The sequence below is a fragment of the Corynebacterium sp. KPL2850 genome, assembly GCF_040225855.1.
Classification (GTDB): domain Bacteria; phylum Actinomycetota; class Actinomycetes; order Mycobacteriales; family Mycobacteriaceae; genus Corynebacterium.
This window is the reverse complement of the sequence record NZ_JBEHFV010000016.1, coordinates 1-55708: the sequence shown is the minus strand read 5'-3', so window position 1 is coordinate 55708 and position 55708 is coordinate 1. Positions and strand designations below refer to the sequence as shown.

Below are 55708 nucleotides of genomic sequence, written 5' to 3'. Positions count from 1 at the left end.
AGAATGATGTCACGGGGAAATGACGACCGGAGAAGATACTCATGGCTGTGATTATTTCACGTCGCTCTTCTTACTGCCCCAACTTTGCAACAGCACCCAGCAACCTAAAGTCAACACACCCCCAACAAACCCACCCACGAAGTTGACAACCTATATAGGAACATCCTCTCGCTCTAGCCGTTTTCGAGCAGCCCAAGGAGCCGTTCGCGCAGCTCATTTTTCCGCTCCACCACCGCGGAATCTTCGCTGCCGCTGCGCGGGCGGGGCAAGCCCACTTCAATGTCCTCGATGATGGTGGCCTCTGGACCCGGTGACATCACCAAAATGTGGTCCGAGAGCAATACCGCCTCATCCACGTCGTGGGTGACCATGACCACCGTGCGGCGGTTTTCTTCCCACACGTTGAGCAGCAGCGACTGCAGCTGGCGGCGGGTAAGCGCATCCAGTGCGCCGAACGGCTCATCGAGCAATAAGATATCCGAGCCAATGGCAAAGGCGCGCGCCAAACCGACGCGCTGCTGCATGCCTCCGGATAACCGCGACGGGCGCCGGTCGGCCGCATGGCCCAGGCTGACCTCGTCGAGGAAGTCCTGCGCAATCTGGGTGCGCTCAGCCTTGGATAGCTCCGGGCGGGCCGAGCGCAGCCCGAACTCGATATTCCCGCGCGCCGTCATCCACGGCAGGAGCGCGTGGTTCTGAAATACCACGCCGCGGTCTGGGCCTGGGCCGGTCACGGCCTCGCCTCGCGCGCGCACCTCGCCGGTAGAGGGAAATGCCAGGCCCGCGATCATATTCAGCATGGTGGACTTGCCGGAGCCCGATGGCCCCAGCAGGGACACGAACTCGCCCTCCCCAATAGATACTGAGGTATCCCCAATGATCTTGGTTGGGCCGTAGCTTTTGGTAATACCAGCAAATTCGATATGGGCATTAGTCATAGCGCACCACTTTCTGCAGGGAAGCAACGAGGTAATCCAGGGCCAATCCGATGACACCAATAAGCACGATGACCACGACGATGGCGTCAATATCGAGGCGGTTCCACATATTCCAGACAAAGAAACCGACGCCTTGGCCGCCGACGAGCATTTCCGCGGCCACGATGACCAACCAGGCGGTCGATAGCGATTGCCGCATGCCGGTGATAATCCCCGGCAGCGCAGCCGGCCCGACGATGTAGAGGAGCTGTTGCATCCGGTTTGTGCCGAGCGTGGCCGCCAGGTTCTTATACGTGGGGTGAATCCCGCGGACCGCCTCGATGGTATTGAGCAGCGTCGGCCACAAGGCAGAGAGGATAATGACGAAGACGGCGGTATTTTCGGCATCGCGAAGCAGCGCCAGGCCTAGTGGCAGCCATGCCAGCGGGGACACGGGGCGCAGGATTTGGACAAAGGGATCCGTCGCGCGGCGGAAGGTGGCAGAAGAACCCAACCAAAAGCCCAGCGGAATAGCAATCGCCATGGCGATGACAAAGCCAATGAGCACGCGGCGCAGGGAGGCCACCATGTGCCAAAAGATGCCCACCGAGGCCGGCCCATCCCGGTAGGAGGGATCAGAAAGGATCTCTACGGCCCTATCCCAGGTACGCGCGGGAGTGGGGGCGATATCGGAAAGCCAGCCCGCAGCCGCGACCGCCTGCCAGATGGCGATGAAGGCAATGAAAAGCGCAATACCCAGGCCTATTGCCTTCCACGGGCTCTCCCGCCGCTTCTTCCGGCTGGCGGTGCGGCCCGAATGGAGCGCTGCGGTGTGAGTGCCAGTGGAGTGCGCTGTGCTGGTGCTAGTGCTGTGATTTTTCAGTGTGGTCATAAGCGTGGGGGTCCTTAACGCTGGTATCCGGCGGTGGGGTGCAGGGGATCGAAGGTATGGCCGTTGATTTCCACTGGGTCCGTAGTGAGATCGGCCTCGCGCGGCAAGACGGATTTTGTGACGTCTATGAGCGCTTGATCATCCATCGGCATTGCCGTTCCGCCCAGATCCCAGCGGGCCATTTGGGCGGCCATCCACGTAATTGCGGTGGCAGAGGTGCTGCCGCCGAACTTAATCATCTGTGGATCCACCATGTCCTTGCCGTCCCAGGTGGTGTAGTTTCCGGCCAGCGCCCGCGAGATCAGCTCTTCCTTCTGATTCAGGTACTTCTCCTTGGCCAGCATGGAGGCCGATTCGTGGACGTGGTGCGGGCTATCGACGTACTGCGCGCCTTCGTGCAGCGCCGCGACTACGCGGTCGCGCACGTCCCGGTCCACTTCCTTTGCCACGGCCACCGAGCAGCACGGGTGGTTATCCCACATCTGGCGGGTGGGAACAAAGGCGCGGCCTGAGCCGGTAGTTAGGGCGCGCTGGTTGAAGGGCTCTGGGCCAATGAAGCCGTCGATAGTACCTACCGAAAGTTGCGCCACCATATCGGCCGGGCGCAACAGGCGCAGCTCCACATCAGAGACCGGATCCACCCCGCCGGCCACGAGGTAATCGCGCAGCAAGAGGGCATGCACGGAGTATTCAAAAGGAATGCCTAGCACCATGCCCTCGAGGTCCGCGGGCCGCGACACGGTATCCAGGTGGGAGGTGGACAAGGTCAGTGCCTGCCCGTTGGTGTTTTGCGTAAAGGCCAATTCGGTGGGCCGGGAGGCATTGGTAGCCCCGGCATCGATGGCCAGCGGCATGGGCGAGAGCATGTGCGCCACGTCTAAGGCGCCGGTGGCATAGGCGGTCCAGAGATCCGCCCACCCCGCGAATTTGCGCAGCTCAACGTTGAGGCCCTGCTTTGCGAAGGCACCCAAGCCATCGGCTGCAACCAACGGTGACGCGCACGCGATGGGCACGAATCCGATGGTGAGGGTTTCCCCGCCCTGCCCAGATTTTCCGGACTGGGCGTTGCTTTCCTGCCGCGGCGAGGAGCATGCAGATAGCATCTGCGAGCCTACTGCTACCCCACCCATTGCCACTGCACTGCGCAGTATCTGCCGTCGCGACAGCTTCCGATTGTGAACCATGCGTTCTTTCTTAACTAGACCAAGTGGTTTATTCAGAATGAACCTAGGCTAGGTACACTATGGTGTCAATTTCTAAATTCACAGGTCAGCAAATGCGGTGCACACATTTATATTCACTCTAGACCTGGCATTCTCTACAAAATAGACCCCTCGTTCTAGATTTATATTCGCCTTCGCGTTACCATGGCGCCATCAGTTAATAAACATCTGATACAAGGAGCAATTTAATGTCTGATCTCACCCCGAACCACAAAGAAGGCGACGCTCTCGAGCCCATCGACGGCGAGAAGCTCAACGACCTAGCACAGAAGAACATCGACAACCCGGAGGGTGCCAAGAAGCACGTCCGCACCCACACCGAGGCTGACGGTTTCTTCCGCAATAACACCACCGTGCGCGACCACACCATCAAGGTGGGCGAGCCTTTGCCACTGCTTGGCGATGACTCCGCACCCAACCCCACCGAGGTCGCCCAGGCCGGTCTTGGCGCCTGCATCAACGTTGGCATCCAGGCCATCGCTCAGCACCGCGGCGTTACCCTGACCAAGCTGGAGCTCGACATCGTTGGCGACATCGACCTCTCCCCAACCTGGGGCGTTGGTGACTTGGGCGAGGACAAGCGCCCGGGCGTTTCCGACGTCAACGTTAAGGTCGACATCGACGGCGACGCCGACCAGGAGACCCTGCAGAAGATCGTGGACGACGCCATCAAGTGGTCCCCGGTTGTTAATACCTACACCCGCCCGGCCAACCTCACCCACGAGTTGGTCTAAGGTTTAGATAGACAAAAGCGCCTGGCAAGTGCCAGGCGCTTTTCATATGCTTTAGGAGCAACTACAGGTGCTTCCACGATTCCCGCAGGCGCTCGAACCACCATTCGCGGCGGTCGGCCGGCGCGGCTAGGTCAGATAGGCGGTCCGGTTCTGGGGCGAGGATCTCGGCGCGCAGGTGGCCGTCGCGTATCCGGCGCGGCGCGGTGACATCTTCTTCGAAAAGGCTGCCCGTGGCCAGGCCTGCTGCGGCCGGAGTGACGTCGATGTCCTCGTCGTCATAGATTTGCGGCAACGCCGCCACTGCCGCCAAGCCCATATTGATGCCAATAGAAGTATCCAGCGCCGAGGCCACCGTAATATCCATGTGCCGCTCGCGCAGGTGCTGTGCCACCTCGAGGACGCGGCGCACCCCGCCCAGCGGCGCGGGTTTCACCACCGCTACATCTGCCGCCTGCAGATCCGCCACGCGGTACGGATCCTCCACCTTGCGAATGGATTCATCCGCGGCCACGCGCACAAAAAGCCCGTTGCGCATGAGCTGCCTGCGCACCTCCACCAGTTCTTCCGCGCTCGCGCAGGGTTGTTCCATATAATCCAGCGGCATGAGCGCCTGGGCTGCCTCTACCGCCTCGGCTACGCTCCAGCCGCCATTGGCATCCACGCGCAGCACCGGGATAACGCCCCGGGCACTCACGTGTTCGCGGACGGCGTGGACGCGCGCGATGTCATCGGCAAGCGTCTGGCCCTTCTCCGCCACCTTGATCTTGAACGTCCGGCAGCCGGGATAGCGATCCACAATCGCCGGGACCTCGCTGGCGGGAACGGCGGGAATGGTGGCATTGACCTCTACCCACTCGCGAACGGGCTTAGGAAAGCCCTCGTAAGCGGCCTCCAGCCCGGCGTGCAGCCACGCGGCCGATTCCGCGGGCCCGTATTCCAGGAACGGCGCAAATTCACCCCAACCGGCAGGCCCATCAATGAGCAGCGCCTCCCGCGTGGTGATGCCGCGAAACTTCACGGCCAGCGGGAGGGAGACTACGTGGGCGCGGTCGAGAACGTCATCTATGTTCATAGGTTCATAGTACTTATCTTATTTATGAGTGCTACATTAAATACGTAAGTGGTTATAACCGGAATGAAGGTTCTGCGATGCTGTACCTCTTGATAGCCCTGGCAGCGCTTGCGGCCGTGGTCTACCTTATCTACAAAAAGTCCACGCTGCGGCGGCAATTTTCTCAGTAGGTGTCGTCCTACTCATGCTCGCCGCGCTTACCGGCCGCGCCGAGTTTAGAACCGTCGATATCGACGCTACCGGCAATTCCTTCTATGACCAGCTCTTGGTAGTAGACGCCCTTTTCAAAGAGCGCTTTTCCGGCATCGGCATGGCCATCATGGTGCTATTTGGTTTCGTGTCATATATGCACCACATCGGCGCCGATGCCAAGGCGGTGGTGATTCTCTCCTCCCCTCTCAAGCGCTTTGAAGGTTCCTATTGGTTGGTCCCAGTCGGCTTCCTCATCGGTAGCCTCCTATCGCTGGTGGTTCCCTCCGCCTCTGCACTCTCATTGCTGTTGGTCGCAACGCTGCTTCCAGCGCTTATCGCCGCGGGGCTTACTCCCCTGACCGTTGCCGCAATCGTCGTCACATCGTCTACGATCATGCCAACTCCCCTAGAAGCGGGACTTATTCAAGGTGCTGCGCTTACAGATATGCCGGTGACGGAATTCGTCTTCGGCTCAGTAGCGTATGCGGCCATACCAACCTTGGTGATAACCGCCTTTGTACACATGTGGTGGCAACGCCGCTGCGATAAAAAAGAAGCAGATACCGCAGGGTTTGCAGATGGTGAGAATGCGTCCTTGGCAGATACCGAAGAATCCATTGCGCGTGCTTCTTCCCTCCCCGGCTATTACGCAGTTCTGCCATTACTGCCGCTCTTGCTCATCGTGATATCAGCCATCCTGAACCAGCTTGGCGTTCTTTCCTTCGAGGCGGGAATCCTGCCAGTTACCGTGACGTCACTATTTATTGCGATGCTCATCGAATCCATCCGCAAGCGCACGGTTACCGGCGCCATCGATTCCACCGCTACCTTCTTCAAAGGAATGGGTGAGGGCGCGGCTGGCGTCGTCGCTCTTCTGGTGGCCGCTGCTGTATTGGTAGAAGGCATCACGCAGATGGGCGTCATTGACATGCTTATCAACGTGGCGCAGGATTCTTCGGGTGCCGCAATCACGCTCGTGCTGATCTTCGTCGCCGCCACGGCTGCCATGGCCGCGCTCACCGGTTCCGGCACCGCACCCTACTTTGCCTTCGCGGAGGCGGTGCCCGATTTGGCTGCGCAGACCTCGATCCACGCACCGCAGATGCTCACTGCCATCTGGGGAACCTCAAACCTCATGCGCCAGGTTTCGCCGGTCAACGCTGCGGTACTCATCGTGTCCGGGGCCATTAACGTCAATCCCATCCGGCTGGTCAAGCGCACTGCCGTGCCGATGATCGTTGCGACCGTGCTCAACACGCTCTTTGCCTTCATGTTTATCGGGTAACTCAAGAAAACCATTGACCCCAGCCCCCACCCCGGCTAGGTTGGTTCCTACCTACCCTGAAGGAGGAACCATGTTACTGGCAGAGGCATTAGCAGAGCGTGCGCAGGCACAGGAACGGCTCAATGAGCTGCGCGAGCGCCTGCTCTCCGTCGTGCGCGTGCAGGAGGGCGATACCCCGGATGAGGATCCGGCCGAGCTTTTGCGCGAGTTGGAGGGCATTACCGGGCGCATCGATAAGCTCGTGCAGGCCATCAATGCCACGAACGTGGCCACCGATTTTGACGGCGAGAAGAACCTGATGCAGGCACTTGCGCTTCGCGATGGCCTCGTGCGCACCCGCCGCATCTACCACGACCTCGCCCAGGCCGCGGGCGCGCGCCAGGACCGCTACTCCCGCGCGGAGATTAAGTTCGTGGCCACGCTTCCGGTAGCAGAGCTGCGCAAACGGGTCGATGACCTGTCCAAGCAGTACCGGGAGCTTGATACCCGGATCCAGCAGTTGAACTGGAATACGGAACTGATAACTCCATAGCGAAGCTTTAGTCATGCCACGCCGCGCGCGTGGCGGTAGCCTTTACGCACATGCAGCGAGTATGCCCCGCCTTCGAGGGGAAATTCGAGGACATCTAGGCACCCTTTGGCGTTAAAGGGTTGAGGAAGTTCGAGTCTTCCCACCGTATAGATGACCGCGCCAGCATAGGGCACACGGGTACATTGCGGGATAACCCCTCGCAGTTATTGAGTATCGATTATTACCAGCATGCTGGGCAGTGCGTAGAGGTGAGGGTTGGGAATGGGGACTAAACTTTTTCGCGCCCACTATGCTGGGCGCTATGAGCGAGCAGAAGAAATACAGCACCGAAAATCCGTTCCGCGAGGAATTGTGGCGCCCGGTTGAGGGCTTTGGGGATCTCACGGACGTCACCTATCACCGGCTGGCGGCGGATGGTCGGAAGAATGGCATCGTGCGCATCGCCATCGACAGGCCGGAGGTGCGCAATGCCTTCCGGCCGCACACCGTGGATGAGCTGTATCGCACCTTGGATCACGCCCGCCGCACCCCGGACGTGGGCACGATCTTGCTCACCGGCAATGGGCCCTCGCAAAAGGATGGCGGCTGGGCGTTTTGTTCCGGCGGCGACCAGCGCATTCGCGGCCGTTCCGGATACCGTTACGCCACCGAGCACGCCCACGATGATGCGACGGCGGATGAATCCAGCGTCGATGAGGCCCGCGCCAAGGTCGAAGGCGGCCGCCTGCACATCCTGGAGGTCCAGCGGCTTATCCGCACCATGCCCAAGGTGGTTATCGCCGTGGTCAATGGGTGGGCCGCCGGCGGCGGGCACTCGCTGCACGTGGTCTGCGATATGACCGTGGCCTCCCGCCAGGAGGCGCGCTTTAAGCAGACGGATGCGGACGTCGGATCCTTCGATGCAGGCTATGGCTCGGCCTATCTGGCCAAGATGGTGGGCCAGAAATTCGCCCGCGAGATCTTCTTTTTGGGCCGCACCTACGATGCCCAGCGCATGTATGAGATGGGCGCGGTCAATGAGGTCGCAGACCACGGCGAACTGGAGGACGCCGCCATCCGCATGGGCCAGGAAATCAACATGAAATCCCCCACCGCCCAGCGCATGCTGAAATTCGCGTTCAACCTTACCGATGATGGCCTGATGGGCCAGCAGGTCTTCGCCGGCGAGGCCACCCGCCTGGCCTATATGACCGACGAGGCCGTTGAGGGAAAGCAATCCTTCCTGGACAAGCGCGAGCCCAACTGGGACGAGTTCCCGTACTACTACTAAGGAGTGCCCCGCACCGTGCTCATCGCATTTTGTATCCTGCTCGCGGTCCTCGCCGTCGCGGGCGTACTCGGCTCGCGCGTGTGGATGCTGCGCCGCATTAAAGAGGCCGAGGCCAATAACGAGCGGCCCTTTGATCAGGAGGACAGGTACCGCTGATTCCCGCATCGACTCACCCCGGCCGCAACCCGGGTTTGTCCTGCCGTGGCCTTAAGATCTAATGCCGTGACTATCCTCGCCCCCTTGCCCGTCGATCCACACGATCCCGCGGCCATCCTGCCGGACCTCGAATCCGCCATTGCCGGTAGGTCCTGCTTTTTGCCGCTGCCGCTTGCCGATGCCACCCGCGCCACCCTCCTGTGCAATTCCCAACGCGCCGGTGAGCCCATCGCCGAGGACATCGCACTCGTGGTTTCCACTTCAGGGTCCACCGGCACCCCAAAGGGCGCGCAATTAACGCCGGCCAACCTGGTGGCCAGCGCCGATGCCACCCACCAGGTCCTCGGCGGCCCTGGGCAATGGCTCTTGGCGATGCCCGCCCACCACATCGCCGGCATCCAGGTCCTCATCCGTTCCCTGGTGGCCGGGGTGAATCCGCTCTGCCTCGATCTCAGCGCGGGCTTTGATATCTCAGCCTTCGCCCGCGCCGCCGCGGAGCTCTCCCGCACCGGTGATCGCACCTACACCGCGCTCACCCCGCTGCAGCTGGCCAAAGCCATGGATGTGCCGGAGGGCATCGATGCGCTCCAAAGTTTCGATGCCATCTTGGTGGGCGGTGCCGCCATCCACCCGCGCCTGCACGCCGCGGCCACGGAGCGCGGCATTCACATCACCACCACCTACGGTTCCTCCGAGACCGCCGGCGGCTGCGTCTACGATGGCCGCCCCCTGCCCGGTACGACGGCCCGCGTCCAGGACGGCCGCATTTTACTGGGCGGGCCCACCATCGCGCGGGGCTACCGCAATGCCCCGAGCCACGAGGCATTTCCCGGAAACGGGTGGTTCGCCACTTCCGATGCCGGCGTCATCGAAAATGGCATCCTCACCGTCACCGGCCGTCTCGATAATGTCATCGACTCCGGCGGGCTGAAGCTGCACCCAGAAGTCTTGGAACGCGAGATCCTCCGCGTGCCGGGCGTTGCCGAGGCGTGCGTCGTTGGCATCCCGCACCCGCGGCTGGGCCAGGCCATCGTGGCCGCCTATACCGGTAAGGCCGAGCTTGGCGATATCTTCGAAGCCTTCGAAGACGCCGACCTCCCCCGCTGGCAGCTGCCTAAGGACTTAAAGCGCCTCGCGGACTTTCCCACCACCGGCCCCGGCAAGATCGATCGCCAGGCCGTTGCCGCCCTCTTTAGCGCCTAACCTCCACCGCGGGCCCCGGCCTCGACTCCGGCCCCGGCTTCCTGATTGCTAAACGCTGCCAGCCCAGTGGCACAATGGTGGCTATGACTTCATCAGCCGGTAATTATTCCGCTACCGCACAGGATTGGATCAATGGCGCCCGCCCGCATACGTGGGCTAATGCCTTCGCACCCGTAATCGCCGGTACGGGCGCGGCCTTCGGCATTAATAGCGGGCATATCGGCCGCGCGGTGCTCGCGCTCATCGTGGCGTGGGCGCTTATCATCGGCGTGAACTATGCCAACGACTATTCCGATGGTATCCGCGGTACCGATGATGACCGCACCGGCCCGCAGCGCCTGACCGGCAGCGGGCTTGCGCAGCCGCGCCACGTGAAATACGCCGCGTTTGGGTGCTTTGCCGTCGCCGGCCTGGCCGGAATCACCCTGTCGCTGGCTGCTGGTGCCTGGTGGCTCATCCTCATCGGTGCGCTGTGCATCGCCGGCGCGTGGTTTTATACCGGCGGCAAGAACCCCTACGGCTACCGCGGCCTGGGCGAGGTCGCCGTCTTTATATTCTTCGGACTCGTCGCCGTGCTGGGCACCGAATTTACCCAAGCCGGCCGCATTTCCTGGACGGGCCTGGCCCTGGCCATCGGCATCGGCGCCATGAGCTCCGGGGTAAACCTTGTCAATAATATCCGCGATATCCCCTCCGATACCGAGGCCGGCAAGATCACCCTAGCGGTGCGGCTAGGCAATAAGAACGCCCGCCTGCTCTTTACCGGCCTGCTACTCTTGCCCTTCGTGCTCACCATCGCGGTTGCCTTCGGCAGCTGGCTCGCGCTCGCTGGTCTGGTCTACTTCCCGTTTGCACTCCGCGCGGTGCGCACCGTCAATCGCGGCGCCACCGGAGCCGAGCTCATCCCCGTGCTGGGGCTGACCGGGCGCGCCATGCTCATCTGGGCAGTCATCGAGGCCATCGCCGTCGCCCTGGTCTAGGCCTCTAGGCTTGCGCGCCTAGGCCTCCGCGCGGCCTTCCAATTCGGCCTGTACCCAACGCTTGTGCGCCTTGCGTTGCGCGGAGTATTCCGCCAACGTCTGCGTGGCCTCGATGCGCCAATTTTTAAAAATCAGCATCGATAGCGGCAGGGCGACAAAGAGCGCTAGCAGCGCTGCCACGAGGACGGGGATGGGGAAACCAATCGCTACCGCCAGCAGCTCGATGACCGCGGTGAGCGCGATAAAAAGCACCACGCGCGCGAGCCCGTATTTCCATAGCGCCTTGCGGGAGCGACGGCGCAGTTCGGGGTCCGGTTTTGGTGGCTCAGGGTTGTGCGTCATGGGGGTCGATTGTACGCCGTACAGGTAGAATAATCTGCATGGGTCGACTAATCCTCCTACTGCTTTTGTCCTCGCCGCCTACCTGGTGTGGAAGGCCTTTGGGCCATCATCCTGGAAGTCCCGCCAGGTTGAAGAACAACCGCGTTCCATCAAGGGCCCCGATGATGACGAGGAATTCCTGTGGAACCTGGAAAAGGAGCGCTTCAAGCAGCGCCGCAAGCAGGAGGCCGAGGAAGAAAAACGCCGCCAGCGCCGCACTCGCGACGCCGACGGCAACAATGGTTCAAAGGGCCAAGACGACAACCAGGATTAATCCTTTGGCACGAACCGCATCTCCAAGCCCAGCGCTTCTGCCACGGCGGTAACCTTTTCCCACCGCACGCCTGCCCCACCGTGCTCGATGGTGTGGAGGGTGGAGCGGGAGATGTGGGCGGCATCGGCAAGCTGCTGCTGGACGATGCCCAACTCACGCCGCCGTTGCGCAATCTGCGCGCCCAAGCCCAAGATGAGCTCGTTATCGCCGGCGGGCTTTCCCTGCTTATTGCGCGGGCTATGGTTGGTGGCCATTTAGTTCAGCCCCGCATAGGAGTGCAGGCCGGAGACCACCATATTGATGAAGAAGAGGTTGAAGATCATCACGGCCGTAGCCAAGATATTGATCCACGGCGCGGCCTTGCGGAAGGCCGGGGTCGCACGCGCGTGCAGGTAGGCCGCATAGAGGATCCAAGTGGCAAAAGACACGGTTTCCTTCGGGTCCCAGCCCCAAGGCCGGCCCCACGCGGATTCTGCCCAAATGGCGCCCAAGATGATGCCTAGGCCCAAGGTGGGCAGGGTGATAACGCCCAAGCGATACGCCAGGCGGTCAATCTTCGCCGCGGACGGCAGCGGGTAAGCCAGCGCGCCAAAGAGGCCGCGCTCCGCGTTCTTTGGCTGCCACTGGCGCAACAGGCTCAAAAGCGAGGCGATGCCGGACACGATGCCGATGGACGCGCCCAAGGACACCACCGTGACGTGGATGGGCAGCCAGTGCGACTGCAGCGCCGGCACCACCGGTGCGGAATCCGCATAGAGCTTGGTGGAACCGTAAAACATCAGCGCTAGCACCGGGGTGAGGATCCACGGCCAGACCGTGCGCCATTCCTTGCGCTGCATGGCGATATTGCCCACTAGCAGCACGCCGAAGCACACCATCAACACGTATTCGTAGAGGTTGCCAAACGGGAAACGGCCCGTGGCCAGCCCGCGCAGCACGATGGCCGCGGCGTGCAAAGCAATGCCCACCCACATCAGCGAGGTGGTCATGCCGCCTAGCTTATCCAGCTTGCGTTCCTTTTCCGCGACTTTGTCTTCACTCGAGGTTGCGGCCGCAGAGGCGGCCTCAGCCTCGTAATCGGTGTTGGCGGCTGCTGCGCCCGTGCCAGTGGCGGCGTCAGAGCCGGTGGCAGCTCCGGTGGCGGTCCCGGCAGCGGCGCCGGCCTCAGCCCCTGCGCCGACCAATACCTTGGACGCCTCCGAGCGGCCCGCGCGCCGCGCCTCGATGAGGCTGCGAATGCGGCCGTAGTACAACAGCGACATAAATAGCGCGACGCAGTACACCACGAATGCGGTCTGCACCGCGAGATCCGAGAAGTTCGACAGATTCTGATCGATCTGCAAGGGAGTCCACCTAGCCTTCACACGTGCGGGATAATGCTGAATACCTTACTCATGCACACAGCGGGATCCAACTATAGTTGGATTAATCATCAGTATAGAGTTTGTCTTCTTCCACCTCATCTGGATCCGGAAGCTCCAAGAGCGCGCGGTGCAGCTCATGGAATTCCTCGGACCAGCCGGCGCGGTCGGTGCGGGCGAGACCACCCATCTCGATGGTAGTACCGCCGGCGGAATCCGGCCGCAGGCGAATATAGACGCGGCGGCGCTTAATCATCAACGAGGCCACCAGGGATACCAACATGATCAGCGCGGATGCCAGCACCCACTTCTGGAATGGGTCATAGGAGACCTGGTAATTGGCAAACTCGTTGGCGCCGTTGAAGGTGATCTTGGTGCCATCGTCAAGCGTGACGTCATCGCCTTGGCTCAGGTTCACGCGGTCGATCTTCTGCAGCTGCCCGGAGTGTACGAGGCTTGAATCCAGCGAAAAGAGGGACTGCGGGGTACCGGTATCGAGGCCAGCATCGCCGCGGTAAATATCGACCGCCAGCGCCGGATCATTCAGGCCCGGGTGAGAGGACTGCAAAAGCTTGCCGTTCTCACCGCTCCACTCGGCCGTCGGGGCGAAAAGGCCCTGGATGGCCAACTGGTTTTGGCGGCGCTCGAAAAGATCCGGGTACATGCCCGCCGGCGGGTCAAAGCGCAGCACGCCCGAAGACAGGAAGAAGGTCGTGTCAGTGGGCTGGAATTGAATGGTCTGCGTGCGCTTTTCACCATCCGGCCACTCCACGGTCACCGTCGGCGCATAGCCGTGGCCCTGCAGGTAGACGCGGTTTTGTGCCAGGCGCAGCGGATGGTTGACCTTGAGCTCGTAGTCCTTCCATTCGGAAGGATCCTTATAAATATCGTCGCCTTCCGCATAAGAGACATTGGAGGTAAACATCTCCGCCTGGCCATTGGGCAGGTACTTCGCGGTGAAGTCATGCGCGGTCATGCAGAAGGGGTGGAGCCCGGTGCCATCGAAAAGCGGCCCTGCCCGGAAGGAGTCAAAGTTCGAGGTGGAGGTATTACAGAACTCCGTGGACTGCTCCAGCGAGGTATTGCCGCCCTGCGAGCCGGATTCCGTAACCACGATGACCTGACCCTCGTAGTTGACCAGGCGGCCGGCGGCCACAGTGACCAGAATGGCCACCAACGCGACGTGGAAGATGAGGTTGGCCAGCTCGCGGCCGTAACCGCGCTCGGCGGAAAAGGCGTGCACCCCAGCGCGGTCCTTATCCGGGGTGTACTCGGCCACGCGCCACTTTTTCAGGCGCTTGTGGATCTCCGCGCTGAGTTCTTCCTCGCTCTTATCCGAATGCCCCTCGGCGCTCAGCGGCAGGCGGTGCAGGTACTTCGGCGCGCGCGTGGGCTGCGTGCGCCACGCCTTGTAGTGATCGATGGAGCGCGGGATGATGCAGCCGATGAGCGAGACCGCCAACAGCAGGAAGATGGCTTGGAACCAGATGGAGGAAAAGACATCAAAAAGCTGCAGCTTATCGTAGATTTCCGCTACGGTGCCATTGGATTCGATGAACTCCTGCACGTTCTGCTCGTTCAGATCGCGCTGCGGCAAGAGGGAGCCGGGGATGGCGGCGAGCGCCAGCAGGAATAGCAGGGCTAGCGCGGTGCGCATGCTGGTAAGCCAGCGCCAGGCTTTGCGGATATATTTCACGTTTCTCCTAAATGAGGGTTGCGCCGTAGTCCACGGTCCATTTCTGGATATAGGAAATAAACTCGCCCCACAGGCCGGTAATCAGGGCAAGGCCTACGAGGATCATCGCCACGCCGCCGATAATCTGAATGGTGCGCGAGTGCTTGCGGGCCCACGAGATGGTGCGCATCGCCCGCGCGGACCCCAGCGCCACCAGCAGAAACGGCAGGCCAAGGCCCAGACAATAACCCACGATGAGCAAGGCGCCGCGGGCTGCGGTCACGCCTTCGGTGCCGGCGGAAATGGACACAATCGCCGCCAGCGTGGGCCCCAGGCACGGCGTCCAGCCCAGCGCGAAAACGCCGCCCAAAAGCGGCGCGCCCAGCCACGTGGTCCAGCGCTTCGGCGCCAGGCGGGTGTCTTTCTGCAGCGCCGGAATCGCACCCAGGAAAACCACGCCCATCAAGATGGTGACGCCGCCGCCCACGCGCATCAGCGTATCGGCGTTGAGCGTGAGCGCAGAAATTGCGCCAAAGACCGAGACCGTCGCCAGCACAAAGACCACGGTAAAGCCCAAGATGAACAGCGCTGCCGCCAGCACGACGGCCCATTGCCTACGCTTGCCGACGCCCACCCCCAGCTTCTCGTCATAGCTCACCTCACCGCCAACCACGCTGGCGAGGTAGGAGATATAGCCGGGCACCAGCGGGATGACGCAGGGGCTGGCAAAGCTGACAAGACCCGCCAGAGCCGCGGCGAGGATGCCGAGGATCAACGGGCCGGAGGTGGCAGCCTCGGCAAACGAACCGCCGATATTTGCTGCGTAATCCATTTATTCCTTTTCTAACTTATCCACAACATCCATCACGTCATCGGTAGTGATGGACCGCAAGAAAACGGTAGCCGGACGGTGTTGCTTATCCAAGACGATCGTGGTCGGCACCACGGACGTAGGCACGCCGCCGAGCGCCGCGGCCGTCTTAAACGGCGGGTCATAGATGGAGGGGTACTCCAGGCCGTTATCGTCCAAGAAGTCATTGGATACCTGCGGGTTATAGTCGCGCACGTTGATGCCTAAGACCGTACCCAGGTCGCGTTTTTGCAGCTCTGCGTGCACCGCCTGCAGGTCATCGGCCTCAGCGCGGCACGGCGCGCACCACTGGCCCCAAGAATTCAAGACCACGACTTGGCCCTCGTAATCGTCCAAAGAAATGGTCTTATCCGTATCGCGGACATCGGCGCCGCTGAAGCTGCGCAGCGGTTTCCTATCGGCTTCCTCGTAGTGGATTTCCCGCTCCCCACCCGGGGAGATGAATTCAAACTCGCCGCCGGTAGCCACCGCGTTTTGTGCATTGTCGGCGTCCTGCGTACAGGCGGTCAAGGTCAGGGCGGTTATAGAAAGCGCGGCTGCCACAACGCGCGTTGCCGCACGGGTGCGTGTGCGTGCCATTAAATCTCCTGCGCCGGCGAGGAATAGAAGATATCGGTGACCTGGTTATCCTCAAAAAGCAGCGAGGTTACCGAGGCCAACGCGCACTCGCGGTTCCACGGCGCATGCGGCAGGCGCTGGCCCAGCACCGTGCGCTGCACCATCACGATGGGCAGCTGGTGGCTCACCAGCACGGCCTCGTGGCCTTCTGCCGCGGTATGCGCGCGGTCGACCGCACCGAGCATGCGCTCGGCGATGCCCTCATACGCCTCACCCCACGACGGCTCCAGCGGGTTAGTCAGCTTGGGCCAGTGCCGCGGGTTCCACAGCGCCGATCGCAGGCCCTTGGTGCGCAAGCCCTCGAATTGGTTGCCGGACTCAATGAGCGTCTTATCGACGTCCACATTTAACCCCGTCACCTGCGCAATCGGCCGCGCCGTTTCCTGCGCGCGCTGCAGCGGCGAGGCCGCCAAATAGGTCACATCATGATCGCGGAAGCTTTCCGCCGTCCGCGCGGCCATGGAATGCCCGCGCGAGGATAGGTGATAGCCCGGAATGCGCCCGTACAGAATCTTGCCCGGGTTGTGTACCTCGCCATGGCGCACGAGGTGAACGATGGTGCGTGTCATGTCTCTCCTTGTTGAGCAGGCCTAATTGTGCAGACCTAGTTGCGCAGACCTTGTTGCGCAGATCTTATTGTGCGGGACGCGCTGCGGCCGCGGCCTTCGCGGCGGGCTTGAGGGCGGCATCGATGCGCTCAAAGTCGGCATCGCCAAGTGCATCAGAGACGAACCAAGTCTCGAACGCGCTCGGTGCCACGTAGATGCCGTTTTCAAGCAACGCGTGGAAGAACGGGGCAAAGCGGAAGTTCTCCGCGGCCTGCATGTCCGCGAAGTTGCGGCCCTCGCCCTCTGCAAAGCGAATGGAGAACATGGATGCCGCGCGCTGAATGTGGTGCGCCACGCCCTCGGCCTCCAGCGCGGAAGAAATCATCGCGCCGAGCTGGTCGGCCTTTTCTTGCAGGCGGGGGTAGAGGGATTCATCGGCAAGCTGCAGCGACTTCAGGCCCGAGGCCATCGCCACCGGATTACCGGACAAGGTGCCCGCCTGGTAGACCGGACCATCCGGCGCCAGGTAGTCCATGACCTCGGCGCGACCGCCAAAGGCCGCAGCCGGCAAGCCACCGGAAACCACCTTGCCAAAGGTCACCAAGTCCGCCGCCACGCCATCGACGCCGTACCAGCCCTTATACGAGGTGCGGAAGCCGGTCATAACCTCGTCGAGGATGAGCAGGGCGCCATCGGCATGCGCAATTTCCTTCAGCGCCGCGTTGAAGCCCTCATTCGGGGCCACGGTGCCCATATTGCCGGCAGAGGCCTCCGCAATGATGCAGGCAATCTGGCCCTCGTTCTCTGCGAAGGCCTCGCGCACCGCATCCAGATCGTTATAAGGAACGACGATGGTGTCCTTCGCCGTCGCACCCGTAACGCCCGGCGAATCCGGCAGGCCGAACGTCGCCACGCCCGAGCCCGCCGATGCCAACAACGCATCCACGTGCCCGTGGTAGCAACCCTCAAACTTCAGCACCTTTGCGCGGCCGGTGTAACCTCGGGCCAAACGCACCGCCGACATGGTCGCCTCCGTACCGGAGTTAACCATGCGCACCTTATCAGCCGCGGTGCGCTTTACGATTTCCTCCGCCAGCAGCGCCTCACCCTCTGTCGGCGTGCCAAAACTCAGCCCGCCGGTGGCAGCCCGCTGCACGGCCTCGACGATTTCCGGGTGCGCGTTGCCGTGGATCATCGGGCCGTAGGAGCTTACGAGGTCGACGTACTCATTGCCGTCGACATCCCACAGGCGCGATCCCTCGCCCCGCTCAATCACGCGGGCCTGGCCGCCCACGGAGCCGAAAGCGCGCACCGGCGAGTTCACCCCACCCGGGATCACTTTGGAGGAACGCTCGAACCACTGTTGCGACTGGGAAGTATTAGGCATGTCTGTCATTCTAGCGACTCGCGCGCCATACAAAAGTTTGACTGTGCATGTCGGTGGAATTCACAGCAACCCACTAAGCTTTCCCGCGTTTCCGTGATACGTCATAGAAACGGCGTTCCCGCTGAGATGGCACACTGGGGAGGTATGAAGATCGCATTTTTAGGAACCGGACGCATGGGCACCGAGCTTGCCCGCCACCTACTATCTGAGCACGAGCTGACGGTGTGGAACCGCACCGCTGAGCGCGCACAACCGCTCGTGGATGAGGGCGCGGCGCGCGCCGATACCCCTGCCGCGGCCATCGAGGGCGCCGAGGTCATCATCACCTCCCTCTTCGGCCCCGATCAGATCCGCGAGGTGATCATCGAGCCACAGCTTATCCCCGAGGGCATTACCTGGATCGACACCACCACCGTCTCGCCTGACGATGCCCGCGAGTTCGCCGCCGCCGTCAACTCCTACGTCCACTCCCCCGTCGTGGGCTCGCTGGGGCCGGCACGCGAGGGCAACCTGGGCGTTTATGTCGGCACGCCCGACGATGACCGCCGCGAGGTCGCCCTCGGCCTTGCCGAGGCCTGGGCCGGCGAAGAGAAGCTGATTGGGGTGGAAACGGCGGCGACGGCGGCCATCGGCAAGCTGCTGGCCAACCTTGCCCTAGCCGTGACCGCCGAAGGCCTGCTCGAAGCCCTGCAACTCGGCGAATCCGAGGGGCTCGATTCCGAGGTCATCCTGCAGATGCTCGACATCACCGGCCTGTCGTTCATGTCGAATATGAAAGGCCCCTTCATCACCGGCGAACGCAATACCGACCCCGGCGATTTCACCGTCGACGCCCTGGCCAAGGACGCCAAGCTCATGGAGAAGACCTCCGATAAGCCCCTGCCCGCCGTATCCGCTGCCATCGAGCGCTTCGCCGAGATGCAGGACATGGGCCACGGGAACCAGGACTTCTCATCCATCTTCGTTTTCCGCAATAAGGGCTAGTTATTCACATGTCGCGTCAACGAACCGCGGCCTTTTAGCGCTTTTCGGGCGAGTTATCCACAGGCTGCGCTCGCGCGCCGCGCTTTAGTTGCGCTATCACCTTAAGCTGCGGGGCATGACAGCACTTCAGGCATACCTCGCGGCCCTGGCGCCCGGCATCGACATCGTCGCCGGGTGCACAGGCATGTCCGCCCGCGAGCTGCGCGCGGCCGGTGCGCCGAATCGTACGGCGCGCACGCTGCTCACGCTTGCCGATGCCTTCTTCTCCCCCACCTCCTTTTCCCGGCAACAACGCCGCGCCGTGGCCGCCGCTCGCGAACGCGCCCACGCGCTGCCAACGCTCGAGGTCATCGAGCGCTACGCCACTCGCGCCAAGACCAAGCGCCAGGCATGGCAGCTGCGGGTGGAGCTCTGCCGCACCGCCGCGGATACCGATGAGATGGAAAAGCTCGCGCGCAAGAAGCTGCGCGAGATTAATCCGCCCACCCCGCCGCGCCCCGGCGTGCGCATTCGCCGCCGCAAGGATGCGCCGTGGACGCTCGCGATTACCGGGCCCTCCGCCCTCATCGCTGACTTGGAGTCCAACTTGGACGAAAATGCACCCTTAGACTCCGTCGCGGGGCTTTTCTCCGGCTCCGCCGCCCCGCACCCCACGGTGACGACCAATGCGATCATCACGCTCGACGAGCTCGACCGCATCATCGATGGCGACGGCGAAGAAATCACCATCCAACTCACCAACGGCGCGCGGCTCACCGGCGCCGAATTGGTCGCGCGCACCCTTTCCGAGCGCGGCCTTATCACCCTCGTGCATCCCTTCGAGGGCGCGGTAAACCTCTACCGCACCGAGCGCATGGCCAACGAGAAACAGCGGCTCATGGCCGCCGCCGAAAATCCCGTCTGCCCGTGGCCGCGGTGCAACTATCCCGCGGATAAGTGCCAAATCCACCACCTGGAAGCCTGGCAGCACGGCGGGGATACCAATATGGCCAACCTTGCGGCCTGCTGCCCGTACCACAACGGCGTCAACGACGATGACCCGAATGCACCGCCACGCCGCGGTCGCCTCGCCCGCAGACGCGGGCGGGTGGTGTGGCAACCACCATGGGCCGACGCCGTGCCCGGCCCCGGCGCCGAACCCTAGCACTCGCACCCAGCCCCGGCCCCGGCCGCTATTCCCGGCCGAGGATTAAGCCTGCGCGCATCCCAGGTATCCGCGTGCGTGCTAGGTTTCCGCACGCGCGGAATCGCCCACACCGCGCTTATTCAGGCAGCAGTAATTCTGCTGCCTGTTTAGGCATGCCCAAATCCGCCTCGCTGCTTATTCGAATCGCGTCGCGGTTCAGCCGAGCCACCGCCGGTGATTCTTAACAACCGGCAGCGTTAACCGCGGCTGGCGGCAACTGCTGGCGGCACTAGCTGCGGCCGACGCTGGCTTCCGGTGGTGCTAGCCACAGGTGACGCTAGGTTCTAGGCCTAGCTGCGGGGCGCAGGTGTGTGACTTAGCTGCTAGCGATGCGGGCTGCGGCAGCGCGCGCATCCGCGATGACCGCAGGCACACCCACGCCGCCGGCCCAGGCGCCCGTGACGTCGACGCCGGGGGACTGGGTCAAGGAATCGCGCACGGCTACCACGGTGTCGAGGTGGGTGGCATCGAAGCGCGGCAGGCCGCCGAACCAACGCTGGGTGAAGATTTCGGCGACGCCAGCCGCGCGGCCATCGAAGCCGGTCAGGTGCTGCAGGTCATCGAGGGCGTAGTCCACGAGGTCATCTTCTTCGGCGCGGACGATGGCGTCGTCGCCGAACCGGCCGAACGAGGCACGCACCAGCGCCCCGCCGCGCTCTGCTAGGTGCGGCCACTTGCGCGATGACAACGTGAATGCCTTTGCGTGCACGTCATCCTGGTCGGTGGCGACGAGGATGCCGGAGTTCTGCGGCAGCGCGGTGCCGGAGGGATCGGTGTCGGAGTCAAATTTGAGGCCCACGACTGCCGATGCCGCCAGCTTCACCCCCTTCAACCGCGTCGCCGCGTCCGGAGCCACCTTGGGCAGCAGCCGCGCGGCAGTCGGTGCCGGGGTAGCTACCAGCACGCGGTCGAAAGGCGCAGTATCGCCCGGCGCGCCGGCCAGGCGGAACTTATCGCCCTCGCGCGTGATGCCAGAAATGAACGTGTCAACGAAAATCTTGGCGCGGGATTTTTCGGCCAGGGTCTCATAAAGTTCGGCGTAGCCGCCGCGGAAGGTCTGGAAAACGGGCCCGCCGGCGCTGGGGTTCTCTGCACGGGCTTCCTCGAGGGAGCGCACGGCCGCAGAGAGGGTGACGGGACCGGAGGCGGCAAGGGTATCGAGGGCATCGGCAAGCGTGGAGATGGTGGCGCGCAGGCCCAGGTCATCGGCGGTGCACGAGTACACCCCGCCCAGCAGCGCAGAAACCACGTGGTCCACCAGGTCCCCGCCGTATTGTTGACGCACCAACTCACCGACCGAGACGTCGCCGCCCACGGTCCACTCGAAGGGCTGCTCATTATCGATGCGCCGCGCCGTGTCCTCCGAAACCAGGTGCGCAACGGGCTCGGAACGCGACGGAATGCCCATCACGCCGCCCTGCGGCAGGGACTTCAGCTCCCCGCTGTAGACCAGCGAGCGCAAACCTGACGGGTCAACTAAACTGCCGGCGAGGCCGAGGGTGTGGAAGAAGTCCACGGCATCGCGCCGACGGGCGAGGAAGGCCTCGGCGCCCATGTCGGTGGGGCCGTCATTAAACGGCACGGAATACAGCTTGCCGCCAATGCGCCCGGCGGCCTCGAAAACCTCGACGTCGTGATCGCGCAGTTCGTAGGCGGCGGTAAGGCCGGCGAGGCCGGCACCGATGATGGCAATACGCATTTAGCCCTCCTCGTGAATGATGGATACGGCGCGGGTGATGGCCTCCGCGTCGGTGGTGGGCAGCACCCCGTGCCCAAGGTTCCAGATGTGGGTGTCGATATCGCCGCGCTGCTGGGCGCGCTCCACCTCGCCGCGGATGGTGCGCACGGCCTGGCGCACGGCATCGTCGCCGGCAAAAAGCAGCGCCGGGTCGAGGTTGCCCTGCAGCACGCGCGAGTTCACGCGCTGGGCGGCGGCGTCCATGGCCACGCGGTAGTCCACGCCCATGACCTCGGAGCCGGCTTCGGACATCGCCTGTAGCAGCTCGCCGGTGCCCACGCCGAAGTGGATGCGCGGAATATCGACGCTGGCCAGGATTTCCTGCGAATATGGCAGCACGAACTCGCGGTAGTCACGCTCGTTGAGGTAGCCGGCCCAGGAATCGAAAAGCTGCATGGCGTCGATGCCGGCATCGACCTGCACCCGCAGGAAATTGATAATGGTGGGCACGAGCCGGCGCATGAGCATGTGCCACGTCTCGGGCTCAGCGTGCATGAGCGCCTTGGTGCGCTCGTGGTTCTTGGAGGGACCGCCCTCGATGAGGTAGCTGGCCAGGGTAAATGGCGCGCCAACGAAGCCGATGAGCGCTTGGGTTTCGGTCAGTTCGCCGAGGATTCCCGCAATGCCTTGGGCAACTTCGGGCACGTCGGCTTCCAAAATAGGCAGCTTGCCGATGTCCCCCTTCTCCCTCACCGCCTTCTCCATCACCGGCCCGCGGCCGGGCACGATGTCAACGTTGACGCCGGCGGCCTTGAGCGGGACCACGATATCGGAAAAGAGGATGGCCGCGTCCACGTCGTGGCGGCGCACCGGCTGCAGGGTGATTTCTGCGAGGAGTTCCGGCATGAAACAAGAATCCAGCATGCCGATGCCCTCGCGGGCGGCGCGGTACTCCGGCAGGGAGCGACCAGCTTGACGCATCAACCAAACTGGTGGGCGGGAGGGGGTGCGGCCGAGCGCGGCATCGATAATGGGGGCGCGGTTAAGTCGAGACATACTCCTCATTATGAATCAAAAGTTGGAGCAGGGGCTAATTTGCCGCGCCGCTGGCCGCGCGCTCCCGCCCCGCAAGCCAGGCGTCAGTCGCGCCCGTGGAGGCTGCGGTGGGCAATGAACCGGTTGGACTGCGGCCGGAAAAGCAGAACCACCGCGATAAGCAGCGTCACGGCGATAAGCAGCAGGCCGAGCCCGCCAATGCCAAGCGCCAGGGCTGCGATATTGAAAAAGAGGGCAATCGCGATGACAACTGAGATAATGCGGCGCGCCCACTTCGATCCGTTGGCGAGTTGTGCGGAAAAGAGCGCCAAAATGATCGCACCGATGATATTAAATACAGAGACGAATAGGCGGTTCGACCGCACATACTCCGCGATTCGCGAGTCCGAGGGCTCTATCTGCTCGCCGCCTCCGCCGAAGATGCCGACCATGCCGCTGACCAGCATGATGACGGCGGCGACAACGAGCACCCAATACGCCCACTGGAGCGGGCGCGGCCACACGGACAAGTCTTGATCCTGCGTGGTGTTTTGCACGGGACGGTTATAGTCGCGGGGCCCTGGTCGTTGATTTTTATCCGCAGGACCGTCGCTTCGACCGTCATCGCGCCGGCCGTGGCCGGGGAACATGCTGGTCATCGGTTGTCCTTGTGGTCATCGCCCCTGTTTTGGGCACCGTAATTCCGCGAAGGTTGATTGCGACCGCCTTTATCTTTGGGGTCCTTTTGCTTGGTGTCCTTCTCTTTGGCGTCTTTTTCTTTGGCTTCCTGCTTTTCGCGCTTCTCGCGCTCTTTATCGCGGCGCGCCTGCTCGAGTTCTTTTTCCAGCTCGCGCATTTGCTCGAGCTCGCCGGTGTAGTCGAGGGTGTCGGGCTTAACGGAGAAGATGAGCCCCAATACGGCGGCGACGCCAACCAGGATTTGCACCATGCCGTCGGCGGCAAAGAGCCAGTCGGGGACATCGGCACCCGCGGGCGTGACCATGAAGGTGAGCAGGATGCGGAAACCGAAGTAGATGGAAAAGGCGAACCAGATGCGGCGCGAGGTGCCCGCGCGTTTTGATGGCCCTGCCAGCGACTTCAGCAAAAACAGCAGCAGCACCAGCACGCCGATGGCAATGGCAGCCGACAGCGCCACCGACCCATAGGCGGCCATTTCAATAAAGGAGTCCGAAACTTCTTCGCCGTCTTCGCCACCCGAGGTGCTGTCGACCATCTGCTTGGCCTGTGCCATGAGCACATCGTGGTTGAGCAGGGTCAGCACCACATTGAGGATTTGGTGGACGGTCTCGCCGGCGACGACGCCCAGCCAGAGCCACAGCATGTAGACCACGGTCTCGGGGCGCTTGGAACCGCCCTGCGAGCCCTTGCCGCGCTGACCGCGCGGGCCATGCGGGGCGCCGCCCTGCGGCGACCCGGGCCCCGGTTCAGGACGCGATTCTCGTTGTGGCTCTCGCTGCTTATCGCGCTGGGGCCCCTGCTGGCCGCGCGGATCACCTGCCTGCGGGTCGCTGGGCTGCGGCTCCTGCTGACCGTGCGGGTCGCCAGCCTGAGGCGACCCGGGCGGCGGCGGCTCGGGGCGCGGCGACGCGGGCGGCGGCGTCGGACGAGAAGAAGGCTGTGTCACAAGAATCCTTTACTTGAGCAGGCGTGCGGCTTCGGTGGCGAAGTACGTCAGGATCTGGTCGGCGCCGGCGCGCTTGAAGGCGGTGAGAGACTCGAGCATGATGGCCTCGCCATCGACCCAGCCGTTGGCGGCGCCGGCCTTGATCATCGCGTACTCGCCGGAGACTTGGTACACGGCGACGGGCACCGAGGAGGTCTCCGCGATTGCGGACAAGACATCCAAGTACGGCAGGCCCGGCTTGACCATCACGAAGTCGGCGCCCTCCTCGATATCGAGCTCAGCCTCCAGCAGGGATTCGCGGAAGTTGCGGGGGTCCTGCTGGTAGGTGCGGCGGTCGCCCTCTAGGGAGGAACCGACGGCCTCGCGGAACGGTCCGAAGAAGGCGGAGGCGTACTTCGCGGAGTAGGCCATGATGGAGACGTCGTCGCGCCCGGCCTCATCGAGATCGGCGCGGATGGCGGCAACCTGGCCGTCCATCATGCCAGACGGCGAAATGATCTGAGCGCCGGCTTCGGCCTGGGAGCGGGCCATCTTTTGGTAGAGCTGGACGGATTCATCGTTAAGCACGCGGCCCTGGTCATCGAGGACACCGCAGTGCCCGTGCGAGGTGAACTCGTCGAGGCAGGTATCGGCCATGATGATGAGGTCATCGCCAAATTCCTCGCGCAGGGCGGAAATGCCGCGGTTCAAAATGCCCTCGGGATTCCAGGCCACGGAACCGGTGGCGTCCTTGTCCTTGTCCAGCGGAACGCCGAAGAGATCCACGCAGGTAACACCGGCCTCGAGGGCCTCCTCGGTCGCGCGGCGCAGCGAGTCAAAGGTGTGCTGGTACACGCCGGGCATGGAAGAAATCTCGTTCGGCTCATCGAGGCCGTCTGCGATAAACATCGGCAGAATTAAGTCCGATGGACGCAGCGTGGTTTCGGCGACGAGGTTGCGCATCTGCGGCGTAGAGCGCAGGCGGCGGGGGCGGCGGGCAGGAAATGAGCTCATTGGGTACTCCTTAGAGCGAGACTAAAAACTTACGCCTTCTCGACCTTAGTAGTCTTCTTGCGCGCGCGACGCTTCTTGCGGGGCGCGGGCAGGTTACCGGCGGCGCAGAGGGCGGCGACGTGGCTGGCGAGGGCATCGACAAGCGCGGGCACGTCCGCAACATCTGGCACGACATCGACGCGCAGGCCCAGCTCTTCTGCTGCTGCGCTTGCCGATGGCCCGATGCACGCGATGATCGTCCGCTGGTGCGGCTTGCCGGCGATGCCCACCAGGTTGCGCACGGTGGAACCGGAGGTAAAGGCCACGGCGTCGAAGCCACCAGTCTTGATCATGTCGCGGATTTCTGCCGAGGGCGGGGCGGCGCGCACGGTGCGGTAGGCCACGACGTCGTCGACGTCCCACTGGAGGGCTTGGAGGCCATCGACAAGCGTATCGGCGGCGATATCGGTGCGCGGTAGGAGCACGCGGCTCACGGCGTCGATGTCCTCGACGTAATTGGGAAAGACATCGAGCAGCCCCTCGGCGTTTTGCTTCTTCTTGTGCGGCAAAAGCTCCGGCACCATGCCCTTGGCGCGGATGGCATCGGCGGTCTTGGTGCCCACGGCGGCAAGATGCACGCCGGCAAAATCGCGCGCGTCCAGGCCGAGCTGGGAAATCTTATCCCACACGGCGGTCACGGCGTTGACGGAGGTAAAGACGATCCACTTGTAGCGGCCCTCGACGATGCCCTTGATGGCGCGGTCCATCTGCGCCGGGTTGCGCGGCGGCTCGATGGAAATCGTCGGCACGTTCTGCGGGATGGCGCCGTAGCCGGCCAGGCGCGCGGACATGGGCCCGGCCTGTTCCTTGGTGCGCGGAACTAGCACGCGCCAACCGTAGAGCGGGCGGTTTTCCCACCACGAGTACTTGGTGCGGTCATCGATGCTGCGGCCGAGCGTGACCACCAGCGGGCCGGACAGGTCCGCGTCCAGCTTGGCGATGGTCCCCAGCGTCGTCTCGTACGTGCGCTGCAGACGCGTGGTGCCGTGGACGGTCACGAAGGCCTCGGTTTCTGCCGGCATGCCGCGCTGCTGCAGCTCGGTGGATATCTCAGCGAGGTCGTCCTTGGTGGCCTGCAAGACGATGGGCTGGGTGGCATTGGCGAGCGCGTCCCAGTCGGCGCCATCGGTAACATCGGCTTCCGTGTACGTCGACCCCAGGGCCAGCCCGGCAAAAGACGGCACGGTTGAGGGCAGGGACATGCCCGGCACGACCTGGAATTCCAGGCCGGCGGAGGCCACGGCGTTGATTTCGGCCTTGATGGATTCGCGGTTGAGCGGGTTGCCGGTCACGAGGCGGATGACGTCCTCGCCATCGGCCTCGGCAAGGCACTCGCGCAGCTGGCTTACGATGTCCTCGCCCGGTGCATAGAGCACCGCGGCGGTCGGTGCCGGCGGGCGGGGCGGCTTGCGGCGCGCGCCCTTGGCCTTGGCATCTGCGCACATCTGCGCGTATTCCTCTTCCGCGGCGTCCAGCAGCTCTTGCGGGACGGGCAGCGCGGTGGCGACGGCATCGCGCACGCCCTGCATGACCTGCGGATCGGCCACGGCGATAGCGTTATTGGCCAGAACTTCGCGGGCGCGGACGGTCAGCAGGTCTGGGTTTCCCGGACCAGCGCCCACGAAGACGATCTTGCCCAACTGGGTGTCTGACACAGCATTGCTCATAAAGTTCTTTTCTAGATCTGGGCCCGCGGCACCGCACACGGACATGATCGCCTGCAGTGTTTCTCCCCGCGCCGTCGGTGGGTATCAAGGTCATAACGGCCAAAATCCCAGGCGCTACGTCCTGGGATGCCCTTAAAGGGGGCCGGGTATCATTGCAAAAAATGATCTATGGTATCTACACCTTAAATTATTAGCGCTTAAAGTAGAAATTACTGACCCAGCAGGTCGGCCGCGCCTTGGGCGAAAAGCTCGTCAGAGACCCGCGCGCCCAACTCCGCTGCTTCCGCCGCGGTGCCGGAGGCGGTGGCGGTCAATTGGCGGGAACCATCCAGCGCAAAGACGCCGCCGCGCACCGTTAATTGATCGCCGTTCCAGCGGGACGTAGCGGCCACGGGCGCGGTACAGCCGGCCTCGAGGCGGGCGAGAACCGCCCGCTCGGCGAGGGCAGCGGAGGTGGCTTGATCATCAACAATGGCGTCTAGTGCCGCGGCCGCCTCGGTGCCGGCGACGGCCTCGATGGCGAGCGCACCCTGGGCTGGGGCGGGCATGAATAATTCTGGATCGAAGATATCGCTCGCCCGATCCTCGTATCCGCCGCGCCGCAGGCCGGCATAGGCCAGCACCACGGCATCGAGCTCGCCGTCGGTCACCTTGGACATGCGGGTATCGATATTGCCGCGCAGCGGGCGGATCTCCAGGTCCGGACGCAGGGCGGCCAGCTGGGAAATGCGGCGCGGCGCCGAGGTTCCCACCCGCGCGCCTTCCGGCAGCTGCATCAGGGTCATCCCATCGCGGGCGACCAGCACCTCGCGGCTGTCCTGGCGCTGCGGGATGACCAAGCGGAAGCGGTCATCCTCGGCCGTGGGAAGGTCCTTGAAAGAGTGCACGGCGATATCGCATTCGCCGCGGTACAGCGCCTCGCGCAGCGCCTGGGTGAATACGCCCACGCCGATGCGCTCGACCGGGGCCATATTGGTATCGCCTGCGGTGGTGACGATGTGGAGCTCGGAATCGAATCCGGCATCGATAAGCCAATCGCGGACGTGTCCTGCCTGGGTGGTGGCGAGCTTGGAGCCACGGGTACCGATCTGGAACATTTACGCCTCCTTGTTCAGCGTGGGCAATTCATTGACGGCCACGGCAACGCCGGAGCCTTCCAGCTGCAGGCCAAAGAGTTCCTGCAGGGCATTTTCGCTGCTAAAGCTGCTATCCGATGCCGCCAGCTTCTTCGCCCGCACCGTCGGTTCATGCAGCAGCTTGTCGGCGACGCGCTTGAGGGCACCTTGGACATCGGCAAGCTGCTTGCCCTCTAGCTCCGGGTGCTTTTGCTGCAGGCGGGCCGCCTCACACTCCACGAGGTCCGCCGCGCGGCGGTGCAGGGCGCTGACAGCCGGTGCCACATCGCGCACGCGCTGGGCGGAGGTATAGGCGGCAAGCTCCTCGTCCACGATGGTGCGGGCCTGCTCGTGCGGGCTCGTGCCGGCCGCAACATCGGTGGCGGCCGCGGACAGGGACTTGCTCAGGCGCTCGATATTCACCAGGTCCACGTCATCGATTTTCGTTGCTGCGTCATCGATATCGCGCGGGAGGGAAAGATCAATGAGCATCAACGGGTGCGCGGGCGGAATGTCGGACGCGGTGATGGTAAAGCCCTCGGCGCCGGTGGCGGAGATGGCGAGGTCGACATCGGCAAGCGCGGCGGCGCGATCCTCAAAATCCACCACGCGGGTGTGGACCCCGGCCTCCTCAGCGTGGCCGGCAAGGCGCTCGGCGCGCTCGCGGGTGCGGTTGGCAATCACCAGCTCGCCAATGCCCAGCCGGCCCGCGTGGGTGGCAGCGAGGGAAGCCATTGCCCCGGCGCCAAGCACGAGCGCGGACTTGCCCTGCAGATCCTTCACATCGAGGCGCTGCAGCGCCTGGTCGAAGGCGAAAGTCACCATCGAGACGCCGGCCTTGTCGATCTCCGTTTCCGAGTGCACGCGTTTGCCGGCTCGCAGCGCGGACTGCGCCAAGGCGTGGATGCGCGGGCCAACCGTGCCCTGCTCGGAAGCGGACTGGTAGGCGGTGCGTACCTGGCCGATGATCTGCTGCTCGCCCACCACCATCGAATCCAAGCCAGAGGTAACGGACATGAGGTGTTCCGCGGCGGCATCGGCATAGCGCACATAAAGGTAATTGCGCAGCTCTTCCTCCTCAACGTGGGAGACGTCCTTGAGCACTCGGATGACATCCTGCACGCCGGTGTGGAAAGAATTGGTCACCGTATAAACTTCGAGGCGGTTACACGTGGAAATGATCATCGCCTCAGTGAGGGACTCGGCGTCAACCAACCGCCCGCAGGCGGAATGCTGCACCACATTGTCCATGCTCAGCTTTTCCAGCAACGCAACGGGTGCCGATTGGTGGGACATTCCCACAACAAGCACGCTCATGCTCCACACTCCTCAACCTTTTGATTGACCGCAATGGTTCCAAAGACTACCCCGCTGGGGCGAGGAACCCGAATCGTCAGCGCAGCTCGGCGGCCAGCTCTTCGTTATCGACTTCCCAGCAGGCGAATTCTTCCCCGTCTATCACTACAACAGGAACGCGGTCGCCAAATTCCATCTCGAGCTCGCGGCTATCTTCCACGTTGCGCACTTCCAGCTGGGCACCGGCCCCTTGGATAACGGGGGTGATCTGCTCTTTTACCCGTTTACAGGAACCGCAGGTGGGGCGCACCATGAGCTCGACTACATGCTGGGACATAGGGGCGGGGTTCTCCTCATACGGACGCCGACGGTGGAAACGTTTACTATGGACATATTAGTCCACCCCGCGTTTGCGAAAGCTGTTTACTCCACTCGTGTCCGCTATACCTCCCCCCGGATTTCCCGAATCTCCCCGCGACTTTTTGGCCAATTGGACGGCCTCGCGCGGCAATCTGCGCAACTTTCTAGAAAACCAGGCGCTAGCCCCCTTGGGCGAGGAAGAACAGCGCGCCGCAGGTGAGGCGGCCGCAACCGCCGCTTTAGAGGAATTCGGCCTCGAGCTAGAGGACTTCGCCTCCGGCATAGCCTCCGTCTCCGGCTCATATGATGCCGCAGGCTCCCAGCGCATCACGGACCAGGATCCGGACGTCCCCGTCGATGTCGGCGCCGCCGCCTTTTTCGACGTAGACAATACCCTCGTTCAGGGTTCCTCCTTGGTGGAATTCGGCTTTGGGCTCGCCCGTCGGCGCTATATCCGCATCTCTGAGATACTCCCGGTTGCCTGGAAGCAACTAAAATTCCGCCTCTCTGGCGCGGAGAATGCAAAAGACGTTGCCGATGGCCGCGCGCAGGCGTTGGAGTTTGTCAAAGGCCGCAGCGTGGACGAGCTCATCAATCTCTGCGAGGAAATCGTCGAAGCCTCGCTCGCCCGCCGCGCGTACCCCGGCACCACGCAGCTCGCTGAGATGCACCTGGCCGCCGGCCAACAGGTGTGGCTGGTTACCGCTACCCCAGTCCAGCTCGCGCAGGTCTTGGCGCGTCGCTTCGGTTTTACCGGCGCCCTCGGTACCGTCGCGGAGGTAGAAGACGGCAAATTCACCGGCCGCTTGGTGGGCGATATCCTCCACGGCCCGGGCAAAAAGCACGCCGTGGCCGCCCTCGCTACCATCGAGGGCCTCGATTTGGACCGGTGCACCGCGTACTCCGATTCTGCGAACGATATGCCCATGCTCACCATGGTGGGCACCCCCGTGGCCATCAACCCGGACCGCAAGCTGCGCAAAATTGCAGAGAAGCGCGGCTGGATCGTCCGCGACTACCGCTCCATCCGCCGCGCCATCCGCACCTATGGCCTGCCAGCACTGCTTACGGCCGCCTTCTCTTTTGGTGGCTGGCGCTATTTCCGGAAGTAGCAGCGCACGCGGCGGAGCGCTCTCAGCGTAGAAGCAGCTTCGGCCCGAAAACCAGAAATCCTCCGCCACCGCGCTAAGGCACGGTGCGGAGGATTCGTGGGCTGTTGGGTTTACTTACCCAACTTACGACGCTGCACGCGGGTGCGGCGCAACATCTTGCGGTGCTTCTTCTTGGACATGCGCTTGCGGCGCTTCTTAATGACAGAACCCATAACAGGCGTCCTCACTTTCTTTTAGTACGTACTGTGAACCTGCCGGCGCCTGAAACGGCAAAGGTGCACTCTTTGCCACCTTGGCCGCACATATGCGGGCCATCACGACGTGCCGACACGAATGCGATCCATCTTACCTAGTCCCCAGCGTGTCTCCAAAAGTGGCCCGGGCGGCACCCCGCGGAAATGGAGCGCACGGAACAAGAATAAACCGCGCGAGATAAAACCAAACAGCGCCCACCACCGCTGACCAAAAGTGGCCAACAGAAGTGGGCGCTGCCTTGAAGGCGCGAGACCCTACGCTCCGTAAACGGATGCCTCGAGGTACTCGTTGACGGCAGACTCGTGAACGCGGAAAGAGCGTCCGACGCGGACTGCCGGCATTTCGCCTGCGTGAACCAAACGGTAGACAGTCATCTTGGAGACGCGCATGATTTCGGCGACCTCCGCGATCGTCAGAAAGGTTCCTTTTTCTTCATTTGCCATAATTATCTAACCCTTCAGCTCGTTACGCGCTGTAGGCTTCCCCTCCCACAGGACTTCACGCACGTGCTCGTTCCAGCCTATCGTGAAACATGTGACTAATGCGACCCAAGTGCCAAATTTTTTCACAGCAGTTGTTCAGTTCACCGCCAAAAGCGCTGCGTAACAACCACCCCATGGCTCCCGTACGGCCCCTGAGTGGTGAGAGGTACCTACACCCCCACCACGGGGAACGGGGCCGCATTAGGTGGGCTCTTAGCCCAGCTCCTTAGCCTTATCGGAGCAGGCTTGGGCGGCGCGGTAGAACGCACCGCGCAGGCCGGACTCTTCCAGCTCGCGCACGGCCGCGGCGGTGGTGCCGCCTGGCGAGGTCACGCCCGCACGCAGCTGCGTTGCCGAGCGGCCGGAGTTGGCCAACATATCGCCGGAGCCGGCAGCTGCCTGGGCGGCGAGCTTTTCGGCGATATCGCGGGGAAGGCCGAGCTGCACGCCGGCATCGACAAGCGCCTCTGCCACAAGGAAGAAGTAGGCCGGCGAGGAACCAGCCAGGGCTGTCGCGGCGTCGATGTTCTTCTCCGGAATGACCGCGACCTCACCCACGGCCTCGAGCAGCTCCGTCACGCCCTGCATCTGGGCCTCAGTGACGTGCTCGCCGGCGGCGCAGGTGCACATGCCGCGGCGCACCAGCATCGGCGTATTGGGCATAACGCGCACAACCGGCACGCCGTCGCCCGCAGCAGCCTGCAGGGCCTCCAGCGTCAGCCCTGCGGCCATAGAGACCACCACGGCGTCCTTGGCCGGGTTAATCTCACTCAGCAGGTCCAGGATGGCATAAGGCTTGACGGACGCGAAGATATAATCCGCGCCGTCGACCGCCGCGGCATTATCCGCCGAGACGTTAACGCCATAGTTGCTCTTGAGTTCTTCACCGCGGGAGGCGGTGCGGTTGGTCACCGTGATATCGGAAGCATTAAAACCCGATTCCACAAGACCCGAGGTCAAAGCCTCACCGATTTGTCCTCCACCTAAAATTGCAATCTTTGTCATAGTCTCCACCATGCCAAAAATAACGACACCCGGCTACCTCCATCTAGGAAGCAGCCGGGTGGTTCTCAGCCAGTCGCTGGTTTAAAGCATAACCAAAAGCAGTGGCCCAAAGGTCAATATGAGGCCGGTAATGCCCGCAAGGGACATGGAGAAGCCATCTCGGGCGGTGCGCAGCGCATGCGTAACGCCGGCCATAATTGCGGTCACGCAGAGCGCCAAGATGGCCACGACGACGCGCGGGAAATTATCCCAAAGCACTTCAAAGCCCTTGAAGATGACGACCGCCAAGACGATCCCCACAACCACCATGATGACGATGGACATGGGGTTGAGCTTCTCGTGCTCTTCGGTGACTTCCTCGTCCCGCACCTGGGACAGCTCGCCGGTATCGTCGGATTTCTTCGCGGTCGCCGCAGGCTTCTGCGTTGGCGCGGCAGACTTGCCCTTGGTTCCAGCGTCCTTGGTGTCCTTAGCATCCTTGGCGCCTGCTGAGTTCTTCGCGTCGGCCTTCGCTCCCGCTGCGCTCGCTGCAGCAGCACCTGCCCCGGCAGCGCCAGCTGCTCCCGCCTTTTCCTTGGCGCTGGATTCAGCGGCGTCAGCAGCGTCCTTGCGCTTGTCCTGCGAGGACTGCGACTTATCGATGCGCTGCATCACCGCAGTGTCATCCGCGGACGGCTGATGAGACTTCTTCTCAGCGTCCTTAGCGCTCGCCTTGTCCTCTGGCTCCGACTGCGCAGGCTTCTTTGCCGCCTGCGCGTTTGCCTTCTGTCCTGGGGCAGGCTTGGCCGTCGGCCGCGAGGCAGACCCCGCCGCTGGCTTGGGAGAAGCGGTCGGCTCACTCGGCTTCCCGTTCTGCTTCGGGGCCGGGGACGCGGTGGGGGTACCAGCGGAAGGCTTCTCGGCGGCCGGCTTAGGGGAAGTGGATTTAGGCTGGGATAGCTTTTGCGCAGGCTTGGAACCGGTCGGCTTCGCCGTGGAATCGCTCGCCTGCTGAGCCTTATCCTGTCCGGATTGTTCGTCCTTGGACTTCGGCGCGCGGATGACAGGGGCGTCATCATCGATGGATACGTTGGTATGCTTCGCCTCTGGCGGGGTGGACTTTACCTTCTTGAGGCTACCGGTGAGCTCGGCAACGGATACGCCGCCTTCATCGAGGCTGCGCCGACGGCGGCGAGAGGTCTTCTCGTCCTTATCCGTGCGGTCCTTCTTATTGCGAGCCAGCAGCTCGGCCACGGTCAACTGTTTTTCGTCAGCCATGATCTCTTCCTATTCCAATCCCTTGTCGGTCCGGCGCAAAATAACACCTTCGCGCAGCGCCCACGGGCAGATTTCTAACTTCTCAATTCCCAGAGCTCGCATGCTTGCCTCGGCAACCAAAGCGCCGGCGACGATTTGGTGCGATCGGTTCGAACTTACACCCTCAAGGTCCGCTCTGTCTGCTGCAGTCATGCGCGTGATGAATGAAATCAATTGGCGCAGGCCCGGTGCGGTCAATGTGCGCTTGACATATGGCCCTGCAGACGAGGGCGCCGCGCCGGTAAGCCGCGACAGCGTGCGGAAGGTTTTCGAGGTTCCCACGGCTAGGCCGGCAGGCCCCATCGCCTTCATCTGGGTGACGGCATCCTCTAGCTCTGCATCGATGAAATCACGCAGCGCACTAACCTTCTTTTTCTCCGGCGGATCGGTATCGAACCAGTTGTGGGTAAGCCGCCCTGCACCCAGGTCAAGCGAGAAAGCCAGGTCAGGGTGCTCATCGGTACCGGTGGATAGCTCCAGAGAGCCACCACCGATGTCCAAGTTGGTGATGCGTCCAGCGGACCAGCCGTACCAGCGGCGGGCAGCGAGGAAGGTAAGCTGCGCTTCTTCCACGCCCGAGAGGATCTGCAGGCGCACGCCGGTCTGCTTTTCCACCTCATCGAGTACTTCATCAGAGTTAGGGGCAGAGCGGACCGCGGAGGTCGCGAAGGCGATGAGTTCGGCGCACCCGAGTTTTTCCCCCAGCTCACTTGCCTCACCCACGGCGCTAATGAGCTTTTTCAGGCCCTTTTCGTGGATGTTTCCCTTCTTATCCAGCTGTTCCACCAGCCGGAGTGGGGTCTTCCAATCGCTCATCGGAGTAGGCCGTCCCCCCATTGCGGCATCGACCGCAACGAGGTGGACGGTATTACTTCCGACGTCTAATACACCTAATCGCACACCAATAGCGTAGTAGGTCTACCGTGGTTAGGTGTGAATCGCCCAAAATCTGACACCGTTTACCTAGGTTTTCCCGCGAGTTCGCCAGCGGCGGCATCGATTAAAGCCGGACGCGAAGAGGCCCCAGATTTTCCGCGGGAGTGGTTCGAATTTACCAACCCAAACGACCCTTACCACGTCTTTTCCATCGACCTCACGTGGGTAGAATCGCACTACAGCTGCCAATTTGGTACGTCGGCGTGCCGGGGCATCGACAAGAGCCAACCCGAGGTGGGCTGCTGCGTGCACGGTGCATATATGGCCGATGAACAAGACCGCGACCAGCTTTATGATGCCGTTTCCCGCATGCCCGCGCGCTACTGGCAGCTGCGCCCAGCGGGGGTAGATGAGTTCCTGGCTCAAGAAAACACCGATGAGCTAGAGCCGTGGTTGGAATGGGACGAGCTTGATGGCGAGGACGGTAAGCCCGAACCGGCGCTGAAAACCCCCATCGTGGATGGCGCCTGCATCTTTGCCAATCGCGCCGGCTGGGAAACGGGGACTGGCTGCGCGCTGCACCAGTGGGCTGTAGATAGCGGCGAGGAGCTGACGGTGGTCAAGCCGGAAGTATGCTGGCAGCTGCCACTGCGGCGCTATGAGGACTACGAGGAGCGCCCCGACGGGCAGGAGATTTTACGCACCACCATCGGCGAATATGACCGCCGCGGTTGGGGCAATGGCGGCGAAGACTTTGATTGGTACTGCTCTACCGATAGCGCCTGCCACGCCAATCCGCTGCCAATGTGGCAATCGCACGAAGACGAGCTCGTCGCGCTCATGGGGCGCGAAAGCTACGATATTTTGGCCGCACAGTGCCAGGCCCGCGCAGAAGCCGCCGAGCACGGCGTACAGCTCACCCAGCACCCAGCCAGCATCAAGGCCGGCTGGTATTAGAGTTTTGGCCGGCGCGCGAGCGCTGGCCGGTGCTAGAGCTCGAATTTATAGCCCAGCCCGCGCACCGTCACCAGGTGCTTCGGGCGGGAGGGGTGCTCCTCAATCTTGGTGCGCAGGCGCTTGATGTGCACGTCTAGCGTCTTGGTATCGCCCACGTAATCCGCACCCCAGATGCGATCAATGAGCTGGCCGCGGGTCAGCACGCGCCCGGCATTGCGCAGGAGGTATTCCAGCAGGTCAAACTCCTTGAGCGGCATGGCCACCGGCTCGTCTGCCACGGTGACGATGTGGCGCTCCACATCCATTTTCACGCGGCCGCCGGACAGGATCTGCTCGTCTTCTACCTCGCTGCTCTCCGCGGCATCCGCGCGGGAGGACTGATCGTTGCCGCGGCGTAGCACGGCGCGGATGCGGGCGATGAGCTCGCGGGAGGAATACGGTTTGGTGACGTAATCATCCGCGCCCAGCTCTAGGCCCACGACCTTGTCGATTTCCGCATCGCGCGCGGTGACCATGATGACCGGCACGGAGGAGGTGGCGCGCAGCTGCTTGCACACGTCGGTGCCAGACATGCCGGGCAGCATGAGATCAAGGAGCACGATGTCGATGTCATTTTCGGCGAATTTCTCCAGCGCGGATGGGCCATCGAGGGCGATAATCGGCTCGAAACCTTCCTTGCGGAGTAAGAATGCCAGCGGATCGGCCAGCGACTCTTCATCTTCCACGATGAGAATGGTGGTCATTGTGCTTTATCCTTTCGACGTGCTGCAACGCGTGCTACTGCACGCTGAAGCCCAGGAGCCGCCGCATCGACGGATTCCTTGTCTTCATTATCCTGCAAGTCAGCCTCGTGCGCTGGCTTCTTTTCCTTATATAGGGGCAACTCGATGGTGAAAGTAGAGCCCGTGCCCGGGCGCGACCACAGCTTGATATTGCCCCCGTGGTTGGCCACCACGTGTTTGACAATTGCTAATCCTAGGCCAGTGCCTCCCGTCTGCCGCGACCGGGCTTGGTCAACGCGGAAAAAGCGCTCGAAGACGCGCTTTTGATGCTCCGGCGGGATGCCTATGCCGCGGTCCGTTACCCGGATAAGCACGACGTCATCCCCCACCACTTTCTGCGAGACGGAGACCGGCAATTCCTCCGGCGAATAATTAATCGCGTTGGAAATGAGGTTGGATAGTGCCGTTACCAAAAGGGAACGGTCGCCGTTGACCTGCACGCCTTCTGAAGGCCCTTGGGTCAATTTAATGGAGTGCGCGTCTGCTGCGAGCTGGTTGCGCGAAATAGCCTCGCCAATGAGATCGTCTACGTAGAGCGGTTCCATCTCCGGTAGCGCTTCGGCACCCTGCAGCTTGGACAGGGAGATGAGCTCGCTGACCATATCCGCCATGCGGTTGGCCTCTTTTTGCACTTTTGTACCGAAGTACTTCACGTGCTCCGGATCCTCGGGGTCCTGGAGCAGGGCCTCTGCCAGCAGCGCGATGCCACCGACCGGGGTTTTCAGCTCGTGGGAGACGTTGGCCACGAAATCGCGGCGCGCGGATTCCATGCGCACGTTTTCGCTCTCATCGGTGCCGTAGATGATGATAAAGCGGCCATCGTTTAGCGTCAGCGGCTTGATAACGGCCTTGATCTGCGTGACGCGGCGCCCGGTGCGGCGCTTAGGGATGGCCAGGTCCACGGTGCGGGTTTCCTTATCCTCAAAGACCTGCTCCGCGGTCTTCCAAATCTCCGGATTAACGGCGCGATCGTGGACCACGGACATCTCGTGCGCCGCGGGATTGGACAGGATGATTTCCTGATTTCTATCGAGCACCGTCAGCGCCGTGGGAGAGCCTTGAACCGCAAGATGCAGGCCTTGGCTCACGGTAGTGACCTGGTTTGCCTGGGCATCGCTGGCGCGATGGCGGCGTGCCATGCGCTCGCGCACCCGGGAAATTAATGGCAGCGCCACCGCGCAGGCGAGCACCCCCGCGAGAAAGACAAAAATTAATTCCACGTCTTTAAGCCTAACCATTAGAAAGTCCCCAGGGAGCACCTCCCCAGGGACTTATATGCAGCGGTAGGTTACTTGCCACCCTGCGCGGCGACGGCAGCGGCCCCGGCCTCGGCGGCCTCTGGGTCCAGGTAGGTGCCGCCGGAGTTGACCACGGAGCCATCCTCCGCAATCTCGTAGACCAGCGGGATACCGGTCGGAATATTCAGCCCGGCGATGTCATCATCGGAAATGCCATCGAGGTGCTTGACCAACGCGCGCAGGGAGTTGCCGTGCGCTGCGATCATGACGGACTCGCCCTTCTTAGCCCGCGGCAGGATCTCTTCCTCGAAGTAGGGCACGAAGCGCTCGACGACGTCCTTCAGGCACTCCGTCTGTGGGACCTTGTCCAAGTCCGCGTAGCGGGGGTCGTTGGCCTGGGAGTACTCGGCGTCATCGGCAAGCTCGGGCGGGCGCGTGTCATAGGAACGGCGCCATGCCATGAACTGGTCCTCGCCATATTCTTCCTTGGTCTCAGCCTTGTTCAGGCCCTGCAGCGCACCGTAGTGGCGCTCATTGAGGCGCCAGTTGCGGATGACCGGGATCCAGTGGCGGTCGGCCGCGTCCAGCGCGATATTGGCGGTGCGGATGGCGCGGCGCAGCAACGAGGTGTACAGCACGTTGGGCAGGATGCTTTCTTGCGCGAGCAGCTCGCCGCCGCGCTTGGCCTCTGCCTCGCCCTTTTCTGTCAGATCAACATCGACCCAACCGGTAAATTGGTTGGATTCATTCCAGGTGGATTGGCCGTGACGAAGAAGAATCAGTTTTCCGTTAGTCATGCCTCCAGCATGCCACGAAACCGCCCGGCGCGTCAGTGAAGCTAATCTCCCATCGCCCGGCGTTGGTGGCAGTCAGGCACGGGAATCTGCTGGGCTTCGGCATAAATCTCCGTCAACTCTCGGGCCGTGTTGGTCCAGCTAAAGCGCGCGGCATGCGCGACGGCGGCCTCGCCCATGGCGATGCGCCGGGCGTCATCATCAAGCAGCTGGCTCAAGGAATCCGCCCACTCCTGCGGGTCGTGGGACGGTACCAGCAGGCCGGTCTCACCATCGACGACGGCGATGGGCAACCCACCCACGGCCGCAGCGACGACCGGCGTGCCAGAAGCCTGGGCCTCGAGCGCCACCAGGCCAAAGGACTCGTTGTAGCTGGGCACCGCCACAATATCGGCGGCGCGGTACACGCCCACCAGCTCTTCGGGCGGGCGGGGGCCTAAAAAGCGCACGCGCTTTTCGACGCCCAACTCCCGCGCCAGTTCCCTATACGCCTCCGGTGAGGCATTGGCTCCAGATGGTCCACCGCAGATGAGCACCCGAAAATCGCGGGTGGGCTCACGGCGGCAGAGCTCCGCGGCGGTGCGGATGAGCACCTCCGGCCCCTTGAATTTCTGCAGGCGCCCCACAAAGGCCACGACCTTAGTGTGCAACGGGATACCCAGCTCACGGCGGGAACGCTCCGTATTGCGGTCGGTGCCGGGGGTAAAAAGCCCCACGTCCGCGCCTGGTGAAACCACGCGGATAATGTCGCGCTCGGCATCGTAGTGCTCGGCCAGGTCACGGGCTTCCTGATCGGTATTGACCACGAGGAGATCGGCATTATCTACCAGTTGCTGTTCGCAGATGCGCCGCGCCTCTGATTCCACGGTGTCCTCGGCGGTGCGGTAGGCGTTTTTCACCGCGGCCAAGGTGTGGGCGGTATGAACAAGGGGGATGCCCCATAGATCGCGCAGCAGCCACCCCACCTGGCCGGAAAGCCAGTAGTGGGAATGAATGAGATCATATTTTTTGCCCTGCCATTTAGCGAATTGCATCACTCCGCCGGAAAAGGCCGCGAGCTGGGTGGGCAGATCTTCCTTTTCTAGTCCCTCAAAGGGGCCTGCCACGATGTTAATCACCCGCAAGTTGGGGGCCACGTCCACGATTTCTTTGTGGCTGGGGCGGGTAGCGCGGGTATAGACATCCACCTCGACGCCAAGCTGGGCTAATTGGCAGGCAATATTTAAAACGTAGACGTTCATTCCGCCGGCATCCCCGGAGCCAGGCTGCTCAATGGGGGAGGTATGCATAGAAATCATGGCGATGCGCATGTTGTCCCATTTTAGCGGCGCTATACTGGCCCCTGCCAACAACCTACGCTACCGAAAGGTCACGCATTGTCCGCTTATGAATCAAAGGCATGGCTCCAGTATTACCCGGAGTGGACGCCGCACAGCCTCGAATACGGCAACACCACCCTGTTAGACCTGTATGACAATAACCTCGAGGTCAATGGCGATAAGTCAGCCACGTATTTCTTTGGGCGTACCCAAAACTATTCCGAGCTGGACCGCCAAGTGCGCGCCGCCGCTGCGGGACTTAAGGCCTTCGGCGTGCGCCCCGGTGACCGCGTAGCCATCGTCGCCCCCAATAGCCCGCAGTACATCGCGGCCTTTTACGCCATTTTGAAACTCGGCGCCCAGGTAGTGCTACACAACCCGCTTTATACCGCCCACGAGTTGGAAGGCCTGTTCCAAGACCACGGCGCGCGCATCGCCATCGCCTGGGACAAGGCCGCCCCCACCCTGGAGAAGCTGCGGGCTACCACCAACCTGGAAACGGTCGTGTCCATCAACATGATCAACGCCATGCCCACCCTGCAGCGCGCCGCGCTGCGCTTGCCGCTTCCCCCGCTCAAGGCCAAGCGCGAGCAGCTTTCTGCCCCCGCGCCAAATACCGTGCCGTGGGAGGCGCTGATTGGTGATGCCATCGGTGGCAACGGCAGCGATATCAAAACGCCGGAGGACATTGATAAGGACACCATCGCGCTGGTGATGTACACCTCCGGCACCACCGGCGCACCCAAGGGTGCGATGCTTTCGCACGGCAACCTCGTGTCCAACCTACTCCAGGGCAAGGCCTGGGTTCCGGGCTTGGGCGATAAGCCAGAGCGCATGCTCGCCGCCCTGCCCTTCTTCCACGCGTACGGCCTGACCATGAACGTCACCTTGGCCCAGCTCATCGGCGGAGAATTGGTCATCTTGCCCGTGCCGCAGATCCCGCTCATCATGCAGCTGATGAAGAAGCACACCCCGACCTGGGTCCCGGGCGTTCCTACCTTGTACGAGCGCATCGTCAAGGCCGCCGAGGAGCAAGAGGTTCCCATCAAGGGCGTGCGCGCAGCTTTCTCCGGCGCATCCACCCTGCCTTCTGAGACCGTTAATAAGTGGGAACACTCCACCGGCGGCTTGCTCGTGGAAGGCTATGGCCTTACCGAGTGCTCGCCCATCATCGTGGGTAACCCCATGAGCACCGACCGCCGCCCCGGCTATGTGGGCATCCCCTTCCCGGATACCGAGGTGCGCATCGCCAACCCCGATAACCTGGATGAGACCCAGCCAGATGGCGTTGAGGGCGAGGTGCTGGCCCGCGGCCCGCAGATTTTCAAGGGCTACCTCAATAACCAGGAAGCCACCGACGCCGCCTTCCACGGCGACTGGTTCCGCACCGGTGACATGGGCATCATGGAAGAAGACGGCTTCATCCGCTTGGTCAGCCGCATCAAGGAAATCATCATCACCGGTGGTTTCAACGTCTACCCGGGCGAGGTCGAAGAAATCCTGCGCGAGCACCCCAGCGTCGACGACGCCGCCGTGGTGGGCCGCCCGCGCGAGGACGGCTCCGAAGACGTCGTTGCCTGCCTCGATCTTGCCGATGGCGCCGCGCTCGACCCTGAAAGCCTCAAGGAGTACTGCCGCGAGCGCTTGACCCGCTACAAGGTCCCGCGCACCTTCTACCACTTTGAGGAGCTGGCCAAGGACCAGATGGGCAAGATCCGCCGCCGCGAGGTGCAAGAAGACCTCATCAACCGCCTCGAAGCGGAGAAGAACTCTTAGAGTTCATACCACCATGCTGCGCACCATCGATACCCCCATTGGCCCGCTGCTGCTCACCGCGGATGCAGACGGGCTATCCCGCGTGGATTTCGGTGCGGTCCAGTCGGGCCGCAACGTTGCGGTCCAGTCGGGCCACAACGAGGCAAGCAAGGTGCACAGCGGCCAGAGCGGCGAGGAAAATAGGGGCACCGACAAGCGCGGCGCCGCGATCCTCGACGCGGCCGAAGCGCAGCTCGCGGAGTATTTCGCGGGCACCCGCCGCGAGTTCGATCTGCCACTTAATCCAGCGCCGACGACCGAATTTCGCGCCCTGATTCACGCGCAGCTAGACACCATTGGCTACGGCGAGGTCGCAAGCTATGGCGAGCTCGCCGTCGCCGTAGGTCGCCCCGCTGCTACCCGGGCGGTCGGCACCGCCTGCGGTGCCAATCCCCTGCCGATTATCCGGCCCTGCCACCGCGTGCTGCGCAGCGATGGAACGCTTGGCGGTTATGCCGGCGGCCTCAATATCAAGCGTTTTTGCTGACACTCGAAGAAAACTAGAGGATTTCCTCATGTTCTGGGTATACTCGCCCTTTGTAATATTTTTCTTTAGCAAACGAAAGGGTAGCGCGTGTCTGCATACGAATCCCGGGCCTGGATTAAGCACTACAGCGACTGGACCCCCGCCAAGCTTGATTATGGCGATAAAACCATCGTTGACTACTACGTCAACAACCTCCGCATCAATGCGAATAAGTCCGCTACCTACTTCTTCGGTAATACGCAGAACTACGTGGAATTAGACGCACAGGTGCGCGCCGCCGCAGCGGGCCTTAAGGCCTTTGGCATCCGGCCTGGCGATAGGGTCGCCATCGTCATGCCCAACTGCCCCCAACACGTCGTGGCGTTTTATGCTGTCCAGTTGCTGGGGGCCACCGCGGTGGAGCACAACCCCCTCTACACCGCCCACGAGCTCGAGGGGCTTTTCCAGGACCACGGTGCGCGCGTGGCCATCGCGTGGGATAAGACGGCTCCGACGCTGAATAAGCTGCGCGCCACCACCCCGCTAGAGACCATCGTCTCCGTCAACATGATCGACGCGATGCCGCCGCTAAAGCGCCTCGCGCTCCGGATTCCCCTGCCGCCGCTGGCCGCCAAGCGCGAGCAGTTGACCAGCGCGGCCCCGAATACCGTGGCCTGGTCCACGCTTATCGGTTCTGCCATCGGCGGTGACGGCAAGGACCTCGAGATTGCCAAGGTCACGCAGGACGATATCGCGCTTATCCTCTACACCTCCGGCACCACCGGAAAACCCAAGGGCGCGCTGCTTTCGCACGGCAACCTCATCAACAACTGCGTGCAGGGCGAGGCCTGGCTGCCGAATATGGATACCACCGAGCAGCGCTTCCTCGCCGCCTTGCCACTCTTCCACGCCTACGGCATGACCACGTTGTGCGTGCTCAGCATCTACTTCGGCGCCGAGCTCATCTTGGTTCCGTCCCCGCAGATGCCGCTCATCATGGACATCGTTAAGAAGCACACCCCCACCTGGCTGCCGGGCGTGCCCACGCTGTACGAGAAGATAATGGACGCCGCCGAGGACAAGGGCGTGGATCTCACCGGCATCAGCAATGCCTTCTCTGGCGCCGCTACCCTGCCGGTTGATGTGATGGAGCGCTGGGAATCCATGACCGGCGGCCGCCTCGTAGAGGGCTTCGGCATGACGGAGACCTCACCCGTTCTCATTGGCAACCCCATGAACGGCACCCGCCGCCCGGGCTATGTGGGCCTGCCCTTCCCCGATACCGAGGTGCGCATTGGCAATCCGGATAATCTCGATGAAACCCAGCCGGATGGCGAACCGGGAGAGATGCTGGCTCGCGGGCCGCAGATCTTCCAGGGCTATTTCAATAACGAAAAGGCCACCGAGGAGTCCTTCCACAACGGTTGGTTCCGCACCGGCGATATGGCCACCATGGATGAGGACGGCTGGGTCAAGCTGGTCAGCCGCATCAAGGAAATCATCATCACCGGCGGTTTTAATGTCTACCCGGCCGAGGTCGAAGAAGTGGTGCGCAAGCACCCAGACGTCAAGGAGGTCGCCGTGGTGGGACGCCCGCGCAAGGATGGCTCCGAGGACGTCGTCGCCTGCGTCATCCTGCGCGACGGCGCCGTCTTGGACCCAGAAGGCCTCAAGGAGTACTGCCGCGAGCGCCTGACCCGCTACAAGGTTCCGCGCACCTTCTACCACTTTGAGGAGCTGGCTTCGGACCAGCTGGGCAAGGTCCGCCGCCGCATGGTGCAGCAGGATCTCCTCGATCTCCTCAAGCAGAAGGCTTAGTATTAACCACCATGTCAGACCTCGAGTACGACGCCACGCTGACGGATTTCCTCGCCACCGCCGTAGCCAACTTCCCCCACCGTCCCGCCACCTATTTCGGCGGCGAGACCTTAAGCTACGCGGAGCTTGATACCCGCATCGCCGCTGCCGCCGGCGCCCTGCGGGAGATGGGAATCCGCCCCGGCGACCGAGTAGCGCTGGTCTTGCCCAACTCCCCGCAACACCTCATCGCCTTTTTCGCGGTGCTGCGCCTGGGCGCGGTCGTGGTCGAACATAACCCTCAGTACACCGCCCACGAGCTGGCCCCACTCTTTGCCCACCACGGCGCCCGCATCGCCCTGGTCTGGGATCAGGTTGCCGCCGTGGTCAACGGCATGGCCAGCACGGTGATCCCCGTGTCCCTGGAGGCGCCGCTTCCCCTGTCCGGAGCCCCGGTACCCCACCGCGAGTCCGCGCTTGCCGATGCCGCCCTTATCCTCTACACCTCCGGCACCACCGGCCAGCCCAAGGGCGTGCTGCTCACGCACGGCAACCTCGCCGCTAATTGCATCCAATTAGAAGCCCAGGCCGATCTGCGCCCCGGCCACGAGCGTTTCCTCGCCACGTTGCCGATGTTCCACTCCTATGGGCTGACCATGAGCGTATTGCTCGCGGTGCGCTGCGCCGCCGAGATCATCCTGTTGCCCTCCCCGCGTCCGGCGGCCGTCGTCAGCGCCTTAGCGCAGCGTCGGCCGACGTGGATGCCGGGTGTTCCCACCATTTATGAGCGCGCCATGGACGAGCAGGCCGCTGAAGCAGCCGCAGATTTGGGCGGGGTGCGCTACGCCATTTCCGGGGCGGCATCGCTGCCCGCGCGCATCATCGAGCCCTGGCAAGACCGCAGCGGCGGCATGCTCGTCGAGGGCTACGGGCTCACGGAGGCTTCCCCCGTGCTGACCATTAATCCGCTTGGTGAGGGTCGGCGCGTGGGGACCATCGGCAAGCCGCTTGCCGATACCGAACTGCGCATCGGGGATCCCGATGACCTAGACCGCAGCCAACCCGATGGCACCCCCGGCGAGATACTTGCCCGCGGGCCCCAGGTTTTTGCAGGCTACCTCGGCAATCCAGCCGCCACGCGGGAGGCATTCCACGGCGATTGGCTGCGCACCGGCGATATGGGCGTGCGCGAGGCCGATGGACATTTCCGGCTGGTGGGCCGGATTAAAGAAGTCATCATCACCGGTGGATTTAACGTCTTTCCCAGCGAGGTGGAACATGCACTGTTGAGCCACCCCGCGGTGGGCCAAGCTGCGGTGGCGGGCGTCCCACGCGCCGATGGTTCCGAGGACGTCGCCGCCTGCCTGGTGCTCCACCCCGGTGCCGCCTTCGACGCGGAAGCGCTGCGCGAACACTGCCGTGGCCTCTTGGCCCGCTATAAGGTCCCGCGCCATTTCGTGGTGCAAGAAGAATTGCCGACCGACCAATTGGGCAAGCTGCGCCGCCGCCAGGTGCAGGAAATCTTGATGGCAGAGGTTGCTTCCCGCTAACTCGCGGCGGGAGAAACTACTTCCCGGCGCGGGTGCGGTGCTCGCTCCGGGTGCGGTGCTCGCTGCGGGCGGCACCAGCGAAGATGCGCCCCGAGCGCTCCTCTAGCTTCTGTTTCGCCCGCACCTGCTGTTGTGCCGCGAATTCGGAGCGCGGCGGGGCCTGAATATAGCGCTCGGCATGCAGCCCCAGCTGCAGCTCCTTGGCACGCAGGACCTCCGCATCGATCTTGATGCCCAAAATCAGCATCGTATTGGACAGCCAGACGGTCATAAATACCGCCATGACCGTACCGAATGCCCCGTAAATGCTCACCCCTGCCAGGTACTTGATGTAGAGGGAAAATGCGCCCCACACCACCAGGTTCGTCAGCAGCGCTACCACCGAACCCAAGGTGATCCACCGGAAGCGGCTGGGCCGAACGTTCGGCGCAAAGTGGTACCACACGGCAATGAGCGCCAGCGCCACCACGACCGTTATAGGGAAGCGCAACCAATTCCACACGGGCATAAAAATGCTGCCGATAAAGTCCACGGTGCCGTGCAGCCCCAGCCGGAGCGCCACGGGCTCGATGACGCTGTCCACGACGGTATCGCGCAATAAATTGGCACACAGCACCACCACCGCGCCGATGACTAGGACCACGGTAATGGCCCACATCAATGCCCATGTGCGAATGGTTCCGCGTCCTTCCACCCGGCCGTAGACCGTATTGGCGGTACGCGAGAAGGCACGCACATACGCCGAGGCGGCGAAGAGTGAAATCAGGACGGAGACCACCAGCGCAAACGTTCCCTCCCGTGTGGAACCGATAATGGAGCTGACAATGGTGCCGGCCTCCTCCGCCATGGAGCGTGGCACGTAGGTATCAATGAACTGCGCAGTCAGTGCCTCCACTTCGCCCCGGCGCGAAGAAAAGACCAGCGTGGCAATGGAATATGCCGCCAGGACAGTGGGCGCGAAGGCCATGAGGGTGAAGTAGGTCATCGCGGCGGCGCGGTCCATTAAGGCATCGTGGAAGAAATCAGCCCACACGCGTCGCATTACCAGACCCCAGCTGTCCTTGCGCAGGCGGTTGCCGCGCGCCCACGGATCGACATCGGCGGCCGGGCTTTCCACGGTGACTAGGCTGGTAACGGTGCTTGGCACAATCTTTTGCTGTTGGGCAGTCTGCTTCCGGGCTTGCTTGCTGTCGGTTGCGGGGGCATCGTCCAAGGCACTCATAGTTACGCAGCGTATGCGGCCTAAGAATCTATTCTGTGAAGTGACACTCGCAGCGATTAGGCTGGGGAGTATGACTGAACAGAACCAAGAAAAGATTAACGTCAAGTCCTTCGAGCTCGACCACCGCCTCGTCAGCGCGCCTTATATCCGCGTGGCTGACCGCACCGATTTGGGCGGCGGCGTGGAGATTATCAAGTATGACCTGCGCTTCTGCCAGCCCAATAAGGAGCACTTGGACACGGAGGCACTGCACTCCGTGGAGCACATGATGGCCAACTTTATGCGCAACTACACCGATAAGCTCATCGGCTTTGCTCCTATGGGCTGCCGCACCGGCTTCTATGCCATCACCAACGGCATGGAGCAGGATGAATTGCTGCGCGCCGTTGAGGGTGCGCTGAACGATATCCTTTCCGCCACCGAGGTTCCCGCCGCCAACGAAGAGCAGTGCGGTTGGGGCGCGCACCACAGCTTGAAGGGCGCGCAGGATGCAGCCCGCAAGTTCTTGGATGCCAAGCCGGAGTGGCTCGAGGTCATGGCTGCCTAAGGCTGCGCCGGGCACTTTTCCGGGGCGGCTTTTGCGCCGCCCGCGCCGCCCGCAAGCAACACATACGTCCAAAACAACCGCGTTTCGCCAAAAATGAGGGCGAATTTTAGAAGAACGCGGTTGTTTTGGACGTTTTTATGTGCGCGCGGCCTAGTCCTCGTCCATGGATACGCCCAGCCACACCGGCTCGGGAACGAGCTCAACGCCAAATGCTTCGCGCACGCCATCGCGGATCGTGCGGGCCAGCGCGACGATGTCGGCGGCGCTCGCGTTTCCGCGATTGGTCAGCGCCAGGGTGTGCTTGGTGGATAGCGTTGCCGGCCCGGAGCCGGGGTAGCCCTTCGTGAACCCAGCGTTATCAATAAGCCAGGCGGCCGATAGCTTCTCGCGCAGGGACGATTCGCCCTGTGCTGGAGCGGTGGCGAGGTGGCGGGGCATGCGGTCGGCGGGGGCATCGCCAAGCGTGGCGCGCACCTTGTCCTGGATGGCGTCGGCGACGCTGGATTCAACCACGGGGTTAGTGAAGAAGGAGCCTGCGGACCAGGTGTCGTGGTCGGCGGCATCGAGCACCATGCCCTTGCCGCGGCGCAAGGCGAGGACCTCCTCGCGGACTTGGGCGACGGGGCGGCGCTCGCCGGGGGCATCGGTAAGCTGCCCAAAGCGCAGGGGGCGAGAGAGCCCGTCCGTGGTCAATTGCAATTCGACCTCGAGTACCACCGCGCGGCCGGTGAATTTCAGGTTGGAGTAGCGGTAGGCCAGATCGAGATCGGAGACGGGAACCCACTCATCGGCATCGGTACGCAGGTTATACAGGCGCACGCGGGCCAAGACCTCAGAAATCTCGGCTCCATAGGCACCCACGTTTTGCACGGGCACCGCGCCCACCGTGCCGGGAATGCCGGACAAGCACTCAATGCCGCCCAGGGACTGCGCCACGGATTCCGCCACGACCTCGTCCCATACCGCGCCGGCTTGGGCGCGCACGAGGCCAGTCTCGGTATCCATGTCCACTGCGGCAAAGTCCAGGACAACGGCGACCACGTCTACCTCGCCATCAGAAACCAGCAGGTTGGAGCCGCCGCCCACCACGATGAAGGGAATCTTTTCTTTCTCTAGGTACCGCAGTGCCGCAACCGCCGCTTCGGGCCGTGAACAACGCAACGTGACCTGTGGCTTTCCCCCCACGCGCAAGGTGGTGAGATCGGCAAAGCTCGCCGTGGGATCCACGTCTACGCCGTCGATTGCTGTGAGTTGTTGCGTCAAAAATTTATCAAGCACGTATACCAAGGTAGTCTGTTAAGCATGTCAACTCGTAGTGAAAACACCGTAACCATCAATCAGCCTATCGACATGGTTCACAAGGCGCTGCTTACCCAGGGGTACTGGGAGTACATCGTGGAAAATCTTTCCCCGGAGGCAGGCCAGGTTCACGATTTCTCCGATAACGTAGCAACTCTCTACGAGGTTCTGCCGACCACCCTCTTGCCAGAGGCTGTGCGCGCCATGGTCTCGCAGGACCTCAAGGTCAAGCGCGTAGTCACCGTGGGCGAGCTCAACGGCCAGGCCGCTGACGTCAACTACACCGCAGACGTCAAGGGCACCCCGGTGGACTTCAAGGGCGAGATTTCCCTGGCCGGCGAGGGCGAGATGACCAAGCTGACCTACACCAACGAGATCTCTGTCAAGATCCCGATGATGGGTGCAGCCATCGAGCCGAAGGTGGGCGAATCCCTGGCAGAGCTCTTTGATAACGAGGGCAAGCTGACCGAACAGTGGATTTCTGAAAACTCCTAAGGCATCCCAGCCTTAGCATCCACCGATTCCCATGGCCGACCACGCTCATAACCTGCGCGCCAGCGCAACAGCGGGTCGGCCTTTTGGCGTTATTACCCGCGGCACCACCAACTACAACCGGCTGCGGCGCTGCGATAGGTGGATGGTGGCGCACCCGGAAATCTCGGCGCTGCTGCGCCACGTGCGCACCCCGCTCGCGCTCGACGTGGGCTACGGTGCCTCCCATACCACCACCGTGGAGTGGGCGCGGTGGCTGCGCCGCATCAATCCCCGCGTGGATGTGCGCGGGCTGGAAATCCACCCGGACCGGGTGCTGCCACCGCGCGATGGCGTGCGCTTTGAGCTGGGCGGATTCGAGCTTGCGGGCTACCGGCCGCAGCTGGTGCGCGCCTTTAATGTGCTGCGCCAATACGATGTGGACCAGGTTGCGGAGGCCTGGCAAACGGTGTGCTCGCGCTTGGCCCCCGGCGGGTTCTTCGTGGAAGGCACCTGCGATGAGCTGGGCCGGCGCGCGGCGTGGATCCTGCTCGATCAGCATGGCCCGAAGACGCTAACGCTCGCGTGGGATCCCTTCGACGTGGCCCGCCCTTCCGATGTGGCAGAGCGCCTGCCCAAGGTGCTCATCCACCGCAACGTGCCCGGCGAGCCCATCCACGAGCTCCTGCAGGCCGCCGATAGGGCCTGGGATCGCACCGCCGGGTGGGCCCCGCACGGCCCGCGGGTGCGATGGCGCATGGCACAAGCCCTGCTTGCCGATGTCCCCTTTAACCTCCAGCCTCCCCGCCGCCGGCTGCGCGATAATATGCTCACTGTGAGCTGGGAGAGCATCGCGCCCCGCTAATATCCAGCACACATTGCCACCGGCCGCCTCATGCGCCACACTGGTAGTCATGGCTGCAAAGAAATCGGGCGGATCGCTCGCTTGGAAAATTGTCGTAGGCGTCCTCGTAGCGCTGCTTGTTTTAATCCTCATCGCCGAATTTGGCCTGCGCTGGTTCATTGGTAACCAGATGACCGAGGAGTTTAAAAATAGCGCCAAAGAAGAAGGCATCGAGGTCACGGAGGATCCCTCGGTAAGCTTTGGCGGCAGCCCCCTCCTTTTTGGGCTTATGCGCGGCTCGATTTCCCAGATGGATATGACCACGCCGTCGACCCTGCAGATCGAAGGCTCGCAGATCAAGGGTCAACCCGCCTCTGAAATCCACGTGGAAGATATGTCCACGGATGCAGATAACCCAGTGGCCGGCTTCCTCCGCGCCACCACCACCGTTCCGGATGACTATCTGCTGGCGAGCTTCCAAAAGGGAATCTCGGACCAATCCGGCAGCGAAACCATTGGGAATATGGTGGTCACTGAAATCACCGCGAATGACCAGAGCGACGAGCTGGAAGTGAAATTCGGCGGCGGCTTGGCCAGCCTTTCGCTCAAGCCCACCGCCCGTGACGGCAAGCTGGAGATCAATGCCACCGAGGCCGCCATCTTTGGCCTCTCCCTGCCAGAGCAAGCCACCAGCGCCATTTCTGATGCCTTGCAGGACGGCATGTCTGAGCAGCTCGTTGCCAATGACATGCAGGTCGAATCCGTGGACGTGGGCGACGGCAAGCTCACGCTGACCATCACCGGCACCGATGTTCCGATGAACGATATGGACCACTTCTCCGCCGAGAGCGGCGAGCAGAAGAAGGCCGCCTAAAAGAGTCGGCCAAAGAAGCGGCCGACCTAGGGCACTACTTAGGCGGCGGGAAATTCTACGACTGGCAGTGAGCTGGACAGCTCGCTGCCTTTTTCTATGACGAGTTTGTGAAATCCCGCCTGGGCGGCGGCAGTTTCCGCGAGGGACCGCGCCGGTTCTGTCTCCGGCAGGATGAGGCCCACGCGGGCCGGGTCCGGGCAGGCTTCGCGGATGGCGACGAGCTCGGAGAGGATGGGGGTGGCATCGGCAAGCGTGGCGTCAACGCTGACCCACACCTCGTCCGCGCCGGACTGGATGGCCAGGCGGGCCTCAGAGGCCTTGATGAGCGTGTGGTGCCGGCCGGTGGGATAGCCCGCCACGGCGGTAATGCCCGCCGGTTCTGCTGCAGCCGCCACCGTCACGTGGTGCGGCGAGACCAGCACATGCTGCCCGGCGGACTGCTCCCTGACTTCGGCGGCGGAAGCGTGCAGGAGATTTTTCATGCTTAGTAGCTGTAGTCGCCGTTGATGATGGCCTTGAGCTGCGGGCGCACGTCAAACCAGTAGATGCCGGTGATGACCGTGCCAATCCACGCCAAAAATTGCAGGCCAGTAGCCATCGCCACCGCCGAGCCCGCAAGCAGGCCTACCCATACCCATTTACCCTTGCGGTCGCCGGCCCGAAACGCGTCCTCGCGCGTCGATGCTGCGAGCACGGCCCCGATGATGGCGGTAATGGTCAGGACCTGGAAGAAGTAGATGGGAAACTTATAGGCAATGTCAAGTAAGAGGTACATGCAGATTAATTCGTGGGTTCGTCGGTATCGATAACTTCGCCATCGATAATATTATCGTCACTCTCCGCAGCAGCGGAATTACCGTTCTTGGGCGCGTTCTTCTTCTCGTTCACGCGCTCCTGGGCATAGTCATACGCGTCCTTCACGCCCTCGCTCGTTTCCTTGTACGCATCCGCGAACTTGTCCTTGGCCTCAGAGAAAGCCTCCGAGTCGCGGGTTTCTTCCGCGGCCTTCTTAATGGACGCGCCCCACTGCTTGGCGGTAGTGGTGGCCTTATCCAGCATGCCGTCGTTCTCGCCCTGTGGGCCCTGCGCACCTGCGCCCTGCGCGCCCTGGTTCTCTCGCTCTTCCTGCAGGCGGCCGCCGAAGTCCTTGGCGGTATTCAGCGCGGACGCGCCGGCTTCCTTCAGGGAATTAAAAAGTTTCTTCTTCTCAGTCATGAAATCCTCCGTGTGACGTATTATTCCGGTGCATTAGGCGCCGAAAATGAGATGATTAACAGCATATATGGCCAAGCCTGCCAGGGAGCCGACGATCGTGCCGTTAAGGCGAATAAATTGCAGATCCTTGCCCACCATCAGCTCGATATTCTGCGAAGCCTCCTGCGCATCCCAGCGCTTGATGGTCTCCGGGATGATCGCGATGATTTCCGGGGCGAATTTCTCGACCGCGTAGCGCGCGGCCTTGTCCACGAGGTCATTGGCCTGGGCCAAGAACTCGGAATCCTCGAGCAACCGGTGCGCCAATTCCTTCACCTTGGCCGTCATCTTCTGCCGCAGGAAGGACTCCGGGTCATTGAACTGATCAATGAGCGTGGTAGAAATCGTGCGCCACATCGCTGCGGGTGCCTGCTGCACCTGGTCAGAGGCGAGCATCTCTTGCTTAATGTTCTCAATGCGCTCGCGCATATCCGCATCCCATTGCAGGTCCGCAGCCAGCTTGGATAGGTTGCGGCGAATGGCCAGGCGAGCCTCGTGGTTGCCATCGCGGCGGACCTCGTCGGCGAAATTAACGAGCTCGTTATAGACCTTGTCCCCCACCATCTCGCGGGCAAAGCGCGGCGCCCACCCGGGCATGCGCTCATCGATGGCCGTGACCACCGTCGATTCCATGCCAAGAATCTTCTTGTGTGCCCAATCAATGAGGTCATCCTCCAGCGGGCGCGCCTTGCCGTCCGCGATATAGCCCTCCAGCAACCGGCCCAACGGCGGCCCCCATTCCGGCTCCGCCAGGCGGTCCATGACCTGGGTGCGGATGAACTGCTCCGCCTCAGCCGGGTCGAGGTCCTCCACCACACTGGCGGCGCGCTCACCAATCCATTCGGAGACTTCCTCCGCCTTGCCGGGTTCTGCCCCCTGGCGCGCCAACCACAGCGGCAGCTCCGCATCCCGCACCTTGGCGCTCAGCGCATCCGCGGTCAGGAAATTCTCCTCCACAAAGTCCTTCAGCGCATCGCCCACGCGGTCCTTATTATTCGGAATCAGCGCCGTGTGTGGGATGGGCAGGCCCATCGGCCGGCGGAACAGTGCCGTCACCGCAAACCAGTCCGCCAGGCCACCGACCATGCCAGCCTCCGCCGCCGCACGCACGTAGCCGACCCACACCGGGGCCCCGCTTTCCGATGCCTGCCACCACGAGCACCCCAAAAAGATCACCGCCGCCAGCAAAAGCAGCGACAGCGCAATCGCCTTCCACCGCCGCAGGTCCGCCCGGCGCGCCTCCTGGTTACCGGCCCGCGGCACACCGGTGCCTGACGATGCCGGCTCCCTAGCCGTATCGAGCTCTGCGTCCGAACGGTGCGTCATGTGTTCTCCTTGGGGATTAGATGAGATTTCGTGGTGGACAGCAAATACATTGCTCAACATTAGTGCGTGGGGCTGCCACGATGAATCTACCGTGATTCCCCAACCAACTGGGCCCAAACTTTTAGATAATAAGTTGTCTGCTCAATGTCGGGACGCCACGTAGAATGACATCAACTGAGTTTGAAAGGTAAATTCTCTATGATCAAACGCAGCAAACTTGAGCTGACGTGGTACAACAAGGACAAAGCTCTTATCCCGCTGAACGAAGGAAAATACGGTTATGCATGGGTTGAGCCTACTGATCCCCGGTATTGCCAAACACGGCCTCTAGTCTTTGATAAGCGCTTCACGGCCCGACAGGGAAACAAGGATGACAGTACTACCTACTCTGAAAGGGCAGACTTTCTGCCTCAAGACGATAACTTGCTCATTCTTGGTGAGTCTGGCGACGTTCTTGAAGCATTAACCCGTAGTCCCGAAATATCGGACAAATACGTAGGGCAAGTCAAATGTATCTACATCGACCCTCCTTTTAACACTGCACAATCCTTTGCCAGCTACGAAGACAACCTAGAGCACTCCGTATGGCTGACAATGATGCGCGACTGCCTGCTCAACATGCGCACTTTACTCAGTGATAATGGCTTAATATGGGTACACCTTGACGACGTAGAAAACCACCGTATGAAACTTTTACTGGATGAAATATTCGGAGTAGAAAATTTTGTAGCGGAATTTATTTGGCAGAAACGTACGTCTAAGTCGAATGATGCAGACATTTCCATTTCCCACGACACCATCATCTGTTTCGCTAAGGATCGCGGAAAAATTCGGAAAACTCTGAATAAGATCCCCTTAAAAGCTGAGTTTAAGAATTTGGATGACGATCCAAGAGGGCCGTGGAAAACGGCTCCGTTTGCAGCACCAGGCCACCGCCCAAATATGGAGTACCCGATTACGCTTCCTTCTGGCCGAGTAATCACACCGCCAGTAGGACGTTGCTGGCCGCGACCGCTTGAAGGATACGAAGCGCTTCTTAAGGATGGGCGAATTTGGTTTGGTCCTAAAGGAGATGCTGCCCCCCCCCAGATCAAACGGTTCCAATCCGAAATTGACTCAGTAGTAGTACCCGATACCTTTTGGAAAGCAGAAGAGTTGGGCTCGACCACCACTGCCAAACGGGAGATTCAAGCCCTTTTCCCAGGAACCGACCCCTTTTCCACCCCTAAGCCGGAGCGTTTGTTGGAGCGCATTATCCACATAGCCACCGACCCCGGCGATATTGTATTGGACTGCTTTGCCGGCTCAGGCACAACAGCAGCGGTAGCTCAGAAAATGGGCCGACGCTGGGTAACCTGCGAATTGGTGGAAGATACCTTCCACCGGTTTACCAAACCCCGCTTAGAAAAAGTCATCAACAATGAAGACTACGGCGGAATCACGCTCACCAAGGGCAAACGCCTAGATGCTACCAAAACAGGTCTACCTGAACGCCTTGACCCAGAAGATGCCCAGAGACTTACTTCTTTGCTCAACAAGGCGATACAGGACGAACCTGAACTTAAAATAAATCCAGCTATCAAGGCAGTAAAAAATCTCGTCAAGACCAAAAAGTCCAAAGACACGGTGAACTGGCGTGGAGGTGGAGGATTCACCGTTGCCCACTTAGCCCCCGAGTGCTTTGACTATGACCCAGAACTGAGACTGACCTTCCTCACTGAAGCCGCAGAAGGTGAAACACTCGTTCGTTCTATTGCCGCCAACCTCGGCTTTTATCTCAGCTCCGGGGACTCCTACTTCGACGGCCACTACAACCGAAAGCGACTCGCCGTAGTAGAAGGCCTCGTAGACAAAGCCAAGGTAGATGAAGCCATATCGCATCTACCAGAAGGATGCAGCGTAGACATCGCTGCCACTATGGTCGACGAAGACGTGCGCGACTACCTCTCCTCATTCGAAAACGGCTCACGCATTATCCACATACCATTCGGAGTCTTCCCAAACGCACCATCAAATCCCGATGAAGACGACAAAGTAGAAATCGTTGAACCTATCTCCATTGTTGATTCACGAGAGGACCGTTAACAATGTCTCTAAACGTAACCGTTGATAACAATCTAATTGCTGAAATCGCGAGTGATTTCAATCTGCGTGAGCCCAACCGCGAAGCGCTCAAGGCCGCTGTAACACGGCTTGAATCCGGTGATTTCGATCCGCAGCAACCACAGATTCTTAACCTTGCCACTGGTGCTGGCAAGACCTATGTCATGGCTGCTCTAATTGAGTATTTGCGTCACCAAGGCCACAACAAGGTCATGGTGATTACTCCAAGCACCGTTGTCCAAAACAAGACGGTGGATGATTTCAATCTGGGTAGCAAACGCTACCTGGGAGGCTTTCGAGTACCACCTCACGTCATTACCCCTAATGATGTGCATCATCTACGTACGGATGCCGGTCAGCTTTCTTTGGGGCAAGCGAGGACCTGACCCCCAGATGGTGGACACCTTGAAACCAGCATCTCGCTGGGGAAGTGAGGTACCTTTCCACCATGCCAC

56 protein-coding genes and 3 pseudogenes (1 of these 59 cut by a window edge) are annotated in these 55708 nt (G+C 62.1%); 22 read left to right on the top strand and 37 right to left on the bottom strand.

The genetic code is table 11. From position 1 onward, the window contains the following. From ABRP93_RS06945 to ABRP93_RS06930, 4 genes and pseudogenes are all read right to left on the bottom strand, one after another. Positions 1 to 43, bottom strand: a pseudogene (locus tag ABRP93_RS06945) (IS6 family transposase) (it extends 668 nt beyond the left edge of the window). A 130-nt stretch (positions 44 to 173) separates the two neighbouring features. Then, complete coding sequence (locus ABRP93_RS06940; RefSeq protein ID WP_349887423.1) at positions 174 to 938, bottom strand: ABC transporter ATP-binding protein; 765 nt, start codon at positions 936 to 938, stop codon at positions 174 to 176. Next, positions 931 to 1809, bottom strand: coding sequence for an ABC transporter permease (locus tag ABRP93_RS06935; protein WP_349887421.1), 879 nt, complete (start codon positions 1807 to 1809; stop codon positions 931 to 933). Before ABRP93_RS06935 ends, ABRP93_RS06940 begins: the two co-directional genes overlap by 8 nt. Before the next feature lie 14 nt (positions 1810 to 1823). Continuing rightward, on the bottom strand, positions 1824 to 2993 hold the full coding sequence (locus tag ABRP93_RS06930; RefSeq protein ID WP_349887420.1) for an ABC transporter substrate-binding protein: 1170 nt from the start codon (positions 2991 to 2993) through the stop codon (positions 1824 to 1826). Between the two features lie 227 nt (positions 2994 to 3220). Between ABRP93_RS06930 and ABRP93_RS06925 the strand changes: the two genes are divergently transcribed. Next, positions 3221 to 3766, top strand: a complete 546-nt coding sequence (locus ABRP93_RS06925) for an OsmC family protein (RefSeq protein WP_349887418.1) — start codon at positions 3221 to 3223, stop codon at positions 3764 to 3766. Between the two features lie 61 nt (positions 3767 to 3827). On the opposite strand, the gene ABRP93_RS06920 is transcribed toward ABRP93_RS06925, so the two are convergent. Then, the gene (locus ABRP93_RS06920) at positions 3828 to 4838 is read right to left on the bottom strand and encodes an o-succinylbenzoate synthase (protein WP_349887416.1); all 1011 of its coding nucleotides are present in this window, start codon (positions 4836 to 4838) and stop codon (positions 3828 to 3830) included. A gap of 77 nt (positions 4839 to 4915) precedes the next feature. Here ABRP93_RS06920 and dcuC point away from each other — a divergent pair. The 6 genes and pseudogenes from dcuC to ABRP93_RS06890 all read left to right on the top strand — a co-directional run bounded on the left by dcuC (position 4916) and on the right by ABRP93_RS06890 (position 10456). Further along, positions 4916 to 6315: pseudogene (gene dcuC / locus ABRP93_RS06915) on the top strand (C4-dicarboxylate transporter DcuC). Between the two features lie 70 nt (positions 6316 to 6385). After that, positions 6386 to 6847, top strand: a complete 462-nt coding sequence (locus ABRP93_RS06910) for a DIP1984 family protein (RefSeq protein WP_284628522.1) — start codon at positions 6386 to 6388, stop codon at positions 6845 to 6847. Positions 6848 to 7148: 301 nt separating this feature from the next. Beyond that, positions 7149 to 8117, top strand: coding sequence for a 1,4-dihydroxy-2-naphthoyl-CoA synthase (locus ABRP93_RS06905; RefSeq protein ID WP_034653771.1), 969 nt, complete (start codon positions 7149 to 7151; stop codon positions 8115 to 8117). A gap of 15 nt (positions 8118 to 8132) precedes the next feature. Further along, positions 8133 to 8273: a hypothetical protein gene (locus ABRP93_RS06900; protein ID WP_349887414.1), complete on the top strand. Its 141-nt coding sequence runs from the start codon at positions 8133 to 8135 to the stop codon at positions 8271 to 8273. A 66-nt stretch (positions 8274 to 8339) separates the two neighbouring features. Then, entirely contained in the window at positions 8340 to 9476 is a 1137-nt protein-coding gene (gene menE / locus ABRP93_RS06895) for an o-succinylbenzoate--CoA ligase (protein WP_349887412.1), read from the top strand. Between the two features lie 74 nt (positions 9477 to 9550). Continuing rightward, positions 9551 to 10456, top strand: a complete 906-nt coding sequence (locus ABRP93_RS06890; RefSeq protein WP_349887410.1) for a 1,4-dihydroxy-2-naphthoate polyprenyltransferase — start codon at positions 9551 to 9553, stop codon at positions 10454 to 10456. Between the two features lie 18 nt (positions 10457 to 10474). On the opposite strand, the gene ABRP93_RS06885 is transcribed toward ABRP93_RS06890, so the two are convergent. Next, positions 10475 to 10798 (bottom strand): DUF4229 domain-containing protein, encoded by a 324-nt coding sequence (locus tag ABRP93_RS06885; protein ID WP_349887408.1) that lies wholly within the window; start codon positions 10796 to 10798, stop codon positions 10475 to 10477. 38 nt (positions 10799 to 10836) lie between these two features. On the opposite strand from ABRP93_RS06885, the pseudogene ABRP93_RS06880 reads away from it, so the two are divergent. Continuing rightward, a pseudogene (locus ABRP93_RS06880) lies at positions 10837 to 11111 on the top strand (hypothetical protein). Here ABRP93_RS06880 and ABRP93_RS06875 read toward each other — a convergent pair. The 7 genes from ABRP93_RS06875 to hemL all read right to left on the bottom strand — a co-directional run bounded on the left by ABRP93_RS06875 (position 11108) and on the right by hemL (position 17580). Next, positions 11108 to 11365: a helix-turn-helix domain-containing protein gene (locus ABRP93_RS06875; protein WP_239268805.1), complete on the bottom strand. Its 258-nt coding sequence runs from the start codon at positions 11363 to 11365 to the stop codon at positions 11108 to 11110. The pseudogene ABRP93_RS06880 and the gene ABRP93_RS06875 overlap by 4 nt on opposite strands. Then, complete coding sequence (gene ccsB, locus ABRP93_RS06870) at positions 11366 to 12454, bottom strand: c-type cytochrome biogenesis protein CcsB (protein ID WP_349887406.1); 1089 nt, start codon at positions 12452 to 12454, stop codon at positions 11366 to 11368. Positions 12455 to 12536: 82 nt separating this feature from the next. Further along, the gene (locus ABRP93_RS06865) at positions 12537 to 14168 is read right to left on the bottom strand and encodes a cytochrome c biogenesis protein ResB (protein WP_349887404.1); all 1632 of its coding nucleotides are present in this window, start codon (positions 14166 to 14168) and stop codon (positions 12537 to 12539) included. A 7-nt stretch (positions 14169 to 14175) separates the two neighbouring features. Further along, positions 14176 to 14979 (bottom strand): cytochrome c biogenesis CcdA family protein, encoded by an 804-nt coding sequence (locus ABRP93_RS06860; protein WP_298693955.1) that lies wholly within the window; start codon positions 14977 to 14979, stop codon positions 14176 to 14178. Beyond that, positions 14980 to 15597: a TlpA disulfide reductase family protein gene (locus tag ABRP93_RS06855; RefSeq protein ID WP_349867593.1), complete on the bottom strand. Its 618-nt coding sequence runs from the start codon at positions 15595 to 15597 to the stop codon at positions 14980 to 14982. It lies immediately after the preceding gene. Next, on the bottom strand, positions 15597 to 16205 hold the full coding sequence (locus tag ABRP93_RS06850) for a histidine phosphatase family protein (protein ID WP_023025111.1): 609 nt from the start codon (positions 16203 to 16205) through the stop codon (positions 15597 to 15599). The genes ABRP93_RS06855 and ABRP93_RS06850 overlap by 1 nt, the downstream gene beginning before the upstream one ends. 64 nt (positions 16206 to 16269) lie before the next feature. Then, positions 16270 to 17580 carry a glutamate-1-semialdehyde 2,1-aminomutase gene (hemL, locus tag ABRP93_RS06845; protein WP_349887402.1) on the bottom strand — a complete coding sequence of 437 codons (1311 nt, stop codon included), beginning with the start codon at positions 17578 to 17580 and terminating at the stop codon, positions 16270 to 16272. 135 nt (positions 17581 to 17715) lie between these two features. Between hemL and ABRP93_RS06840 the strand changes: the two genes are divergently transcribed. Then, positions 17716 to 18555 carry an NAD(P)-dependent oxidoreductase gene (locus ABRP93_RS06840; protein ID WP_349853359.1) on the top strand — a complete coding sequence of 280 codons (840 nt, stop codon included), beginning with the start codon at positions 17716 to 17718 and terminating at the stop codon, positions 18553 to 18555. Between the two features lie 115 nt (positions 18556 to 18670). After that, positions 18671 to 19699 carry an HNH endonuclease signature motif containing protein gene (locus ABRP93_RS06835; protein WP_349887400.1) on the top strand — a complete coding sequence of 343 codons (1029 nt, stop codon included), beginning with the start codon at positions 18671 to 18673 and terminating at the stop codon, positions 19697 to 19699. A gap of 358 nt (positions 19700 to 20057) precedes the next feature. On the opposite strand, the gene ABRP93_RS06830 is transcribed toward ABRP93_RS06835, so the two are convergent. From ABRP93_RS06830 to ABRP93_RS06790, 9 genes are all read right to left on the bottom strand, one after another. After that, positions 20058 to 21440 carry a protoporphyrinogen oxidase gene (locus tag ABRP93_RS06830; protein WP_349887398.1) on the bottom strand — a complete coding sequence of 461 codons (1383 nt, stop codon included), beginning with the start codon at positions 21438 to 21440 and terminating at the stop codon, positions 20058 to 20060. Continuing rightward, on the bottom strand, positions 21441 to 22475 hold the full coding sequence (gene hemE, locus ABRP93_RS06825; protein WP_349867588.1) for a uroporphyrinogen decarboxylase: 1035 nt from the start codon (positions 22473 to 22475) through the stop codon (positions 21441 to 21443). It abuts the gene before it with no gap. Positions 22476 to 22558: 83 nt separating this feature from the next. After that, positions 22559 to 23113: a tellurium resistance protein TerC gene (locus ABRP93_RS06820; protein ID WP_349867587.1), complete on the bottom strand. Its 555-nt coding sequence runs from the start codon at positions 23111 to 23113 to the stop codon at positions 22559 to 22561. Then, a complete protein-coding gene (locus tag ABRP93_RS06815; RefSeq protein WP_349887396.1) occupies positions 23110 to 24099 on the bottom strand; it encodes a hypothetical protein in 990 nt (329 codons plus the stop codon). The genes ABRP93_RS06820 and ABRP93_RS06815 overlap by 4 nt, the downstream gene beginning before the upstream one ends. A 9-nt stretch (positions 24100 to 24108) precedes the next feature. After that, positions 24109 to 25092: a porphobilinogen synthase gene (gene hemB / locus ABRP93_RS06810; protein ID WP_349887394.1), complete on the bottom strand. Its 984-nt coding sequence runs from the start codon at positions 25090 to 25092 to the stop codon at positions 24109 to 24111. Between the two features lie 29 nt (positions 25093 to 25121). Further along, positions 25122 to 26798 (bottom strand): bifunctional uroporphyrinogen-III C-methyltransferase/uroporphyrinogen-III synthase, encoded by a 1677-nt coding sequence (locus ABRP93_RS06805; protein ID WP_349887392.1) that lies wholly within the window; start codon positions 26796 to 26798, stop codon positions 25122 to 25124. A gap of 209 nt (positions 26799 to 27007) precedes the next feature. Further along, positions 27008 to 27895 carry a hydroxymethylbilane synthase gene (hemC, locus tag ABRP93_RS06800; protein WP_349887390.1) on the bottom strand — a complete coding sequence of 296 codons (888 nt, stop codon included), beginning with the start codon at positions 27893 to 27895 and terminating at the stop codon, positions 27008 to 27010. Continuing rightward, positions 27896 to 29230 carry a glutamyl-tRNA reductase gene (locus tag ABRP93_RS06795; protein WP_349887389.1) on the bottom strand — a complete coding sequence of 445 codons (1335 nt, stop codon included), beginning with the start codon at positions 29228 to 29230 and terminating at the stop codon, positions 27896 to 27898. It lies immediately after the preceding gene. A 76-nt stretch (positions 29231 to 29306) separates the two neighbouring features. Beyond that, positions 29307 to 29546, bottom strand: coding sequence for a glutaredoxin family protein (locus ABRP93_RS06790; RefSeq protein WP_349887387.1), 240 nt, complete (start codon positions 29544 to 29546; stop codon positions 29307 to 29309). A 97-nt stretch (positions 29547 to 29643) separates the two neighbouring features. Between ABRP93_RS06790 and ABRP93_RS06785 the strand changes: the two genes are divergently transcribed. Continuing rightward, complete coding sequence (locus ABRP93_RS06785; RefSeq protein ID WP_349887386.1) at positions 29644 to 30681, top strand: HAD family hydrolase; 1038 nt, start codon at positions 29644 to 29646, stop codon at positions 30679 to 30681. A gap of 110 nt (positions 30682 to 30791) precedes the next feature. On the opposite strand, the gene ABRP93_RS06780 is transcribed toward ABRP93_RS06785, so the two are convergent. The 5 genes from ABRP93_RS06780 to ABRP93_RS06760 all read right to left on the bottom strand — a co-directional run bounded on the left by ABRP93_RS06780 (position 30792) and on the right by ABRP93_RS06760 (position 34619). After that, a complete protein-coding gene (locus ABRP93_RS06780) occupies positions 30792 to 30893 on the bottom strand; it encodes a 30S ribosomal protein bS22 (protein ID WP_003855542.1) in 102 nt (33 codons plus the stop codon). A 297-nt stretch (positions 30894 to 31190) separates the two neighbouring features. After that, positions 31191 to 31379 (bottom strand): helix-turn-helix domain-containing protein, encoded by a 189-nt coding sequence (locus tag ABRP93_RS06775; RefSeq protein WP_005276651.1) that lies wholly within the window; start codon positions 31377 to 31379, stop codon positions 31191 to 31193. 252 nt (positions 31380 to 31631) lie between these two features. After that, positions 31632 to 32423, bottom strand: coding sequence for a pyrroline-5-carboxylate reductase (gene proC, locus ABRP93_RS06770; RefSeq protein WP_349887384.1), 792 nt, complete (start codon positions 32421 to 32423; stop codon positions 31632 to 31634). Positions 32424 to 32504: 81 nt separating this feature from the next. Then, on the bottom strand, positions 32505 to 33680 hold the full coding sequence (locus ABRP93_RS06765) for an Rv0497 family membrane protein (RefSeq protein WP_349887382.1): 1176 nt from the start codon (positions 33678 to 33680) through the stop codon (positions 32505 to 32507). Positions 33681 to 33689: 9 nt separating this feature from the next. Continuing rightward, complete coding sequence (locus tag ABRP93_RS06760) at positions 33690 to 34619, bottom strand: Ppx/GppA family phosphatase (protein ID WP_349867579.1); 930 nt, start codon at positions 34617 to 34619, stop codon at positions 33690 to 33692. A 33-nt stretch (positions 34620 to 34652) separates the two neighbouring features. Between ABRP93_RS06760 and ABRP93_RS06755 the strand changes: the two genes are divergently transcribed. Continuing rightward, complete coding sequence (locus ABRP93_RS06755; RefSeq protein WP_349867578.1) at positions 34653 to 35552, top strand: DUF3109 family protein; 900 nt, start codon at positions 34653 to 34655, stop codon at positions 35550 to 35552. Between the two features lie 32 nt (positions 35553 to 35584). On the opposite strand, the gene ABRP93_RS06750 is transcribed toward ABRP93_RS06755, so the two are convergent. The 4 genes from ABRP93_RS06750 to mshA all read right to left on the bottom strand — a co-directional run bounded on the left by ABRP93_RS06750 (position 35585) and on the right by mshA (position 39676). After that, positions 35585 to 36295, bottom strand: a complete 711-nt coding sequence (locus ABRP93_RS06750; protein ID WP_349887380.1) for a response regulator transcription factor — start codon at positions 36293 to 36295, stop codon at positions 35585 to 35587. Then, on the bottom strand, positions 36292 to 37554 hold the full coding sequence (locus ABRP93_RS06745) for a sensor histidine kinase (RefSeq protein ID WP_502879651.1): 1263 nt from the start codon (positions 37552 to 37554) through the stop codon (positions 36292 to 36294). Before ABRP93_RS06745 ends, ABRP93_RS06750 begins: the two co-directional genes overlap by 4 nt. 68 nt (positions 37555 to 37622) lie before the next feature. Continuing rightward, positions 37623 to 38369 (bottom strand): phosphoglyceromutase, encoded by a 747-nt coding sequence (locus tag ABRP93_RS06740; protein ID WP_349887376.1) that lies wholly within the window; start codon positions 38367 to 38369, stop codon positions 37623 to 37625. 41 nt (positions 38370 to 38410) lie between these two features. Beyond that, a complete protein-coding gene (mshA, locus tag ABRP93_RS06735) occupies positions 38411 to 39676 on the bottom strand; it encodes a D-inositol-3-phosphate glycosyltransferase (RefSeq protein ID WP_349853384.1) in 1266 nt (421 codons plus the stop codon). Positions 39677 to 39742: 66 nt separating this feature from the next. Between mshA and ABRP93_RS06730 the strand changes: the two genes are divergently transcribed. From ABRP93_RS06730 to ABRP93_RS06715, 4 genes are all read left to right on the top strand, one after another. After that, positions 39743 to 41461 carry a long-chain-fatty-acid--CoA ligase gene (locus ABRP93_RS06730; RefSeq protein ID WP_349887374.1) on the top strand — a complete coding sequence of 573 codons (1719 nt, stop codon included), beginning with the start codon at positions 39743 to 39745 and terminating at the stop codon, positions 41459 to 41461. Between the two features lie 13 nt (positions 41462 to 41474). Continuing rightward, positions 41475 to 41987: a methylated-DNA--[protein]-cysteine S-methyltransferase gene (locus tag ABRP93_RS06725; protein WP_349887372.1), complete on the top strand. Its 513-nt coding sequence runs from the start codon at positions 41475 to 41477 to the stop codon at positions 41985 to 41987. A gap of 87 nt (positions 41988 to 42074) precedes the next feature. Beyond that, positions 42075 to 43784, top strand: a complete 1710-nt coding sequence (locus ABRP93_RS06720) for a long-chain-fatty-acid--CoA ligase (RefSeq protein WP_349887371.1) — start codon at positions 42075 to 42077, stop codon at positions 43782 to 43784. A gap of 11 nt (positions 43785 to 43795) precedes the next feature. Then, a complete protein-coding gene (locus tag ABRP93_RS06715; RefSeq protein ID WP_349887369.1) occupies positions 43796 to 45313 on the top strand; it encodes an AMP-binding protein in 1518 nt (505 codons plus the stop codon). 16 nt (positions 45314 to 45329) lie between these two features. On the opposite strand, the gene ABRP93_RS06710 is transcribed toward ABRP93_RS06715, so the two are convergent. Continuing rightward, positions 45330 to 46535, bottom strand: coding sequence for a YihY/virulence factor BrkB family protein (locus ABRP93_RS06710; RefSeq protein ID WP_349887368.1), 1206 nt, complete (start codon positions 46533 to 46535; stop codon positions 45330 to 45332). A 70-nt stretch (positions 46536 to 46605) separates the two neighbouring features. Between ABRP93_RS06710 and ABRP93_RS06705 the strand changes: the two genes are divergently transcribed. Next, a complete protein-coding gene (locus ABRP93_RS06705) occupies positions 46606 to 47082 on the top strand; it encodes an S-ribosylhomocysteine lyase (protein ID WP_023016638.1) in 477 nt (158 codons plus the stop codon). A 150-nt stretch (positions 47083 to 47232) separates the two neighbouring features. Here ABRP93_RS06705 and ABRP93_RS06700 read toward each other — a convergent pair whose 3' ends face one another. Beyond that, a complete protein-coding gene (locus ABRP93_RS06700; protein ID WP_349887366.1) occupies positions 47233 to 48360 on the bottom strand; it encodes a UDP-N-acetylmuramate dehydrogenase in 1128 nt (375 codons plus the stop codon). Positions 48361 to 48384: 24 nt separating this feature from the next. On the opposite strand from ABRP93_RS06700, the gene ABRP93_RS06695 reads away from it, so the two are divergent. The 3 genes from ABRP93_RS06695 to ABRP93_RS06685 are packed head-to-tail and all read left to right on the top strand — an operon-like array spanning position 48385 to position 50570. Then, entirely contained in the window at positions 48385 to 48876 is a 492-nt protein-coding gene (locus ABRP93_RS06695; RefSeq protein ID WP_284630701.1) for a DUF2505 domain-containing protein, read from the top strand. A gap of 31 nt (positions 48877 to 48907) precedes the next feature. After that, positions 48908 to 49717 carry a class I SAM-dependent methyltransferase gene (locus tag ABRP93_RS06690; protein WP_349887365.1) on the top strand — a complete coding sequence of 270 codons (810 nt, stop codon included), beginning with the start codon at positions 48908 to 48910 and terminating at the stop codon, positions 49715 to 49717. Positions 49718 to 49766: 49 nt separating this feature from the next. Next, positions 49767 to 50570, top strand: a complete 804-nt coding sequence (locus ABRP93_RS06685; RefSeq protein ID WP_237801421.1) for an LmeA family phospholipid-binding protein — start codon at positions 49767 to 49769, stop codon at positions 50568 to 50570. Positions 50571 to 50608: 38 nt separating this feature from the next. Here the strand turns inward: ABRP93_RS06685 and ABRP93_RS06680 are convergent, their stop codons facing one another. The 4 genes from ABRP93_RS06680 to ABRP93_RS06665 are packed head-to-tail and all read right to left on the bottom strand — an operon-like array spanning position 50609 to position 53150. Beyond that, positions 50609 to 51052: a deoxyribose-phosphate aldolase gene (locus tag ABRP93_RS06680; RefSeq protein ID WP_349887364.1), complete on the bottom strand. Its 444-nt coding sequence runs from the start codon at positions 51050 to 51052 to the stop codon at positions 50609 to 50611. A gap of 2 nt (positions 51053 to 51054) precedes the next feature. After that, positions 51055 to 51345 carry a DUF2516 family protein gene (locus tag ABRP93_RS06675; protein ID WP_005280977.1) on the bottom strand — a complete coding sequence of 97 codons (291 nt, stop codon included), beginning with the start codon at positions 51343 to 51345 and terminating at the stop codon, positions 51055 to 51057. A gap of 5 nt (positions 51346 to 51350) precedes the next feature. Beyond that, positions 51351 to 51785: a CGLAU_01105 family protein gene (locus ABRP93_RS06670; protein WP_349887363.1), complete on the bottom strand. Its 435-nt coding sequence runs from the start codon at positions 51783 to 51785 to the stop codon at positions 51351 to 51353. A 33-nt stretch (positions 51786 to 51818) separates the two neighbouring features. After that, positions 51819 to 53150, bottom strand: a complete 1332-nt coding sequence (locus ABRP93_RS06665) for a DUF445 domain-containing protein (protein WP_349887362.1) — start codon at positions 53148 to 53150, stop codon at positions 51819 to 51821. A gap of 198 nt (positions 53151 to 53348) precedes the next feature. On the opposite strand from ABRP93_RS06665, the gene ABRP93_RS06660 reads away from it, so the two are divergent. Together ABRP93_RS06660 and ABRP93_RS06655 are read left to right on the top strand one after the other, a co-directional pair. Next, complete coding sequence (locus ABRP93_RS06660) at positions 53349 to 55235, top strand: site-specific DNA-methyltransferase (protein WP_349887361.1); 1887 nt, start codon at positions 53349 to 53351, stop codon at positions 55233 to 55235. 2 nt (positions 55236 to 55237) lie between these two features. Continuing rightward, the gene (locus ABRP93_RS06655; protein ID WP_349887359.1) at positions 55238 to 55639 is read left to right on the top strand and encodes a DEAD/DEAH box helicase family protein; all 402 of its coding nucleotides are present in this window, start codon (positions 55238 to 55240) and stop codon (positions 55637 to 55639) included. Positions 55640 to 55708: the final 69 nt, after the last annotated feature.

Excerpts from the sequence above, each read along its gene's own strand:
- ABRP93_RS06940 (WP_349887423.1), bottom strand. The coding sequence starts at position 938 with ATGACTAATGCCCATATCGAATTTGCTGGTATTACCAAAAGCTACGGC.
- ABRP93_RS06935 (WP_349887421.1), bottom strand. The coding sequence starts at position 1,809 with ATGACCACACTGAAAAATCACAGCACTAGCACCAGCACAGCGCACTCC.
- ABRP93_RS06930 (WP_349887420.1), bottom strand. The coding sequence starts at position 2,993 with ATGGTTCACAATCGGAAGCTGTCGCGACGGCAGATACTGCGCAGTGCA.
- ABRP93_RS06925 (WP_349887418.1), top strand. The coding sequence starts at position 3,221 with ATGTCTGATCTCACCCCGAACCACAAAGAAGGCGACGCTCTCGAGCCC.
- ABRP93_RS06920 (WP_349887416.1), bottom strand. The coding sequence starts at position 4,838 with ATGAACATAGATGACGTTCTCGACCGCGCCCACGTAGTCTCCCTCCCG.
- ABRP93_RS06910 (WP_284628522.1), top strand. The coding sequence starts at position 6,386 with ATGTTACTGGCAGAGGCATTAGCAGAGCGTGCGCAGGCACAGGAACGG.
- ABRP93_RS06905 (WP_034653771.1), top strand. The coding sequence starts at position 7,149 with ATGAGCGAGCAGAAGAAATACAGCACCGAAAATCCGTTCCGCGAGGAA.
- ABRP93_RS06890 (WP_349887410.1), top strand. The coding sequence starts at position 9,551 with ATGGTGGCTATGACTTCATCAGCCGGTAATTATTCCGCTACCGCACAG.
- ABRP93_RS06885 (WP_349887408.1), bottom strand. The coding sequence starts at position 10,798 with ATGACGCACAACCCTGAGCCACCAAAACCGGACCCCGAACTGCGCCGT.
- ABRP93_RS06875 (WP_239268805.1), bottom strand. The coding sequence starts at position 11,365 with ATGGCCACCAACCATAGCCCGCGCAATAAGCAGGGAAAGCCCGCCGGC.
- ABRP93_RS06860 (WP_298693955.1), bottom strand. The coding sequence starts at position 14,979 with ATGGATTACGCAGCAAATATCGGCGGTTCGTTTGCCGAGGCTGCCACC.
- ABRP93_RS06855 (WP_349867593.1), bottom strand. The coding sequence starts at position 15,597 with ATGGCACGCACACGCACCCGTGCGGCAACGCGCGTTGTGGCAGCCGCG.
- ABRP93_RS06850 (WP_023025111.1), bottom strand. The coding sequence starts at position 16,205 with ATGACACGCACCATCGTTCACCTCGTGCGCCATGGCGAGGTACACAAC.
- hemL (WP_349887402.1), bottom strand. The coding sequence starts at position 17,580 with ATGACAGACATGCCTAATACTTCCCAGTCGCAACAGTGGTTCGAGCGT.
- ABRP93_RS06840 (WP_349853359.1), top strand. The coding sequence starts at position 17,716 with ATGAAGATCGCATTTTTAGGAACCGGACGCATGGGCACCGAGCTTGCC.
- ABRP93_RS06835 (WP_349887400.1), top strand. The coding sequence starts at position 18,671 with ATGACAGCACTTCAGGCATACCTCGCGGCCCTGGCGCCCGGCATCGAC.
- ABRP93_RS06830 (WP_349887398.1), bottom strand. The coding sequence starts at position 21,440 with ATGCGTATTGCCATCATCGGTGCCGGCCTCGCCGGCCTTACCGCCGCC.
- hemE (WP_349867588.1), bottom strand. The coding sequence starts at position 22,475 with ATGTCTCGACTTAACCGCGCCCCCATTATCGATGCCGCGCTCGGCCGC.
- ABRP93_RS06820 (WP_349867587.1), bottom strand. The coding sequence starts at position 23,113 with ATGACCAGCATGTTCCCCGGCCACGGCCGGCGCGATGACGGTCGAAGC.
- hemB (WP_349887394.1), bottom strand. The coding sequence starts at position 25,092 with ATGAGCTCATTTCCTGCCCGCCGCCCCCGCCGCCTGCGCTCTACGCCG.
- ABRP93_RS06805 (WP_349887392.1), bottom strand. The coding sequence starts at position 26,798 with ATGAGCAATGCTGTGTCAGACACCCAGTTGGGCAAGATCGTCTTCGTG.
- hemC (WP_349887390.1), bottom strand. The coding sequence starts at position 27,895 with ATGTTCCAGATCGGTACCCGTGGCTCCAAGCTCGCCACCACCCAGGCA.
- ABRP93_RS06795 (WP_349887389.1), bottom strand. The coding sequence starts at position 29,230 with ATGAGCGTGCTTGTTGTGGGAATGTCCCACCAATCGGCACCCGTTGCG.
- ABRP93_RS06790 (WP_349887387.1), bottom strand. The coding sequence starts at position 29,546 with ATGTCCCAGCATGTAGTCGAGCTCATGGTGCGCCCCACCTGCGGTTCC.
- ABRP93_RS06780 (WP_003855542.1), bottom strand. The coding sequence starts at position 30,893 with ATGGGTTCTGTCATTAAGAAGCGCCGCAAGCGCATGTCCAAGAAGAAG.
- ABRP93_RS06775 (WP_005276651.1), bottom strand. The coding sequence starts at position 31,379 with ATGGCAAATGAAGAAAAAGGAACCTTTCTGACGATCGCGGAGGTCGCC.
- proC (WP_349887384.1), bottom strand. The coding sequence starts at position 32,423 with ATGACAAAGATTGCAATTTTAGGTGGAGGACAAATCGGTGAGGCTTTG.
- ABRP93_RS06765 (WP_349887382.1), bottom strand. The coding sequence starts at position 33,680 with ATGGCTGACGAAAAACAGTTGACCGTGGCCGAGCTGCTGGCTCGCAAT.
- ABRP93_RS06750 (WP_349887380.1), bottom strand. The coding sequence starts at position 36,295 with ATGACCACCATTCTCATCGTGGAAGATGAAGAGTCGCTGGCCGATCCG.
- ABRP93_RS06740 (WP_349887376.1), bottom strand. The coding sequence starts at position 38,369 with ATGACTAACGGAAAACTGATTCTTCTTCGTCACGGCCAATCCACCTGG.
- mshA (WP_349853384.1), bottom strand. The coding sequence starts at position 39,676 with ATGCGCATCGCCATGATTTCTATGCATACCTCCCCCATTGAGCAGCCT.
- ABRP93_RS06725 (WP_349887372.1), top strand. The coding sequence starts at position 41,475 with ATGCTGCGCACCATCGATACCCCCATTGGCCCGCTGCTGCTCACCGCG.
- ABRP93_RS06715 (WP_349887369.1), top strand. The coding sequence starts at position 43,796 with ATGTCAGACCTCGAGTACGACGCCACGCTGACGGATTTCCTCGCCACC.
- ABRP93_RS06710 (WP_349887368.1), bottom strand. The coding sequence starts at position 46,535 with ATGAGTGCCTTGGACGATGCCCCCGCAACCGACAGCAAGCAAGCCCGG.
- ABRP93_RS06705 (WP_023016638.1), top strand. The coding sequence starts at position 46,606 with ATGACTGAACAGAACCAAGAAAAGATTAACGTCAAGTCCTTCGAGCTC.
- ABRP93_RS06695 (WP_284630701.1), top strand. The coding sequence starts at position 48,385 with ATGTCAACTCGTAGTGAAAACACCGTAACCATCAATCAGCCTATCGAC.
- ABRP93_RS06690 (WP_349887365.1), top strand. The coding sequence starts at position 48,908 with ATGGCCGACCACGCTCATAACCTGCGCGCCAGCGCAACAGCGGGTCGG.
- ABRP93_RS06685 (WP_237801421.1), top strand. The coding sequence starts at position 49,767 with ATGGCTGCAAAGAAATCGGGCGGATCGCTCGCTTGGAAAATTGTCGTA.
- ABRP93_RS06680 (WP_349887364.1), bottom strand. The coding sequence starts at position 51,052 with ATGAAAAATCTCCTGCACGCTTCCGCCGCCGAAGTCAGGGAGCAGTCC.
- ABRP93_RS06675 (WP_005280977.1), bottom strand. The coding sequence starts at position 51,345 with ATGTACCTCTTACTTGACATTGCCTATAAGTTTCCCATCTACTTCTTC.
- ABRP93_RS06670 (WP_349887363.1), bottom strand. The coding sequence starts at position 51,785 with ATGACTGAGAAGAAGAAACTTTTTAATTCCCTGAAGGAAGCCGGCGCG.
- ABRP93_RS06665 (WP_349887362.1), bottom strand. The coding sequence starts at position 53,150 with ATGACGCACCGTTCGGACGCAGAGCTCGATACGGCTAGGGAGCCGGCA.
- ABRP93_RS06660 (WP_349887361.1), top strand. The coding sequence starts at position 53,349 with ATGATCAAACGCAGCAAACTTGAGCTGACGTGGTACAACAAGGACAAA.
- ABRP93_RS06655 (WP_349887359.1), top strand. The coding sequence starts at position 55,238 with ATGTCTCTAAACGTAACCGTTGATAACAATCTAATTGCTGAAATCGCG.